Raw genomic sequence first — 56,728 nt, forward strand, 5'->3', positions numbered from 1 at the left:
AAAGCCCGGATTGACGGTCATGATCAGGATCAGGTCGAGCCGGTCGAGCACGTATTCGACAGCGCTTTCGGGTGTCGCCGGGTTGAGCGACACGCCGGCCTTCTTGCCGAGGTTCTTGATGGTCTGCAGCGAGCGGTCGAGATGCGGGCCGGCCTCTGCATGCACGGTCAGGCCGTCGCAGCCGGCCTCGGCGAAGGCGGCCAGATAGGGATCGGCCGGCGCGATCATCAGATGGCAATCGAAGAAGGCCTTGGTACGGTTGCGGATCGCCTTCACCACCGGCGGGCCGAAGGTGATGTTGGGGACGAAATGGCCGTCCATGACGTCGAGATGGATCCAGTCGGCGCCGGCCGCCGCGACGGCTTCGACCTCGTCGCCGAGCTTCGAGAAATCCGACGCCAGCACCGATGGCGCGATCAGGGTTTTCTTGGCCATGTCCGCTTCCCGTTCTTCAAGTCCGCTCCGCCCTAGCGCATCGGCTGCAAAATCGGAACCGATTTTCGGCAAGGACATGCCCGATTATGTGTTGGAGGGCAGCTAGCGCCAAAAGGACGCACGTCGCTGTAGACCAGGACGAGGTTTCGTGATCCCCGCAAAGGAGAGAGGCGGCACCGCCTCTCTCCTGGTTTGCAGCGGGATTCAGTTCACCTGAAGCCGTGACCTGGCCTGCCCCGGCAGAAACGACTGGCCTCTGCCTTGCTTCAACTTCTGCAGCCCAAACGTCTTCGAAGCCGGCCTGGGCACGCAATGTCCGCGCACCGTCATTTCGGTTGGCCGGCAGCCCGTGGTGATGATTGCGTCCCTCACGCACGCCTTGCCGACCAGATGGTAGCCGCGTTTGCAGTCGATGATGATGGAAGGCTTGCGCACGCATTCGCCATTGACGCGCTGTTCGTCACGCCGGCATTTCCCGGCGATCACGGCATTCTTCACGCATTTCAAGCCGACCTGATGATAGCCGGGCAGGCAGTGGATGCTGACGCCGATGCACCGACCGTCGACCAGCTTCTCGGTGCTCTTGCATGCGGCCACCAGCGGCCTGTCGACACATTTGCCGCGCAGCAGGCTTTGGCTGGGCAGGCATTTGCGGCCGGGATCGACGACGACCGGCGGCAGCCTGGGCTTGCCGAAGTCGGGGCGCGTGCTTGAGACCAGATCGTCGACCTTGGGCTCGACTGTGCGCTTTATGCAGGTGAAATCCTCCGCATCCATGTCGATGGTGGCGATGGATCCATTCGGTTTGATCTCCTGCAAGGTGCACTGGATCGAGCGGGTCCTGCTAATGCTGAGATCGTGCGCGGCACTGGCCTTGAACACACCGCCTTCGTTGAAGGCGACCGCGGTGCCGGTGAAGAAGGCGCCATTCGAGCAACCGATCCGATAGTGCAACGCGCCGGGAGCATCGCGGCTCGCTTCGAACGCGACCTGGCCTTTGCGCGGGCAAAGTTTCCTGGATCCGGCGCTGTCGGAAACGGTCACTTCGCCTTGCCAGTCGGCCTTTGCCGGCGGGTTGTCGGGATCGGCCTGAGGTCCATCGGTGAAGCCGCCGCCGCCCGCGCCAGTGCAATGGACGGTGATGTCCTTCCAGCCGTCGAAGGGCTCGAACGGGCCGTTGCCGACTATTTCGGTCTTGTACTGGAAGTACGCGGTCGCTCCGACATTCTCCCATTTCTCATAAGTGGCGAAATAGCCGTTCTTGCCCGCGTCGAAGGACGCCCAGACCTGCTTGAACTCCGATGTGATCGGCCCATTGTCCTTCTGTCGCCAGATGCGCATCGATACCGGCCCGGCCTTGTTGGCCTGCGCGCGGCTGGTCACCTTGAGCGCCGGGCACACTGTGCCGGGTGTCGAGCCGGGCTGGTTCGAGCGGTAGGTGGTCAGGAACAGCTTGACGTTCTTTGTCTCGAATTCGCCGAAGTCGACGGCGATGTCTTGAGCCGCCGGTTTGACGACGGGATCGCAGACGACCTGAACGTCGAACGAACCGTGTTCGGCATAATGCGATTCGTAGATCGGATAGGGCCAGTTGCCGCCCGTCACCTCGCTGGCAGCATTGTGCATGTCGAGCGCCTTGTCGGTCAGCGCCGAAAAGGTCGCGTGGAAAGTGTGCGTGAACGAATAGGACTTCGTCGGCCCATCGGGCTGGAGGTGCTGGTTGCACTTGGCGATAATCTGATCGCCATAGGGCACCGACGCGATGTCCGCATTCGAAGACAGCGCCATGATCGAGGGATCGAAGGAAAAGTTCTCCTGGTGATCATAGTCGCGGCTGACCGGCGATGCGCTCCAGATCGGCGGAAACGCCCCGCACTGGCTGGGGCCGCATACGCCGAGCGATACACCGACCTGCTGCACGTAGCCTGGCCAGCGTGTGTCGATCTTCATGTGGCCCCAGAACTGGATCGTGCCGCTTTTCAGCCTGTCCCATTTCTGTTTGTCGCTCGAAACGACATGAAGCGTGGTGTTAACGCTCTGCGTGTCGAACGACATCGACTTGATGTTGGCCTGTGTGGCGAAAGCGGAGGTGCTGACTAGTCCGGCTGCGAACAGGGCAACCGTCGCAACCGTATTGCGAAAGGCATAGCTGACTGAAGACATCTCTCTCTCCTGATGTGTTCCTTCAGCGATTGGTCGCCGCTCGCGGCATCAAGGTTCACGCGGGCGATCCCGCCAACGAAAAACCCCGCCGGATTGCTCCGGCGGGGTTCTGGTTTTCCTATCGCTAGATCACGGCTTGGAGTTCTGGATGTTCGCACCCGCCGGATCCTGCTGCACCTGCGGCGTACGTCTCGGCACCAGCTGCTGCAGGATGTTCGGATTGAGCAGCAGGTTCGGGTTGACCTCCACGCCCGGCTTGCGGAGCGGGACGCAGTTTGGATATTTTCCGGTCGTCCCGGTCGGGCAGCGCCGCAGGATGATGATCGGCTGGCACTGGCCGTTGATCAGCTGCGAACCCGGCGCGCATTCCTGCCGGACTCTGCGGCAGGCGCCGTCACGGACCTCGGTGCCACGCGGGCAGACGCACTCGCCACGCTTGTTGTGGACCTGGCCGCGAATGGTGCACTGCTCCAGTTCGGGCTTCTTTTGCCGGCAGGCGCCGTCGCGGATCTCCGTACCCCTCGGGCAGACACAATTGCCGTTGGCGTCGTGGATCTGGCCGCGGATCGTGCACTGCTCGGGCTGTGGCCGGATCGGCCGGCAGGCGCCGTTGCGCAGCTCTGTCCCCTTCGGGCAGACGCAATCGCCATCGGCGTTGCGGACCTGGCCGGGGATGCGGCACTGCTCCGGTTTCGGCCGGATCGGCCTGCAGGCGCCATTGCGCACCTCGGTTCCCTTCGGGCAGACGCAATCGCCGTCCGCGTCGTGGACCTGGCCGCGAATGGTGCACTGCTCGGGCTTCTGCTTGTCCCGCACGCAGGCATTCGCGATCCTGTCGAGATGCGTGCCCTTGGGGCAGTAGCAGCTGTCGCCGTCCGCCGACGGCACCGAGCCGGGTATGGTGCAGCCTTGCGTGATCTTCACGCAGGCGCCGTTCTCGAGCTCGGTTCCACGCGGACAGACACAGCGCCCGTCCTCGGTGCGGATCTGGCCCTTGAGCAGCACGCAGGGCTTGGGCTTCGGCTCGACGATGACGCCGCCGCCCGTGCACTGGCCGTTGCGGTAGGTGGTGCCTTCGGGGCAGACGCAGCGGCCGGCATCGTTCATGACGAAACCTGCCGAGCACTGCTTCTTCACCTCGTTCCTGATGGTGAAGGGATGGCACGCATAGGCCCTGCCGCGATTGCCCTGGATGTTGGCCTGATCGCCGGAAAGCACGTCGCCGCCGCCCTGCACCCGCGTATCCGGGGACAGGACGCCAACGCAGTTCTGACCGTTGACCGTGCCCTGCAGATTGGCCAGGCGGCCGTCATCGGGGATGACCACGGTGACATTGTGCACGTGGCTTTCCCCGGCGCCGAGCGTCAGGTTGGCAATGCAGGACAAAGGCAGCGTCGTCGGTTCGGGCGAGCAGCCGAAGGGCGGCTCGATCGACGTGATCTCGACGCCTTCCAGCCTGCCCAGTCCTTCCACGCCGATCGCATCGCCGATCCGGACCGGACCGGAGAAGGCGCTCGGCCCATCGTTCGTGATGGTGATCTCGAACGAGCAGGGCTGGCCGGGCTGGCATTCGCTGTCGCCGGTCTTCTCGACGCGGATGGTCGGCGCTCCGCCGCCCTTGGCGCAAGCCTGGCCGATCGGATAGACGATGTCGTCTCCCGGCGCCGGCCCGTAGGAGCCGCGCGCGCAGTTCTCGAACTCGCCATTGGCCGAGACCGTCACGTCGAAGTGCCTGGAGGTTCCGGGCGTCATCACGGCGCCGGGAATCTGGCAAGACAGCGTGTTGGCCGGAACCGGTCCGCAGGCCCATTCCGCGCCGTCGGGAGTGACGGTCTGGATCTGGACCGGCGCGCCACCGGCCACCAGCGTGGCGGCATCGTTGACCCGCACCGGACCGGTGGGGGCCGCCGTGCCGGCATTGCTGACGGTGATGCGGCAGGAAACCACCGCGGCACCGGCCAGCGAGCCGTTGCACACCTTGGTGATGCGCAGACCGGGCTTGCCGCCATTCGGATGGCGGAAGCGTTCCTTGGCGCAGGCCTTGTTGTTGGTGAGGTCGACCTCACCGGGGATCGCCCTGACCTCGGCGCAGTTCTCGACGCTGTCAGACTGGTAGTTTGCCGGCATCACCGCCTTGACGACGATCGACGTCGAGGCGCCAGGCATCAGCACGATGCCGGGATTGTCGCAACGGAACTGGCCGGGGCCGTTCGGTCCACAGCTCCAGGGCGGTGACGGGCCGAAGGTCGAGGAGGCCGGCGCACCGCCGGGATAGCTGTCGATGACCGTCAGCGGTCCGTTATAGGGGACGCTGCCGTTGTTGATGAGGTCGATGACGAAGTAGCAGATGCCGTCAGCCGTGCAGACCGGGATGCGGGCACGCTTCTTCAGGATCAGGTCGACCTTCTTCTCGACCGGCGGCCGGCACTCGGGGTCGCGATCGCCACGCCGGCAGATCGGGATCGAGGCGCAGCCGCGATCGTTATGCTGGCTGCCGAACAGCGGCTTGCCGCTGGCCTGGTAGTCGTAGATGGCGCAGTTGCGCAGCACGCGTCCCTGCCAGCCCGGCGCCGGCTTGAAGCCGAGCTTGAGGTCGACAAAGGCGCCCGGGTTGAGCGTGGTCACCGGATGGGTGCAGGTCATCGGCGTGACGCCGGGCACGCAGACCCAGGGCGGGTTCGGGCCGGAATCCAGCACCGAGCCGGCCGGCAACGTCACCTCGTCGAGCACGATCTTGCCGTGATAGGGGGCGCCGCCGACATTGCTGACCCTGATGGTGAAGTCGCAGCCGCCGGCCATCGTGCAACGCGTGACATCGGCGCGCTTCTCGACCTTGAGGTCCGGCTCCTTGTCGGGCGGGCATCTGAGATCGCGCGGGATGACGATGTCGATGGTCTGCGTGCAGCACAGGCCCCAGCCCTCCTCCGGACCGGCATAGGTCTCGATGCCGGTGACAATAAGGTGGATGACATCACCAGGCGATGCGCCGACGATCTTCCAGTTGAGCACGCCGCCGCCCGCCGGCACCAGCTGCGTGTCGGGGATAATGGTGATGCCGGGCGTGGTCGTCGAGACCTGCACCCACTTGCCGCCCATCTCCGGGCCGACAGGCATGTGGTAGATGAAGGCGCCGCCGCCGGGCACGCAATCGACCGTGCCGCGCTCCACCTTGAAGCATTCCTTGCCGGGAGGTGGTGGTGGCGGATTACATTTGGTCAAGTCGATGCGGATCGAGGTCTTCTCGCCGGTGAGGAAATCGCCGTCATCCGGCTTGCCCGGATCCTGCGACGGGATGATGGTCCCCGGGCCGCCTCCCATCGACACCTTGATCGTGCCCTGGTTGTCGACCATGGCCGGCGCGGGGAACGCCGCGTGGTCGATCTTGGCCACGATCTGGAAGGTGATGGCGCGTTCGTTCGCGGCGCCCATGCCGTCGAGATCGCTGGCGGAAATCCGGAAATCGGAAACCATCGCGGTGTCGTTCGGGTCCGCCGAGGTGCTGATCGATGCACCGGGCAGAGCGCCTCCACCGGCATCGGTGCCGTCGCCGGACACATGCACGCTGACGATCTGCAGGCCATGCGGAAGCTGGTCCTTGAAGTCGAGCCTGGCGTTCTTCAGCGCATTGGCAAGCACGGGATTGGCAAAGGCTTGCGCATTGCCGCGCAGGCCGAACGTCAAGGTGTAGAAGACGTAGTCGCAGCTTCTCTGGCCGCCCTTCTTGGTGAAGAACGGCACGATGCGCCCCGGCTCGGGATTGACGACACGGGGATTGTCGAGCTCAAGCCTGGGTTCCGGGCCTGCGGCCTCGACGATCTTGGCCGGGATGGGGTCCTCGGCGAAGGCCGGCAATGCCGGCAGCATGGCGACCGCGATACCGGCCGCCATCAGCCAGCGCGCGCCGCGCCTGGCATATGACAGGGGTTTCATGATCGTCTCCATGACGGTGGGTTTGCTGCTGGGAGCAAGCGGGGAAAGCGCGGAAATGGTCATCTTTCCCTCCCTCACGGTTCGCAGCTGACGGCTGGGGTTCTGAGCGGCAGGGTCATCTTGCAGCAAGGGTAGTAGCCGCCCTTGTCGCGGTCTGACTGCCTGTAGAAGCAGAGCCCGACATCGACCGTGTCGCCCGGATAATGGCCGGTGATGCCGATCGTGTATGGGGTGCCCGGCGCATGCGACATGGGTGAGGTCACCCCGACGCCTGGCGTCTTGGACAGAGCCTTGATCGAATCGCCGCCGAAGCCGGCATGGTCATGGAGATAGAGATCGGCCTCGAGGCCCGAGGGCGTGCAGAAGTACTGGACATCCTCGACATCGAGACAGGGAGGCAGATTGCCGGGCGGTGGAAAGTCCGGCGGATAGAATGGCGGCAGGTAACCGCCAGGAATTTCCTCATAGTAGCCGGCACGGCCCTCGCAGGGACGCCAGACCCTGACGTCGCCGACATGGCCTTCCACTTCCGGGTCCTCGAAATAGCTGTCGAAGTCGACGAACCAGGAGCCGAAGGGCGGCACGTTGGCCGGCTTGACCAGTGGGGTCGGCGTGAACTGGACGCCATGCACGGCAAAAGGCCCGCCAGCGGCGAGCTGCTCGGCAAGCGCCGGATTGTCACGCAACTTGTCGCCGGTGTTGACCAGCGTGTCGGTGCAGACACTGGTGTCGATATTGCCCTCGGCGTCATAGCCATATTGCAGGTCGACGCCGCCGGCCGACTGGCGGTTGCCTTGCGGGAAGCCAATCGCATATTCCTGCGGCACTTCCACCCAGACCGATTCCGTCGCCGGATCGTCGGGATTCTCGCGCCAGTAGCGGATGACCTCGCCCTTGCCGGAATCGGCGAAGCGGCTGTAATCGTAGCGGTTTTCCACCGGGCCGCGCTGGGCCAGATACATGAAGCCCTTGTTGTCGAAAGCGATGCCGGTGACGGCGTAGTCCTTGTCGGCCTTGACAGTCAGCTCCCAGCGCGGATCGCCGGCGAAGCGGCCGTCGCGGGCAATGCCCACCGACCAGACCTCCGCCTTTTCGCCGACCGTATAGTAGACCCGGCCGCCGTGATAGGCGACCGCCCAGACACGGCGCTCGTCCTGGGTGTAGCCCCATGTGTCGGGGTCTTCGCTGTCGAAGGCGGCGCCCTGGATGTCCATGACAGCGCCGTCGTCGGCGACCGGGTCGAGCCCGTGCGCCGGGCGTCCGGCGACGCCATGGTCGAACGTGTCGATCAGCATGCCGTTGGCGTCGATGCGATGGATCAGGCCAGTGTCGAGATCGGAGGCGAAGAACTGGCGATGGATGGGGTCGAAGGAAAGGTTGCCGATGCCGGGCCCGCTGTTGGTGTCGATATCGGCGAATTTCGAAACGGCGCCGGTAATGCCGTCGATCTTCCAGATCGTGCCCGGCCCGCCGCCATTCTCGGTGCCGAACTGGCCTTCCATGAAGGCAGCACCGGCAGCGCCGCGGCGCTCTCGCTCGGGCCGTCCGTCACTGTCGGCGTCGGGCGTGACGATCTCGATGCCGTGCAGCGAGGTCGCGGCGGCATAGAGGTTCGGGATGCCCGACGGCACGCCATCACGCACGCCGTCGTCATAGGTAAGGCCGAAGACCTCGCCGATCTGGCCGGCCGTCACTTCGAAGGGCGGCGGCGTGTGGACGAGCTGGCCCGAGGCCGGGCCGCCGAGATGCGAGACGTCGAAGACGCGCAAGGAGGCGCGGCTGGTGTCGATGAAGGTTTCGTCGACCGGATCGACGCCGGGCGGAAGGCCCCCCTCTTCGGACTCGGAAGAGTCGAAATTGGGGATGACGGTGCCGGGGAAGCCGGTCACCGCCATCGAGCCAGGATAGATGATTTGGGTTTCCTGTGCGCCGGCGGGGCTGCCGAGCCACAGGCCGGCGCTGAGCGCAACAGCAAGAAATCCGCTGGTTGCCTTTGCCGCGCGGCGCAAACGGCCGGCACGAGCGTGCGCAAGAGCGCTTTGGTCGCAGGACATAGAACTCCCCCCGAAGTCTATGGAAGAACCATCCGGCATTGCCGCGCGAATCAGGGCAAGGCTCGGCGTTCCGGCACGTTCTTCCCTGATCGAATTGTCTGCTTTCCTCATGCTCACGATACGCCGGCTCTTACCCAGGGTCAACGGAATCAGCGGAAAGCCCAGCGCATCGACCCTGTCCCGAAGACGGTGGTCGCGCCGAGCTTCTGTTGTTCCCGGAGACCGTGGAGCCTCTGGGTTTCTGGTCATTGGATTTTCCTTTCCCGGGCCGCACCATGCGGCGCCTGAGCGTCAGTCGTGGGCTGACGCGGAAAGGTTCATGCCGCCGCCGATGGAATCCTGCGGCCGGCTTTCCGGCACGGCGGCCTTCTGTTAGCGTTGGTGCGGATAAGGGTTGGATAGTCAGGGAGGGGGCATGACAGGCAAGCGCCTCATACTGCTGCTGGCGTCGCTCGTCCTTTCGTCGCCGGCATTGCCGTCGGCGGCCAAGACCCTGGTCTACTGCACCGAGGCCAGTCCCGACACATTCGATCCGGCACTTGCCTCCGGCACCCGCGATGCGTCGGCGACCGCGCTCTACAACCGCATTGTCGAGTTCGAACCCGGCACGACCAAAGTGCGTCCCGGCCTCGCCGAAAAATGGGAGGTCTCCGACGACGGGCTGATCTACACATTCCATCTGCGGCGCGGCGTGCGATTCCACAGCATCGAAGGCTTCACCCCGACGCGCGACTTCAATGCCGACGACGTGCTTTTCACTTTCGAGCGCCAGGGCAGCGCCGGGAACCCTTTCCACAACTATGCCGGCCGCCAGTACATCTATTTCGACGGCATCGGCATGCCGGACCTCGTCGTCGGCTGGCGCAAGCTCGACGACTACACCGTCGTCATGACGCTGAAGGCGCCGCACTCGCCGATGCTGGCCGATCTGGCGCTGGATTTCGCGTCGGTCGTCTCGAAGGAATATGCCGACAGGCTGCTGGCGGAGAAGCGTCCGCTGGACCTGGCGACAAGGCCGGTCGGAACGGGTCCGTTCCAGCTTGTCGACTATCAGCAGGATGCGGTCATCCGCTATAAGGCCAATCCGGACTACTGGCGCGGCCGGGCGAAGATCGACGATCTGGTCTTCGCCATCACCACCGATGCCAGCATCCGCATGGCAAAGCTGCGCGCCGGCGAGTGCGATGTCATGCCGTATCCCAATCCGGCCGACCTCGAGGCGATCAAGGCCGCGCCCGGCATCAGGCTGATGCAGCAGGAGGGCCTCAACACCGGCTATCTCGCCTTCAATACCTTGCAGAAGCCGTTCGACGATCCGCGCGTCAGGAAGGCGATCGACATGGCCATCGACAAGAAGGCGATCGTCGATGTCGTCTTCCGCGGCACCGGCGAACTGGCTCGCAATCCGCTGCCGCCGACCTCATGGGCCTATGACAAGGCCGCTCCCGACGATAGCTACGATCCCGATGGCGCCAGGCGCGAGCTCGCCGCCGCCGGCGTCCATGATCTGCGCATGAAAGTCTGGGCGATGCCTGTGCAGCGGCCCTACAACCCCAACGCCCGGCTGATGGCCGAGATGATCCAGTCGGATCTCGCCAAGATCGGCGTCGGTGTCGATATCGTCACCTATGAATGGGCCGAGTATCTTGCCCGCTCGAAGGCGCGCGACCGCGACGGCGCCATGCTGTTCGGCTTCACCGGCGACAATGGCGATCCGGACAATTTCCTGTCAGTGCCGCTCGGCTGCGCCGGCGTCGGCACCACCAACCGCGCCAACTGGTGTTTTGCCGCTTTCGACGCGCTGCTCAAGCAGGCGGCGGCCATCGGCGATCCCGCCGCCCGTGCGAAGCTCTATGTCGAGGCGCAGCGACTGTTCCGGGAACAGACGCCATGGGTGGTCATCGCGCATTCGGTGGTGTCGATCCCGATGCGCGAACGGGTTCGAGGCTACGTCATGGATCCTTTCGACCACCATGACTTCTCCGGCGTCGACATCCAGGACTGACCGCCCGGTGGCGGCCGCGGACCTCGACGTCTATGTGGAGAGCCTCGGCAATTTCGGCTCGTCGCGGGAATACTCGATCCAGTCGCTGCTGCCTCATGTGGAAGAGGCCGGGCTGAAGGTGCGCGTGCTCGATCGCCCGGCGGGCGGCAGCCGTGCGCCGGCCGCCCTGCTGCATGTCGACCTGACGGAAGTGCCGCAAGAATATTCCCAGATCGGCAATCTCTACCATCGCACCATCAACGGCCGCGCCCTCTCCATCCACCGGCACCTCTATTCGACGCTCAGGCTGAACTACGGCGACAGCCACCCGGGCCCGGTCGTCGTCAAGACGGTGCTCAACAGCCGGGGCCGGCCCGAGCTGCGCTGGCGGCAATACCGCAATGGCTGGACGCGGGCAGCGCATGCGTTGCGCAAGATCGCGACGCCGGACTACAAGGAGCGCCTGTGCCCGCGCTACCGCGTCTACGGCACGATCGCCGAGGTTCCGGCGGAGGTCTGGCGCGACGAGAGGCTGATGGTGGAGAAATTCGCTTTCGACAGCCTCGACCTGCCGATCGTGAAACATCGCTACATGTTCCTGCTCGGCGCCGAACTCAACATGCGGCAGGTCTACGAAGACGTGCTGTGCGCGGGCGCCAAGATTGTCAGCAACGAAGTGGGGGGCGCGGTTCCCGACGAGGTCAGGGCGGTGCGGGAGAAGCTCCACCTCGATTACGGCGCGATCGACTATTTCATCGTCGACGGCAAGGGCATCGTTGTCGATGCCAACAAGACGGTCGGTTCCAATCCGAGCTGGCTGAAGCGCAATTTGTTCCGGCGGGAATTCGACCGCCGCATGGCCGAGGCGCTGATCGGCTTCATCCGCGGCTGAGCGCAAGACGCCGGCTCACCAGATCCAGTCGCCCTTGCCGAGCGCCGTTGCGGCCTCGACGATGCGGGTGAAGCTGGCGCGCGCCCGGCCGACCGTGTGCCGGGCCCTCAGGTAGCCATGCACAAGTCCCGGTTCCTCGAACCAGTACGCATGTCCGCCGGCCGCGACGACGCGGTCGCGATAGGCCTCGCCGTCGGAGGACAGCGGGTCGCATTCGGCGGTGATCAGCACGGTCGGCGGCAGGTAGGCGAAGTCGGCATCGGCGAGCGGCGCCAGCGTGATGTCGCCGGTGCGGTCCTCGCCACCGGTGCGGATGTGCTTGTAGAATTCGAGGTCGCGCACGGTCAGCATCGGTGCTTCGGCATGCGTCACATAGGAGCCACGAGACCGGTCGCCGCCGAGGCCGGGATAGATCAGCAGCTGGCCGACCGGTTTTTTGGCATGGCCGCGCGTCGCATGGCTGACGGCGGCGCAAAGATTGCCGCCGGCGCTGTCGCCGCAAAGCAGGACGGGGCGGTCGTAAGCAGCGGCGGCCCATTCGAAGGCTGCCATGACATCGTCGAAGGCGGCCGGGTGCAGGTGCTCCGGCGCCAGCCGGTAGTCGACGGAAACCACCTCGAAGCCGGTGCGGGCGCAGAGTTCGGCGCAGACATCGTCATGGCTGTCCAGCCCGCCGAGGATGAAGCCGCCGCCATGGACGTAGAGCATCATCGCCGCCGTCTGCGGTTTGGCGTTGCGATAGAGGCGGATCGGGATGTCTTGCGCAGGCGCCGGGATGGCTGTGGTCTCGACCGTCACGCCTTGCGGATAGCCGGCAAAGAATTCCCGGCACATGCGGTCATAGATCGCGCGCTGCTCTGCGATCGTGTAGTCGATCGTATCCGGCGGATAGTAGGAATTGGTCTTCTCGATGAAGGCCCAGGTCTCGGCATCGATGAGGGTTTTGTAGTTGGTCATGCAGGATGACCAACTTTCGGTGATGGCGCCCAAGGTCCCCTCTCTGTCCTGCCGGACATCTCCCCCGCAAGGGGGGAGATCAGATGTCGCGAAGGCTTTCGCCAATCTTCTACGCTGGAAGAAAAGCGTAGAGGCTGAAGCTGCCGATCTCCCCCCTTGAGGGGGAGATGCCCGGCAGGGCAGAGGGGGGTGCCTCGCACGATCATCTCCGCAGAGTCACTTCCCCTTCCACACCGGGTCGCGCTTCTCGGCGAAGGCCCGGAACCCTTCCATATTGTCTTCCGACCCATAGAGGATATCGACGGTCGGCAGCTGGCGGCGTGTCACCTTGTTCATTGCGTCCTGGAAGGTGAGCGCCTCGGCCACGCGCGCGGTCTCCTTGATCGCGGCGAAGACCAGCGGCGGGCCGCTGGCCAGCATCCGCGCGATCTCCCAGACGCGGTCCTCGAGCTTGTCCTTGGGCAGCACCTCGTTGACCAGGCCCCAGCGATGCGCTTCCGCGACATCCATCCAGCGGCCGGTGAGCAAAAGGTCCATCGCGACATGGTAGGGAATGCGTTTCGGCAGCTTGATCGTCGCAGCGTCGGCCAGCGTGCCGGCGCGGATCTCGGGCAGGGCGAAGGAGGAATGGTCCGAGGCGTAGATCAGGTCGCAGGACAGCGCCAGTTCGAAGCCGCCGCCGACCGCCATGCCGTTAACGCAGGCGATGACCGGCTTGTTGAGGTCGCGCAATTCCTGCAGCCCGGCGAAGCCGCCGACGCCATAATCGCCGTCGACCGCGTCGCCGCCGGCCGCCGCCTTGAGGTCCCAGCCGGCGCAGAAGAACTTGTCGCCGGCGGTCCTGACGATGGCGACGCGCAATTCGGGATCGTCGCGGAACGCCCTGAACGTCTCGCCCATCAGCCGCGACGTCTTCAGGTCGATGGCGTTGGCCTTCGGCCGGTCAAGCGTGACCTCGAGGATGGCGCCCTCGCGGCGGGTCGAAATGACGTCAGACATTCTTCTTTTCTCCAAGCACCAGCAGCGCGTCGGCGATCCAGGCGCCCTTGCCTTCGGCGCAGACGATCAGCGGATTGATGTCGAGCTCCTCGATCTCGCCGGCATTCTGCTGCACAAAGCCGGCGATGCCGGCGATGGCATCGATGGCAGCCTGAACATCGGCCTTGGGCCGGCCGCGATAGCCTTCGAGCAGCGGATAGAGCTTCAGTCCGCGCAGGGCCGCTTCGATGTCGTCGCGGGTCGCCGGCAGCATCAAAGTGAGGCTGTCGCGCAGGAGCTCGACCAGCACGCCGCCGGTGCCCAGCGTCATCACCGCGCCGAACATCGGGTCGCGGGTGAAGCCGACGATCAGCTCGGCGACGCCGTCGCGCACCATGCGCTCGGCATAGAGGCCGGTGCCGAGCGGCAGGAGGTCATGGGCGGCATTGCTGACGGATTCGGCATCCTTGAGGTTCAGGATCACCGCGCCGACTTCCGACTTGTGGGTGACGCCCAGCGCCTTCAGCGCCACCGGGAAGCCGAGCGCCATGGACGAAATCACCGCCTCGACCGCATTGGCGGCGCGCTCGCCCTTCGGCACCGGCAGGCCGGCCTTGATCAGCCGCGCCTTGGCCTCGGCCTCGTCGGGCGTGACATGGCCGCCGCTGGCGACGCCGGAAGCAGACGTGTCGACCGGCTGCGCCTCGGGCTCGCGCCAGGCCCAGCCGATGAAGGCGGCGGCTTGCGCGGCATCCATGGCTTCCGAGATGCCGAACAGCGGCACCATGCCGCGCGCCATCAGCCCGGCGGTGTATTCCTCCGGCAGGTTCTCCGGCAGCGAGGAGACGATCGCGCCCTGCGCGCTGTTGGTCTTCAGCGCCGCCTCGAAGGCGCGGAGCGTCGTCCACCAGTCGGTGTCCGAACAGCGGTCGGGACGGGGGAAGTCGAGCACCAGCATGTTGAGGTCGAAGCCGCCCGACACCATGGCGGTGAAGGTCGCCGTCATCGCCGGCTCGTTGTTCCAGATGAAGGTGTGGTAGTCGAGCGGATTGGCGACCGCGACCAGCGGCCCGAGCGTCGATTTGACATGGGCGCGGTGCTTGTCGGTGAGTGCAGGGAAATGCACCCAGCGCCCTTCGGCGCTGTCGGCCATCACCGAGGCCTCGCCGCCCGAGCAGCTCATCGAAGACAGCTTGTAGCCGGGCAGTGGCCCGGTGATGTGCAGGAGCTTCAGCGCCTCGATGAAGGCCGGAATGGAATCGACGCGGGCGATGCCGAGCCGCTTCAGGAACGCGCCCGAGGCGGCATCCGAGCCGGCGAGCGAGGCGGTGTGCGACACCGTCGCCTGCCGCGCCTGTTCCGAGCGGCCGACCTTCATGGCGATGATCGGCTTCTTCAGCTCGCGGGCCCTGGCCGCCAGCCGCTCGAAGCCGGCTACTGCGTCAAAAGCCTCGATGTGCAGGCCGAGCGATGTGACGCGCTCATCCTCGATCAGGCCGAGCGCCATTTCCGAGAGGCCGGTCTGCGCCTGATTGCCGGCGGTCATCAGGAACGCGATCGGCAGGCCGCGCTTCTGCATCGTCATGTTGATGGCGATGTTGGACGACTGGGTGATGATGGCGACGCCCTTGCCGCCGTCGGGCAGCCGGATGCCGCCATGCTGGTCGGGCCACAGAAGCGCGCCATCGGCATAGTTGATGAGGCCATAGCAGTTCGGACCGATGATCGGCATCTGGCCGGCGGCTGCGACGAGCTCGGCCTGCAGCCGTTCGCCGTCCTCGTCATAGGCCTCGGTCTCGAGGAAGCCGGCGGCGAAGCAGACGGCGCCGCCGGCGCCGCGCTCGGCCAGTTCCCTGATCACCTCGATGGTGAGATGGCGGTTGACGCCGACAAAGGCGGCGTCCGGCGCGCCGGGCAGGTCGGCGACGGAGCGGTAGGCCTTGCGCCCGGCGACCTCGTCCTTTGTCGGATGCACCGGCCAGATTTCGCCGGCAAAGCCCATCTTGATCGATTGCGCGACGACGGCGGCGGCCTGCGCGCCGCCGAACACGGCTATGGACTTCGGGCGCAGGAGACGTTCGAGTTTATGCATGGTCATCTTTTCGTTTGAGCATGATCTTCCCCCAAACCGGACCCCGGTTTGGGGCACATCATGCCCTAAGCCCCGAACGGACGCAGCAGCGCCCGCGAAATGATATGTCGCTGAATCTCCGAAGTGCCTTCCCAGATGCGCTCGACGCGGGCGTCGCGCCAGATGCGCTCCAGCGGCAGGTCGTCCATCAGCCCCATGCCGCCATGGATCTGGATCGCCTCGTCGGCGACGAAGGCCAGCATCTCCGTAGCCTTCAGCTTGGCCATGGCCATGTCCTGGTCGGTGACGGTGCCCTGATCGTACTTCCAGCCGGCTTCGAACACCATCAGGTCGGCGGCTTTCAATTCGGTCGCCATGTCGGCGAGCTTGAACGACACGCCCTGGAATTTGCCGATCTGCTGGCCGAACTGCTGGCGCTGCGCTGCATATTCGATGGCATGGCCGAGCGCGCGCTCGGCGCGGCCGAGGCAAGTGGCGCCGACCTGCAGGCGGGTGGCGCCCAGCCAGGAATTGGCGACCTCGAAACCCTTGTGGACCTCGCCAAGGACCTGGCTCGCCGGCAGCCGGCAATCGTCGAATTCGAGAATGGCGTTGGTGTAGCCACGATGCGAGACGTTGCGATAGCCGTCGCGCACCGTAAAACCCTTGGTGCCCTTGTCGACGAAGAAGGCGGTGATCTTCTTGCGTTTGCCGCGCGGCGAATCTTCTTCGCCGGAAGCCATGAAACAAATCGCAAAGTCGGCGATGTCGGCATGGCTGATGAAATGCTTGGTGCCGTTCAACACCCAGTCGTCGCCGTCCTGGACGGCGGTGGCCTTCATGCCGCGCAGGTCGGAGCCGGCGCCGGGCTCGGTCATTGCGAGGCAGTCCCATTTCTCGCCGCGGATGCAGGGGAAGAGGTATTTCTCGCGCTGCTCCGGCGTGCCGGCGAGCAGGATGTTGGACGGGCGCGCGACGCAGGTCCAGTGCAGCGCGTAGTTGGCGCGGCCGAGTTCCTTCTCGTAGAGCAGCCAGCTCACCGTATCGAGGCCCGCGCCGCCGACATCGGCCGGCATGTTGGCGGCGTAGAGGCCGGCTTCGATCGCCTTGGCCTTGATCTCGTCGACAAGCTCGCGGCGCAGCACGCCAGTGCGCTCCACCTCGCTCTCATGCGGGTAAAGCTCGTTCTCGACGAAGGCGCGCGTCGTCTCGACGATCAGTTTTTGTTCCTCGGAAAGACCGAAATCCATCGCCTCAGCCCTTCTTCTTGCTCTTCTTCGACTTTCCGGCCTTTGCCGGCTTCACGGCCTTCTTCACCGGCTTGGCAGCCTTGGCCTTCTCGGCCGCCTTGGAGACCGGCTTCTTCGCCGCCAGCTTGGCGAGCTGCCTGGTATAGTCCTTGTGCAGCGCGCCGGCGCCCCAGCCCTTGCCCTTGTTCTGCTTCGACAGCGCTTCCATGATGGCGACCAGATTGTCGTCGCGGATCTTTTCCAGCTCGCGGATCGACAGGCCGTGCGCCTGCTCGTCCGACTGGGTGGCGATGAGGTCGACCAACTCGTCGTTGAACTCCGGCACGTCCATCAGCTTGGTCCACGGCCATTTCAGGCAAGGGCCGAACTGAGCCATGAAGTGGCGCATGCCGGCCTCGCCGCCAGCGACGCGGTAGACCTGGAACATGCCCATCTGCGCCCAGCGCAAGCCGAAGGAATAGCGCATGATGTCGTCGAGCTCCTCGACGGTGCAGATGCCGTCCTTGACCAGCCACAGCGCCTCGCGCCAGGCGGCTTCGAGCAGGCGGTCGCCGACGAAGGCCTCGATCTCCTTGCGCACCACCACCGGTTTCATGCCGATCGAGGCATAGAGTTCCTTGGCAACCTCGATCGCCTCCGGGAAAGTCTGCTCGCCGCCGACGATCTCGACCAGCGGCAGGAGATAGACCGGGTTGAACGGATGGCCGACGACCAGCCGCTCCGGGTGCTTCTTCATCGCCACCTGCATGTCGGTCGGTTTGATGCCGGAGGTCGACGAGCCGACGATGGCATTGGCCGGCGCATGGGCGTCGATCTCGGCCAGCACCCTGTGCTTGAGGTCGAGCCGCTCCGGCACGCTTTCCTGGATGAAATCGGCGTCGGCGACCGCCTCGGCGATGGTCTTGGCGAAGGTCAGCCTGCCTTCCTTGGGCAGGCCGCCGGGCAGCATCTGCTTATAGGCGCGGCGGGCGCCCTTCATCACCTCGCCCACTTTGCGCGAAGCTTCGGGATCCGGATCGAAGATCGACACATCGATGCCATTGAGCAGAAGCCGCGCCACCCAGCCGGCGCCGATGACGCCGCCGCCGATGGCGGCTGCCTTGTTGATGATGCTCATGCGGAAGCTCCGGTTCTGGTCTTGGCTGTTTCGGGATCGGTAAGCGGCACACGCTCGCCGGCGCGGATCACGGCCGGGTCGTAAGCCTTGCGGGCGAAGACCTCGAGCACGAAGGGCCGGAAGAATTCGATCGGCAACGTGTCGTAATCGGGGTCGAAGCTCGACTGGTCCCAGCGCTCGCAGAACCGGTCGCAGTCGTCGAAATAGGGATGGCCGGCGAAGCGGTCACGGGCGTGGCGGTTGCCGCCGAGATGATGCGCGTAATAGAGGCGCTGGAAATCGCCGTGCTTCTCCACCACCCAGGTGCACTGTTCGCGCACGAAGGGCTTCAGGACCGCGGCCGCATATTCGTCGTGATTGTAGGGCGCGTAGATATCGCCGATGTCGTGCAGCAGCGCGCAGGCGATCCAGTCAGTGTCGGCGCCGTCGCGCCAGGCCCGCGTCGCCGCCTGCAGCGAATGGCCGAGCCGGGTGATCTTGTAGCCGGAGAGGCCCTCGTCGAGCTGCACCAGCGCGGTAAGCAGCCGCTCGCCGGTTTTCGCAGCGTAGTCGACCTCATGGGCGGTCAGGAATTCGTAGTCTTCCCTGTCGCCATCCTTCATTGCGGTGAATTTGACGGTAGCCATTTCCGACTCCCCAAATCAAGCGGCTATCGGCGCCCGCTTGGTGAGGTTGAGCTTCTTGCGCACTTCCTCCGGCCCGAGGATCCTGGCGCCGAGATTGGTGACGATGCTCGCAGCACGCTCGACGAGCTGCGCATTGGTCGCCAGCACGCCCTTGTCCAGCCAGAGATTGTCCTCAAGGCCGACGCGGACATTGCCGCCGGCCAGCACCGCGGCGGCGGCATAGGCCATCTGGTTGCGGCCGATCGAGAAGGCCGACCAGTTCCAGGTCGACGGCACGTTGTTGACCATGGCCATGAAGGTGTTGAGGTCGTCGGGCGCGCCCCACGGCACGCCCATGCAGAGCTGCACCAGCGCGTCCGGCTTCAGCACCTGCTCCTCGACCAGCTGCTTGGCGAACCACAGATGGCCGGTGTCGAAGGCTTCGATCTCGGGCTTGACGCCGAGCGCCGTCATCATGCCGCCCATGGCGCGGAGCATGCCGGGGGTGTTGGTCATGACATAGTCTGCCTCGGCGAAGTTCATCGTGCCGCAGTCCAGCGTGCAGATCTCCGGCAGGCACTGGCGCACATGCTCCATGCGGTTGGTGGCGCCGCCCATGTCGGTGCCCTTCTCGTTGAGCGGCAGCGGCGCCTCCGGCGAGCCGAACACCATGTCGCCGCCCATGCCGGCGGTGAGGTTGAGCACCACGTCGACATTGGCCTCGCGGATGCGCTCGGTCACCTCGCGGTAGAGATGGATGTCGCGCCTGGGCTTGCCGGTCTCGGGATCGCGGACATGGCAGTGGACGATCGCCGCACCCGCCTTGGCGGCGTCGATCGCCGAATCGGCGATCTGCTTGGGCGAGCGCGGCACATGCGGGCTGCGGTCCTGCGAGCCGCCGGACCCGGTCACGGCACAGGTAATGAAGACCTCACGGTTCATTGCGAGCGGCATTGGACTTCCTCCCAATCAAGACAGACCCAACAATGACCGACTTGCCGGAAACTGTTTTGCGCTTTACGAAGCTGACATGACTAAAAGCGAAAAGCCGACCATCTTTCGCGCCGAGCACGAAACGCTCAAGGTGACGTTCCTGGTGTTCTCCGGTTCGTCGATCATGTGCGTGGCCTCGGCCGTGGACCCGCTGCGCGCCGCCAACCGCATCTCGGGCGAGACGCTGTTCGACTTCAAGCTGGTCTCGCTGACGGGTGAGGCGCCGGTCACGACATGTGGCCTGCCGGTGGCGGTCAGCGGCCGCTTCGATGCCGCCGAGCCGACCGATGTGTTGGTCGTCGTCGCCGGCTTCGGCACGCAGAATTATGCCACGGCGGCGCTGCTTGCGGGGTTGCGGAGGGCAGCACGTGCGGCCCGCGCCTGCGGCGGCGTCGAGGCCGGCACCTGGCTGGTGGCGCGGGCCGGCCTGCTCGAAGGGCGAAGCGCCACCACGCATTGGGAAGACATGGAGGATTTTTCCGCCGCCTTCCCGGGCGTCGACGTGCGTCCGGACCGGTATGTCATCGACGGGCCTGTCTTCACCTCCGGCGGCGCCTCGCCGACCTTCGATCTGATGCTGCATCTCGTGCGGACCAGGCTCGGCATGGCCGTGGCGCTCGATGTGGCGAGCGTGTTCATCTACGATCAGGCGCGCGCCGCGACCGATGCGCAGCCTCTGGTCTCGCTCGGAAGGCTCGACGGCTACGACCCAAGGCTGGCGCAGGCGATCCGGCTGATGGAATCGCATGTCGACCAGCCGCTGACCATCGACGCCGTGGCCAAGCGCGCCGGAGTGACAGCGCGGACGCTGGAAAGCATCTTCCGCAAGTCGATCGGCGAGACGCCCGGCGCCTATTATCTGCGGCTGCGCCTCAGCGCCGCCCGGCGCCTGGTGGTCGACACGCGGATCGCCATGGCCGACATTGCCGGGCGCACGGGATTCTCCTCCGCTGCGGCATTTTCCAGGGCATTTTCGAGGGCTTTCGGCGAAGCGCCGGTGAGGCTCCGCCGGGGATAGACTACGCGGCGGTCTGCCGGGTGCTGGCGCTGTCGATCTCGGAGCGCATCTGTCTTGCAATATGGGTCTCGAAGCGGCTGGCGACCGCGCGATCCCATTCGGTCGCGCCGCGCGAACCGGCCTTGCCGTGCGGCAACGCCATCAGCCGGTCGATGATCGAGCCGGCCTCGCCAGATGAGAGCAGGGCGTCGATTTCGCGTTCGTGCTGCATATCGTTTCGCCTCCTTCTTCCTGATTCCCGCCACGAGCCGACACTATACGAAATTCGTGACGGCTGTTTGAAGGCAAGAGAGAGGCGATTGAGGGGCGGCGCGGGGCAAAACCTTGTCGTCGGTTTCTGCCCCGCGCAAAGCCGTTTTATCTTAGCAATTGCTTGAGTTAGAGCAATTCCAGGTTTTCCGTCCTGAATGCGCCAGAACAAATAGATAGGGCCGGCGCCCGCCCTCACACATAGCGGTTGACGATGTTCTCCAGCAGTTCCTGGCGGCCGGAGCGCGGCTGCGGCTCGATCTTCTTCTTGACCACGCGCTCGGCGATCTCTTCCAGCGTGCGCTTGCCCGACAGCATCGCCTTGCCCTCGGCCGTGCTCCAGCCGGCATAGCGCTCGGCCAGCGGGCCCGACAGCGCCTTGTCCTCGATCATTTTCGCCGCCGCCTTGAGGCCGCGCGCGCAGGCATCCATGCCGCCGATATGGCCGATCAGCAGGTCCTGCGGGTCGAGCGACTGGCGCCGCAGCTTGGCGTCGAAATTGGTGCCGCCGGTCTTGAAGCCGCCGCCCTGCAGGACCTGGTAGTAGGCGAGCGCCATTTCCGGCACATTGTTGGGGAACTGGTCGGTATCCCAGCCCGATTGGTAGTCGTTGCGGTTCATGTCGATCGAGCCGAAGACGCCGAGGGCATTGGCGAGCGCCAATTCATGCTCGAAGGAATGGCCGGCGAGGATGGCGTGGCCCTGCTCGATGTTGAGCTTCACTTCCTTCTCCAGCCCAAAGCGCTTGAGGAAGCCGTAGACGGTGGCGACATCGTAATCGTACTGGTGCTTCGTCGGCTCCTGGGGCTTCGGCTCGATCAGGATGGTGCCCTTGAACCCGATCTTGTGCTTGTAGTCGACGACCAGGCTGAGGAAGCGCCCGGCCTGCTCCTGCTCGCGGCCAAGGTCGGTGTTGAGCAGCGTCTCGTAGCCTTCGCGGCCGCCCCACAGCACGTAGTTCTCGCCCTTCAGGCGCTTGGTGACGTCGATGCAGCTCTTCACCGTCGCCGCCGCATAGGCGAAGACATCCGGATCGGGATTGGTGGCCGCGCCCGACATGAAGCGGCGGTGCGAGAACAGGTTCGCCGTGCCCCACAGCAGCTTGACGCCGGTCTTCTTCATCTTGGCCGCAAAATAGTCGGCGATCTCGTCGAGGCGCGCGGCGCTCTCGGAAAAGTCCTTGCCCTCGGGCCGGACGTCGGCGTCGTGGAAGCAGAAATAGGGCGCGCCGAGCAGTGAGAACATCTCGAAGGCGACGTCGGCCTTGAGCTTCGCCAGCTCCATCGTGTCGATGCCGCCGGGCTTGGCGAACCAGGGACGATCGAAGGTCTGGCCGCCGAACGGGTCACCGCCGGGCCAGGCGAAGGAATGCCAGTAGGCGACGGCAAAGCGCAGATGGTCTTCCAGCCGCTTGCCGGCGACCACCTCGTCCGGATTGTAGAACCGGTAGGCGAGCGGATTGGTCGAATCCGGCCCCTCATATTTGATCGTCTGGATGTCGCCGAAAAATCCGCTGGCCATGATTTTTTCCTCTCGCAGGTTTCTGTCCGCCATTACCTCAGGCGTAATTGGTTTCATGTTGGCGCTGGCCGAAAAGGGTCATGTCGAAACGAGCCAACGAAGGATGAAGACCATGACCGACCTCAACACGATCGCCCGGAACTACATCACCGCCTGGAACGAGAGCGATGCGGGCCGCCGCAAGGCCCTGCTCGAAGCGGCCTTCACCAGCGACGTCAGCTACCGCGATCCGATCATGCAGGGCGACGGCCACGCAGGCATCGCGGCGCTGATCGACGGCGTGCAGCAGCGCTTCGCCGGGTTCCGCTTCTCGCTGAAGGGCCAGCCCGACGGATTTGCCGATCAGATCCGCTTCTCGTGGAATCTCGGTCCTGAAGGCACGGAGCCCGTCATCGAAGGCACCGACATCGGCGTCATCGAGAACGGCCGCCTGAAGAGCGTCACCGGCTTCCTCGACAAGGTGCCGGCGCAGTGAGACTAGTCGGGTAGGAGACGCGCGAGCCCCCCCTCTCTGCCCTGCCGGGCATCTCCCCCTCAAGGGGGAAGATTGATCGTCACGCGGACCTCCGCCAACCGCCAACGCCGAAAGAAAGGTGCCAACGTCGAAGCTGCTGATCTCCCCCCTTGAGGGGGAGATGCCCGGCAGGGCAGAGAGGGGGGCCTCGCGCATACTCACGCGGTTGCCGCCCTGATCGCCGGATAAAGCGCCCTGTAGCGCTGGTAGGCGTCGGTAAAGGCTCCGCCAAGCCCGGCGTCCGGATCGATCGTGGCGTCGGTCGCCGGCGCGGTGCACACCGCAAGCGGATCGGCGCCGGTCGCGGCGACCAGGCCGAGCCGGGCGGCGCCGAAGGCGGCGCCGAAATCGCCGTCGGCCGGGATGTCGACCGGCACCTGCAACGCCGTGGCGATCGCCTTCAGCCAGTAGCGCGAACGCGAACCGCCGCCGATCGCGGTCACCCGCGTCAGTGTCGTGCCGGCCGTTTTCAACGCTTCGAGACTGTCGCGGAAAGCAAAGGCGACGCCTTCCAGAACGGCCTGCGTCAGCACGGCGCGGTCGGATTCGTGTGCCAGGCCGGTGAACGATCCGCGAATGGCGGAATCATTGTGCGGCGTGCGCTCGCCCGAGAGATAGGGCAGGAAGGAAACGCCGGTCGGCGCCTTGAGCGTATCGCCGAGCTCGGCGGTCAATTCGCCGGCGCTTTTGCCGGTGATCTCCGACAGCCAGTTGAGCGAATCGGTGGCCGACAGGATAACGCCCATCTGGTGCCAGGTGTCGGGCAGCGCATGGCAGAAGGTGTGCACCGCGCTTGCCGGATTGGGCAGGTAGGCGGCGTTGGCGGCGAACAGCACGCCAGAGGTGCCGAGCGACACAAAGGCGTGGCCGGCGCCGACCGTGCCCATGCCGCAGGCCGAGGCCGCATTGTCGCCGGCGCCGCCGGCGATCGGAATGCCGGCTGCAACGCCCCATTTGGCGGCAAGCTCGGCGCGCAAGGCGCCGGCCTTCGCCGTGCCCTCGACCAGCGACGGCATGTGCTTCTCGTCGAGTGAGGTGGCTGCCAGCAGACCAGCGGACCAGCGCCGCCTGCCGACGTCGAGCCAGGAGGTGCCGGCGGAGTCGGACATTTCCGAAATGTGCTCGCCCGTCAGCCAGAGCCGCAGGAAATCCTTGGGCAGCAGCACTTTCGCCACGTTGGCGAAGATCCTGGGCTCGTTGTTATTCACCCAGGCAAGCTTCGGCGCGGTGAAGCCCGGAAAGACGATGTTGCCGGTGAGCTTGCGGAAGCGCGGATCGGCGTCGAGCGCGGCGGCCTCGACATGGCTGCGCGTGTCGTTCCAAAGGATGCAGGGGCGCAGCACCTTGTCGCCGGCATCGAGCAGAGTGGCGCCATGCATCTGGCCGGACAGGCCGATGCCCTTGACCGCCGCGAGTTCCTTCGGATGCGCGGCCTTGAGCTCGGCAATCGCTGTTTCGCAGGCCGCGATCCAGTGCGCGGGATCCTGCTCGGACCATCCGGGATGCGGCCGCGAGACATCGAGCGAGCCGTGGCCGGAGCCGATGACGGTCTGCCCGGCATCGATCAAAAGCGCCTTGACGCCCGACGTGCCCAGATCGAGGCCGAGATACATGATGTCCTCCCAATGCCATTAATTTTTTCGGATCTCGAAAAAATCTGGCTTGGCCAGTTCTTATGCCAAGATCCGCTTCGGGTCAATTCTCGGACAAATCGGCGGCGCGGCGCGAAAACAGCGCCGACAGCGGACTGTCCGGCCGCGCAAAGGCGCGTTCGCCCGTCAGCGCCCGCGCCAGCGGTCCATCGCCGGCGCGCAGGGCGGCCTCGATCAGCGTCAGGTCGATGACGTCGCGTTGCGCATGGCTGCCGCCGAAGCGGTTCGCGATCGACCGTATGGGGCGGATCAGGCGCGCCGCCTCGGTGTAGTTTGCTTCGCCGAACGCCTTGATCGCCAGCGTCAGCGGATGGCCGACATCGCGGGTGAAAGCCGCATTGTCGTCGTTGCCGCGCATCGCCTCGCGCTGCGCGTCGAGCAGGCCCTCCGCCCGCGCCTCCTGGCCGGCGCCGACGAAGGCCATCATCGCGTGGGCGTCGTTGAAGGCATAGTTGCCGCCGCCGGCCTTGTGCCAGTTGTCGGCCAGAGCCGTCCAGCGCCCGCCGACATCGACGCCGCCGAGACGCAGCCGCCACAGGATTGCCGAGGCATCGACCATGTTGAGCGCCATCGTCGAGGCCTCGCCATAGATCGGGCCGTCATAGAGCGCCAGCACCTCATCGACCTCGCCGAGGTCGTAGTGGAACAGCGACAGGTGCCACCAATTGTGCACCTTGAGGAAGCTTTCCCTTGTCCAGGCGTCAGGATTGGCGCGCATCCAGGCGATGCCGTCCTTTTGCCGGCTCTGCATCTCCATGACATGGGCGACGGCGTGCTGCGCCCAGCCGTCGCGCGGCTCGATCTCGACAGCCGTGCGGCCAAGCCGTTCGGCGCGCGCATAGTCGCCCATCTCCTCCAGCCCGAAGGCCTGCATGCCGAGGACCGCATGATAGCCGGGCATGTCGCTGCGCCAGGCCGTCAGGGCGCGGCCGATGCGGTCGCGCAGCATGCGGGCGTTGCCGGTGAAGAAATCGATCTGATGCCCGGTCAGCAGCGCCACGAGATCGAGCGGATGGTCGATGGCGACATCCTCGAGGATGCGGGAGGCCTCGTGCCAGCGCCCCCAGGCGAGATGGCCGAGGGCCGCGACATGCGCCTGCTCGCGCGCCGTGGCGGCGAGCGGCAAGGCCGCCTCGTGGCATTCCCTGGCCACGAGCGTCGCCTCGCGCTCGGTGGCAAGGGCGAAGAGGTAGCCCTTGAACACATGCGCCATGACGAAGCCGGGATCCTCGGCGATTGCGCGATCGGCGGAGCCGACCGGATCGCCGATGAAGCACTGAAGCTCACGCACAGCCCGACCATAGGCCGTCAATCCGGCTTCCGTCGCGCCGGACAAGGTCAGCCCGAAAGCGTCCCTGACTGCCATGGCTAGCCCTCCATCAGATGCCGGAACTGGCCTATCCTAGGCCAATAGGGGCTGGCACGCCAAGCTCAGGTCGCGCATGTCGACGAGGCCAAGGCGGGCGAATTTCGCCCGCTTCAATTGCCCGAGCGCATCGCCATGGTGGCAATGCCGGCGCCGACCAGGAGCGTGCCGCCGGTGCGGTTGAAGATGCGAATCGCTTTCGGGTTGCGCACGACGTTGCGCGCCCGCGCCGCGATCAGCGCATAGCCGAAGGCATTGGCGAAGGCGAGCGCCAGGAAGGTCGTCTCGAAGATCAGCATCTGCGGCCAGAAGTCGGCATGCCGGTCGAGGAACTGCGGCAGGAAGGCGACGAAGAAGGTGATGCTCTTCGGGTTGAGCGCGGTGACCAGCCAGGCATGCGCCATCATCTTGGCGGCGGACACCGCGTCGGTGCGCGGCTCGGCTTTCAGCGCCCCGCCGGCGCGGAACAATTTGACGCCGAGATAGATCAGATAGCAGGCGCCGATCACCTTCAGCCCAGTGAACACGGTGGCGGACGCCGCCAGCAGCGCGCCGATGCCCAGCATCGACAGCGTCATGGCGGTGAAGTCGCCGAGCGCGACCCCGACCGCCATCGGCAGCGCGGTGCGCCAGCCCTGGCCGAGAGCATAGGAGACGACCAGAAGGATCGTCGGACCCGGGATGACGAGAAGGATGGTGGAGGCGGCGGCGAAGGCGGCCCAGTTCTCGAAGGACATTTCCTCACTCCTTGAGCACAACGAAAAGGATAAATCCTCGGGTCGGCCGGAATGTAAAGAGGCATCTTCGAAATGTTTGGGCGGCTGGTTCAGCCCTGCCGGCGCGGCGACAGCCCTTAGGACCAAAGTCGGGCCCTTCACGCTTTTTCAACCATGATTGATGAAAATACCTGTTATCCCGGCCGGACCGTGCTTCCCGCCGACAGCGTAGGGTCTGGTGCATGCGCGAGTTGCCGCAAAATCTGACGCCGCCGAACGGCGACGCAATCGAAACCGAAATTCAGCTTTCCCGCCGCGCCATGCTTTCCGGCGCCGGCGCCATGGCACTCATCGGCATGGCCGGCTGCAGCACCCAGACGCTCGAACTGCCGCAATTGCAGCTCGACGACATCACCACCGGCTCGGTGCGGCCCATCCGCCCCGCCATCAGCGTCGACAAGAACATCACCGGTCCCGACGTCATGTACGCGTCGCTGAGCGATGGCGGCTTCGAGGTGCCGGCGGTGCCCTATCTGAAGGTCAAGCCGGAGTTCCGCCGCCAGATCGTCGTCGACAAGACCGGCGAGGCACCCGGCACCATCGTCGTCCACCTGCACGAGCGCATGCTCTACCTCGTGCAGCCCGGCGGCGAAGCCATCCGCTACGGCGTCGGCATCGGCAAGGACGGCTTCCGCTGGTCGGGCCGCGCCAACATCCAGTACGGCAAGGAATGGCCGGTCTGGACGCCGCCGCCGGAGATGATCCAGCGCAAGCCGGAACTGGTGAAATGGCAGGGCGGCCAGCCCGGCGGCCTCACCAACCCGCTAGGGGCGCGAGCGCTCTACATCTTCCAGAACGGCAAGGACACCGGCTACCGCATCCACGGCTCGCCGGAATGGTGGAGCATCGGCCAGGCGATGTCGTCGGGCTGCGTGCGCCTGATCAACCAGGACATCATCGATCTCTACAGCCGCGTGTCGAAGAAGAACCCGGTGGTCGTGGTCTGATCCCCGGCCGCTGCCGGCGGCCGTTTTGGCGACTTGTCCCAGTGCGGTCTTTTCTCCCGTTGCGTCATCCCGCAAGACAGGCGAAGCTCAAAATCATCGCCCGGGAGAGAAGCAAGCATGGCCGGAACTTTCGTCATCGCGCAGGGCGGCGGCCCGACCGCCGTCATCAACCAGACGGTCGTCGGCGCCGCGCTGGAGATCCGCAAGCGCCATCCCGGGGCCAGGGTGCTGGGCTCGATCCACGGCGTGCGCGGCATCCGCGACGGCAACTATGCCGACCTCTCCGCCATCCCGGAAGAGCAGCTCAGGCTGATCGCGGCAACGCCGAGTGCTGCGCTCGGCTCGACCCGCGACAAGCCCGACGCCGCCTATTGCGAGGTGATCCTCAACGGGCTGAAGAAGATCGGCGCCGACGCCTTCATCTATATCGGCGGCAACGACACGTCGGGCACGCAGCAGATCCTGACCGACGCCGCCGGCGGCTCGATCGCCTTCGTGCACGCGCCGAAGACCATCGACAACGACCTCGAGGAGAACGACCACACGCCGGGCTTCATCTCGGCGGCCGAGTTCGTCGCCGGCGCCTTCCTCTCGGTCGATCTCGACTTCCGCGCTTTGCCCGGCATCTATGTCGGCATCGTCATGGGCCGGCATGCCGGCTTCCTGACCGCGGCCGCCGCCGCCTGGCAGCTCGATCCCGACAGCGGCCCGCATCTGGTCTACGTGCCGGAGCGCGCCTTCTCGGCGAAGCGTTTCATCGACGACGTGCGGGCCACGCTCGACCGCCACAAGCGCTGCATCGTTGCCGTATCCGAAGGCGTCAGCACCGCCGACGGCAAGGCGCTGGTCGAGAGCCTGGTGCCGCCAGAGAAGCTCGAACGCGACCAGCACGGCAACGTCAAGCTGTCGGGCAGCGACCTGACGGCCGCGTTGGAGCGCGCGCTGGCCGAAGGCCTGCCGGGCAAGCGGGCGCGGGTTGACGCGCTGGGCTACATGCCGCGCGGCTACATCGGCGCCATCAATGCCGTCGACGCCAAAGAGGCCTTCGACGCCGGCGCCTTCGCCGTCGAGGTCGCCGGGCAGGGCGGCGGCTCGGTGGCGCTGCAGTATGACGGTTCCAAAACCGTGCTGAAGAAGGTGCCGCTGAAGAATGTCGCAGGCAAGACGCGCCACATGCCCGACGATTTCATGCAGCCCGACGCCAACAAGCTCTCGGATGCCGGCATGGCCTACCTCAAGCGGCTGGTGCCGGAGAAATACAAGGTCGGGAAGCCCTTCGTCTGATGGGCGACCTGGTGGTCGGCGACTGGTTCGGCAAGGCCATCGTCGACGCCAGGACAACGATGCTGACCGAGCCGTTCGTGCATGATTTCGTGCGCGCCAACATCTGGCATCTCAAGGGCCGCGATGCCGACCTTCTGGTCGACACCGGCATGGGCATCCAGACGCTGGCGCCCGAGATCGACACGCCAGCCGGCAAGCCGCTGATCGTCGTCGCCACGCATATCCATCTCGACCATGTCGGTTCGCTGCATGAGTTCCCGCTGCGGGCCGGGCCGAAGATGAGCGCGGCGCAGTTCGAGAGCATGGATGAGGCCGTCACCTATGCCTACATGTTCCACAATCTCGACGGCGCCGTTTCCAAATTGCCGGCGCCCGACTGGAAGGCGGCCGATTATCGGATTCCACCGGCGCCGCTGACGCGCGCGCTCGACGAGGACGACATCGTCGATCTCGGCGACCGGCAGTTCCGCGTCCTGCATCTGCCGGGACATTCGCCCGATTCGATCGCGCTGTTCGACGAGGCCGACGGGTTGTTGTTTGTCGGCGATGCCATCTATGACGGCATGCTGATCGACGATTTGCCGGATTCCGATCGCGCCGCCTATTGCCGCACCATGCGGCGCCTGCTCGACCTGCCGATCCGCATCGGCCATGGCGGTCATGGACCGAGCTTCGACGGCGCGCGGATGCGCGAGATCGCCTCGGCGTATCTGCGCCGCAGAGGCGCTGCGTGAGGTCTCCCTGATATTAAATCTTCGTAAGGTCGCGCCAAAACCCTAATTCGGGCCGATCCACGCCCTAGATGCAGGCAGTCGATCCGGCCGGCTGCCATGCATGGCGAGACACGCAGTCCCGGTCGCCGACACGCCGACGGGCGCCTCGCTCGAGCCGCTCGCGGCGAGGCATCAACTCTCGCCCGGACAGAAACGACCATGTCACCCCAGAGCATAATTCGTAGACATCGCGTCGCGGCCCTGCTGGGCGCTGCGCTGATCATCTCCCCCTTCGTCGTGTCCTTCGCCCAAAGCGCGAGCGGCATCGGCGCGAGCAACACCGTCGCCACGACCCAGACCCCGGTTTCCGGAATCACGGCGCCCAACGGCTCGTTCGCGCCGATCGTGGCCGCCGACAAGCCGGCGGTGGTAACCGTCACCACCGTCATGAAAGCGCAGCCGGAGACGATGAGCGAGGACCAGCCCTTCGACGGCGGCTCGCCCTTCGACGACTATTTCCGCCAGTTCTTCGGCGACCAGGGCGTGCCGATGCCCAAGACGCCGCCGCAGCAGTCACAGCGCGCCGAGGCGCTGGGGTCGGGCTTCATCATCGGCGCCGACGGCACCATCGTCACCAACAACCATGTCATCGACGGCGCCACGTCGATCAAGGTGATACTGGATGACGGCACCGAGCTTCCCGCCAAGCTGGTCGGCCGCGACGCCAAGAACGACCTCGCCGTGCTCAAGGTCAAGGCCGCCAAGCCGCTGCCGACGGTCAAATGGGGCGATTCCGACAAGCTCATGCCGGGTGACCAGATCCTCGCCTTCGGCAACCCGTTCGGCATCGGCACCACGGTCACCGCCGGCATCGTCTCGGCGCGCGGCCGCGACCTCAACAGCAGTCCGTTCGACGATTTCATCCAGATCGACGCGCCGATCAACCACGGCAATTCCGGCGGCCCGCTGGTCGATGTCGGCGGCAATGTCGTCGGCATCAACACCGCCATCTTTTCGCCCAATGGCGGCAGCGTCGGCGTCGGCTTCGCCATTCCGTCCGACCAGGCGCAGAAGGTGGTCGCCAAGCTGATGAAGGGCGGCGACATCGAGTACGGCTATCTCGGCGTGCAGATCCAGCCGGTGACGCAGGACGTGGCGAGCGCCATGGGCCTCGACCATCCGGGCGGCGCGCTCGTCGCCGCGGTCACCGAAGGGTCGCCCGCGGCCAAGGCCGGCATTGCGACCGGCGACGTCATCACCGGCTTTGCCGGCGAGGCGATAAAGGATCCGAAGGACCTGTCGCGTGCCGTCGCCGACGTCTCGCCCGGCGCCAAGGAAACGCTCGATGTCTGGCGCAACGGCAAGACCGTGCAGATTTCCGCCGATGTCGGCCGCAATGCGGAAGACACCAAGACCGCAGCCAATGGCGAGGGCGGCAAGCCGTCGGCCGGCGAAGGCCTGCGCGTGCCGTCTCTCGGCCTTGGCCTCACCGATATCACGCCCGATGTCCGCGAGGAGTTGAACCTGGCCGACAATCAGCGCGGCGCTTTGGTCGAGCGCGTCAATCCGGACAAGGCGGCTTCGGCCGCCGGCCTCGAGCCGGGCGATGTCATCGTCGCCGTCGACCGGACGCCGGTGAAGAGCGCCAGGCAGGCGAACCAGGCGATCGCCGAGGCAGGCAAGTCCGGCCGCAAGTCGGTGCTGCTGCTCGTCGACCGCGGCGACGCGCAGATCTTCGTCGCCGTGCCCTTCGCCGCCGGCTGAGCCCTGGCGCCGGCGACAGGCCAGCCACAAGGCCTGCCGCCGGCATTTTTCTGTTGCCCGCCGCGACATCTTCGAGAACATTGCGCTGGGCCGGCAGGCGGCCGACGCAAAGGGATGTGCTGATGGTCACCCGTGGTTTCGGTTCCGGACGGCGTCCCCCCACGGACCATGACGCGCGCATCCCGCCGGGCCAGTATCTCGAGCAGGGCTTCCCGGTGCTGTCGGCCGGGCCGACGCCGCGTGTGCGCACCGAGGACTGGTCGTTCACCCTCAAGCACGGCCCTCGCCCGATCAAGAAATGGAAGTGGACCGAGTTCAACGCGCTGCCGCTGACCAGGATGACGCGCGACATCCATTGCGTGACCGCCTGGACCAAGTTCGACACCGCCTGGCAAGGCGTGCTGGTCGACGACATCCTCGCCGATGCCGGCATCGCGCCGCCGACCGCCTACACGCTGGCGCTATCGTTCGACGGCTACACCACCAATGTGCCGGCCAAGGATCTCCTCGACGGCAAGGCGATGGTGGCGCTGCTCTACGAGGGCAAGCCGATCACGCCGGACCATGGCGGACCGGCCCGGCTTCTCGTGCCGCATCTCTATTTCTGGAAGTCGGCGAAATGGCTGAACGGACTGCAGTTCACCGAGCGCGACGAGCCAGGCTTCTGGGAATTGCGCGGCTACCATATCTATGGCGACCCGTGGCGCGAGCAGCGCTATTCGGGCGATCCATGAGCCAGGCATCGGCCGCGCAATCGCCCTGGCAGACGGCGAGGATCGTGCGCATCGAGAAACGCACGCCGCGTGTCACGAGCTTCTTCTTCAAGCTGTCGCGGCCTTTCGTCCACAAGGCCGGACAGCATGTCGACGTCAGGCTGACGGCGCCGGACGGCTATCAGGCGCGCCGCTCCTACTCCATCGCCTCGGCGCCGGAGAGCGGCGGGGCGATCGAGCTGGCGATCGAGAGGCTCGAGGATGGCGAGGTGTCGCCCTTCTTCCACGAGGTGGCGGCGGTGGGCGACGAGATCGAATTGCGCGGGCCGCTCGGCGGCCATTTCATCTGGTCGGCCAGCGATGGCGGGCCGATCCTTTTGGTCGGCGGCGGCTCCGGCGTGGTGCCGCTGATGGCGATGGTGCGCCACCGCGCCCTGCAGAAATCGGCCGCGCCGGCGGCGCTCGTGTTTTCGGCGCGGGTCTGGGACGAGGTGATCTTCCGCGACGAGCTGATCCGCCTCGACGACCGGCGCGACGGTTTCGACCTTGTGCTGACGCTGACGCGCGAGCCGGCCCAGCGGCCGTCGGACTATTCCCGGCGCGTCGACGCAGCGATGATGGTGCAGGCCATGGAGCGGTTGCCCAAGGCGCCGACGCTCGCCTTCGTGTGCGGTTCGAATGCCTTCGTCTCGGCCGCCGCCCAGGCGCTGATCGATGCCGACATGCCGGCCGACCTCATCCGCACCGAGCGCTACGGGGTGTGAGAGCCCGGTGCCTCAGTCGGCGGGGGAGAATTTTGCCGAAATGAGCTGGAACGGCAGCGCGCCATAGGTGGCGACGGCCTGCTCGTTGTCCCAGACGCGGAACTGTCGCGACGGTCGCGCCTCGAGGACCAGACACTGCCCCGTCTGGTCGAGCTTCACCTTGCCGCGAAAGCGCAAGGTCCGTTCGCCACCGGCGCGGCTGATCGCCATCGAGCGCAACCGCGCGACATGACGGTCGGCCGAATTGATCTCCATTTCGATACGCCGCCGCACCGGCGGCACGGCAATCCGCACGACGACGTCCAGCATCATTTCCCGCGCGGCGCCCGGCGGACCGGCTATGCCCTGCGAAAGCACGAAGGGAGCGGCCTGGGCGGTTTTTCCTGCTGCCGCGGCTTTGCCGCGCCAGACGACGTCGGGCTCGGCCTGCCGCAATCTTCCCTTCTTGCGCTGCAGCCGAAGCTGCTTGGCAAATCCGCGCGACAGCCAGGTCAGCCCGCCGAAGTCGGTGCGCGGCTTGGCCTGCAGGACGGACGACCAGCGCGACATACCGCGGCGGTCGGCCATCTCCATCACCCGTGCCAGCACTTCGTCCGGCACCGCAATGCCGATCTCCAGCGCGAGATAGGACAGCGCCACCGCGGCGGCGACCGCCAGGCCGCGCCTGGCGGCAATGTCGAGGAACACGTCCCAGTCGACGTCGGCGCCTTCGATGGCCACCGCGCAGTCGACCAGCCAGTCGCTGTGGGTGTGGGCGTCGAGGCCGCCATGCGCGATGGCGAGCGCAATGCGGTCGGCGGGCGACGGCACCAGCGCGGCGACGCCGCTGAACTCGGCCGGGACCGCCCGCCGCCAGATCGCGAGGTCGTCCTCGGCGCTCTGCTGCGAGCCGTCATAGGCGAGCTGGTGCAGGTCGATGTCGCCGTAATTGCCCTTGTAGAAATTCATCGAGCGCAGCGATGCAAGCCTGGTCCTGAGATATTGCGGGCTGACGCCAGTGGCGATCTGCCAGTCGCGGCCACGCAACGCGTCGAAGGCAATTTCCATGTCTTGCGGACGCACCAGTATGTCGATGTCGTGCGCGACGCGGCCGCGCTGCGCCGAGACGTTGACGGCAATGCGGCTGGCGCCCTTGATCAGCATGACGGCGCAACCGGCATCGGCCATCGCCTTTAGCACCGGCTCGGCCTCGCGCATCGCCATGCGCGACTTGGTCCACAGCATCTTCTGCAGGCCGACGAGCCGCGGATAGGCGGCGTGGCCGGCGAGCTTGCGGCCGAACCGGTCGGAGATCGCCGCGAGCAGCCGATGCTCCCTGAACGAGACATGGTCGATGTCGTTGTCGTCAAGCCAGCCTGCCGCGCGATCGCGGGCGGCATTCTCGTCGTGAAGCAGAGCCGCCTTGAGCAGCTGGTCGAGCCCGCCTGTGGGCCAGGACCAGCCATAGTCGGGAAAGCGGCGGCCGATAGCGCGGATCCTGGCCATCAGCCGGAGCCCTGCCTGTTTTGCGCCCGGCGCAGCATCGCCGCTCGCACCACCTCCAGATAGCCGCGATCGCGCGCGGCATCGCGCCCATAGGACAGGCTGCCCGGCCTGATACGCCTGAGCGCCAGCACCTCATCCAGCATGTCGAGGGCGAAGCCCGCTTCGCGCACCCGGGCGATCCAGTCGATCATCTCGCCGCGGCCGCCCGGCGGGTCGACGATCGGCCCGACGGCCTCAGTGACCTCGCGGCGGATCACCATCGTCGTGCGCGACCAGCCAGGCGTCGCGGGCGGGTCGGGCAGATCGGGCTGGTCATGACGGAAATTGCGCTGATGGGTGAAGACGCCCGCAGTTTGCGGAGACCGTTCGAGATAGGCGAGCTGCGCCTCGATCTTGGTCGGCAGCCACAGATCGTCGGCGTCGAGCGTGGCGACAAACGGCGTCGACAGCGCCGCGATGCCTCGGGTGGTTGCGCTGCCTGGCCCGGCATTGTCCTGCCGCAACAGCTTGACCGGAAGATCGGCGCCGACGATCGCGGAAGCGAGGTCATCGGTCGACCCGTCGTCGACGATCACGACCAGTTCCGCCCGAACGGTCTGCGCCGCCACCGATTGCAGCGTCTCGGCTATTGTGGTGCTGGCATTGAAGGCCGGAATGACGACGCCATATCCGCTCATCACATGAACCGCCAGTCGGTCAGCTTGTCGAGTTCGAAGATGCCCTCGATCGGCCGCAGAGACGGGTTGGCCCTGCGCCGCTTCATCGATTTGTATATGGCGCGCAGGAACTCGCGCGACTGGACATCTTCCTGCTTGGTCATGTTGCCGGGATGCCGGCGGTAATAGAGCGCCACCGTTTCCGGGAGCACATAACGGGGGCCGATCTCGAAGCCGCGAAGCAGATAGTCCGTGTCTTCCGCCTGGGCGAACTCCTCGTCGAACCAGCCAATGCGCTCGACCAGGCGGCGCGAGAAGATCGCCGAGGACAGGTGGATGCCGCGGACGGTGATGCGGTAGCTGTCCGCGGCCGGCTCCAACCGCTCGTCATCGATGTTGTCGACCAGCATCATTCTCGAATAGCTGAGCTCAAGGCCGGGATCTTTCCGGAACAGCTCGACATCGGCCTCGAAACGCCCGGCCGGCGAGATGTCGTCGGAATCGAGGAAAGAAACCAGCTCGGTGTCCGGCTTGAGCAGCCTGAGCCCGGTGTTGCGGGCCCGGGTCACGCCCGCGTTCTGTTGCTGGAACAGGCGGATGCAGGGGCTCTCGCCAATCATCGAGCGCACGGCGTCGGCTGAACCGTCGGTCGAGCCGTCGTCGATGACGATGATGTCGAGATCGGCGGCGTCGCATTGCCTGAGCAGCGAACGCAATGCCGGGACGACATAGCGCTCGCGGTTGTAGACCGGCATGATCACGCTCAGTTTCACGAAGCGCCCCGCGCGAGGAAATCCGCAATGGTGCCGGCGATCTCGCCGGGATCCGTGCCCAGGGACAGACGGTAGCACGGCAGCAGTCGGGTAAGATCGCTGAAGAAGCGAAAGCCGCTTTCCCGCTCGCCCGGCATCTGCGCGATCCCCGACGGCGCCAGCGCAATCATGGCGTCCCTGCGCGACATCGGCATGATCGAGCTTGTCCCACCAGCGCCGATATGTGGCACCATCAGCGCAACGATGTCCAGCGTGCCGGGGATCGGCCTGGAGGCGATATCCCCTATGTGGAAAACATGCTTGCCTTGCCAGTTGAGCGGCCTGTCGCTGCCCAGTCGGTCTTTCAGTCCGAGCCGGGCAAATCCCTTCGGGTCCTGCTTGAGCACCGAAAATAGCGGCCGGGCGATCACGCTGCTCGAAAGATCGACCAGCACATAGTCGTCGCCGACACTGTCGAGCCCGTTGAGCAGCCCGGCTACGACCGTGCCTGATTTTCCGGCGCCGCCGGCGCCGGCGAGCAGCACGCCGCTGCCGTCGGCACCGAGCGTGCCGGCATGGGCGAGCCGCATGCCGCGCGCGCCGTATTCCCAGTGCAGGAAGGCGCGCAGCGGCGAACCCGTTTCCCACGGCGGAAAGGCATCCGCCGCCCGCATCAACTGCACGCCGACGCGCCGCTGCGGATCGTAGACCTGCCAGAAATCGAGATCGTGAAAGTAGTGGCCGCGCAAACCGGCGCCGGCGAGACGCTGCGCGAAACCGTGTTCGGTGAAATGCGCGTCCCCCCATCGTGCCGGCTCGGGCATGCCGCCAATGCCGGGATGGCCTACGAAAATGCGGCAAGCGGGCAATCCCGGCTGATCGTCCCCGGCCTCGACAAAGGCATGGCCAAGCGCGTCGGCCAGCGCGCCGGGCTCGAGATGCACGGTCAGTTCAAGGGCGGGCAGGCGGACTGTCCGCGTGACCGGAAAGAGCGCCGCGTCTTCGGCGGCCGCGATGAGATAGCGGGCGTAGTCCGGCAATGTCTCAAGGGTCACACGCGGCATGGTCTATCCCGGCTCGGCCGACGTGCTGCCGATCTCTCAGGATGCCTGCTTGACTGCCGGCCAGCCGAGAGGCTCCTCGACCTCGTGGATCGGGTCGACGATGATCAGGTCGGCGAGATCGTCATGGACGCTCACATTGAGCGGCTCGTTTGCCACCGCAAGTTCGGCAGCCAGTTCGTCCGGCAGCGGCTGCGCCGTGCCATCGGAAGGCACCAGCAGTCCGAGCTCGACCAATTGCGCAATGAAGGCGTCAAGCCCGGTCGCGCCGGTCGCCGCTGCGCCGGCTATCGATCCGGCCAGCGCCTGCGCACCGACGCCCGAAGACAGCGCCTGCCAGACCCGGCTGCCCGAATCGGAGAACCCGAAATACTTCCCGCTCGCCAGATCAAGCACGACAGCTTCGCCGTCGAAGGATTCGAAAACGATATCCTTGCTCGCGACTGCGTAGACATTGGCTTGCGGCATTGTCCCTGCCCCACTTCATGGCTCGCGCAAGCAACCGCCTTTGCGGCGGCCGCTCTCCCCGAGGAAGGCCTGTAAACACTCGGTTCTGGCTTGGCAAGACGACGGACACGGCAGGCCGCTTGCCATTCTTGGGGTCTACGCGGCGGAATCAGGCCTCGATTTCCAGCCGCGTCAGCGGCCTCGAGCAGCAGGCAAGGATGAAGCCGTCGTCGATCTCGTGATCGAGAATGCCGCCATTGTGGCTCATCGCGACCTCGCCAGAGACCTTCCTGACCTTGCAGGTGCCGCAGAGGCCGAACTCGCAGGCGGCCGGGATCCTGACGCCCGAGGCGCGCGCCGTCTGCAGCACGGTCTGTCCGGCAAGGCATTCGGCGTCGACGTCGGAAAGCGAGAAGCGCACCGGCGTCGCGGCCTCGACGGGGGTCTCGACGCCGCCGTCGCCCGGCAGCGCGAACGGCGCCGGCACTTCCTCCACCGTCGGCGCGGCAAAGCTTTCCTGGTGATACCTGGCCATGTCGAAGCCCGCCGCCTCCAACATCTGCCGCACCGCGCGCATGAACGGGTCGGGGCCGCAGCAGAATATCTCGCGCTCGCGGAAGTCGGGAGCGAGCAGCGGCAGGCGAATGGCGTCGATGCGGCCCATATGACCGAACCAGCCCTCGCGGCTGGAGCGTTCCTCGATCATGAAGCCGAGCGACAGGCCGGGCATGCGGCTGCCCAGCAATTCAAGCTCCTTGCGAAAAATGATCTCTTCCGCCCTGCGTGCGCAGTTGACGAAGCCGACATCGGTCCAGGGCGCGCAGTCGTTCAGCCAGCGCAGCATCGACATCATCGGTGTTACGCCGGAGCCGGCCGAGATGAACAGGTACTTGGCCGCCGGATGGCTGTGCAGCGAGAAATCGCCGGCCGGGCCATAGGCCTTCACATGGGCGCCGGGCTTGAGATTGTCGAACATCCAGCGCGTGCCGATGCTGCCGGCCTGCGCCTTCACCGTCACCGCGATCGAGAACGGCCGCGAGGGCGATGAGGACAGCGTGTAGGTGCGCATCAGCGGTCCGTCGGCGACCGGCAGTTCCAGCGTCACGAACTGGCCGGGCTTGTAGCGGAACCAGGTCTGGTTGTCGGAGCGGAAGGTGAAGGTCTTGACGTCCGGCGCCTCGTCGCTGACGCCGATCACCTCCAGCACCTGCAGCCGGTCGTTCCAGGGCGCCATCTCGTCGAGATGGCGATAGAGGGCGAGATCCGTCATCGCGTTCATCCCTTCACCTCAAGCAACGCTGCGCAGCGCCGGCCGGCCGCCTTCGGCAAGGCGCGGGCCCATGAAGGAGGCGTACCATTCGACGAACTGGATGACGCCGCCCTCATGCTGCTCCGAATAGGGGCCGGGCTCATAGGCCGGCGAGAGGATGCCGAAAGCATTTTCCTCGACGATGCGGCGATCCTGGTCGTTGGTCTCGGTCCAGACATGGGTGAGTTCGGCAAGATCGTAATCGACGCCTTCCACCGCATCCTTGTGGACCAGCCATTTCGTCGTCACCGCGGTTTCGGTGGCGCTGATCGGCAGCACCCGGAAGGTGACGGCATGGTCGATCAGGATATGGTTCCAGGTGGTCGGATAGTGATAGTGCATCAACGTGCCGATGCGGTCCGCCGAGACGCTCGTGGAAAGGTTCTTCCTCACCGCGCGCTTGCCGCTCATCGTGTAGCTGACGGCGTCGCGCAAGAGCGGCGCGCGGGTGGCGCGATACTGTCCCGCCGGGTCGATGCGGAACTTGCTCGGCAGGCCCGCCGCCTCGCATTTCGCCCAATGCGCCTGCATCTCGGGATCGCTTTCGGCACCATGCACGCCGGTCACCGTCGGCGCCTCGGGGAAGGTCTTGCAGAGTTCGGGATGGTTGCCGGCGCAATGGTAGCACTCGCGGTTGTTTTCCCAGACCAGCTTCCAGTTGCCCTTCTCGACGATGGTCGATTCGAAAGCGACCTTCGCTTCGCTCAACCGATGCGGCAGGAGATAGGGTTCGATCATGGCGCGCATTAGCGCGAAATCGGCGGGCTCCTTCGCCAGGCAGATGAAGATGTAGCCGCCGACGCTTTCGCAAGCGACCGGCTTCAGGCCGAACTGGCTCTTGTCGAAACCATCCGCCATCTGGCGGGCGAACAGCAGCCTGCCGTCGAGCTCGTAGGTCCATTGATGATAGGGGCAGACGAGCTTCGCCGCGGTGCCCTTCTCGGCGTTGCAGACGCGGCTGCCGCGATGGCGGCAGGAATTATGGAAGGCATTGACCCTGCCTTGCTGGTCGCGAACCAGGACTACCGGATAGTCGCCGACCTGCGCGGTGATGTAGCAGCCCGGCTTCGGCAATTCGCAATCGTGGCCGATGAACAGCCAGTCGCGGTACCAGATCAGCTCCATGTCGAGCTTGAAATAGTCCGGGTCGGTATAGAAAGGCTGTTCAAGCGAAAAGCCCGGCCTGCGGCCGTGCAGCAGCCTCAGCATGTCGTTGCGCGCATCCATGTCCTGTCCTCGCGTTTGTCGCACCGCTTCAAGGACTGAACTGGTGGTGATTGAGAAGAACGACCGCCGCCGGCATGGCCGGGCACGCACCATTCGCCTCTTGACCGCCCACCGCGATCAGTCGAGTTCAAGTATCCCTGGCTGGTTTCCGGGCTCTGGAGTGCCCTGGCGGGCGGTCGCGGCACCTTCCCAGGCCGATGGCCCAGTGGTCTCCCGTCGCGACTTTGAACTCCACCACCGTTGCGGGGGCAGCGCCGGGTTCTGACCGGCTTCCCAATTCTCCGTCCCGTCGTCACGGAGCGGCACCTGAGATGGTCTGATCTTAATCACGACAGCCGCCGCGCCATCGGCATGAAAACGACATCGCATCCATGCGGCGCGACACGACCCATGAAGCTGATATTGGCCCTGCAAGGCGACCGATGTCACACGCTGCCGCATGCGAATCGAGGCGGAGAAAACCGTGTTCGAATCGGCCCTGGGCGGCTCTGAATTGGTTAACAGTATAGAAAAGTGACTATTAGGAGATTCTAAAATCGAACCGAACGGTTCGTTTCTGTTGACAATGCGTGCAGGACGGTGTGAACGCAGATCTTCGGAATCGTCACTTGGCTCGATGGACGATTTGATCAACCAATTGATATTGCTTCGCATTTCGTCACGTGTAGATGGCCTTGGTACAATTTCAAGGTGCAGATTCATAGGCCAGACGGAAAAACTTCGTGATTGGAAAGCGGCCGATAGCTCTCCCACATCGGGGCTGTCCGAACGACGCGATTTCCTCCCAAGACACGCCGCTAGACGGACGGAAAAAATATACTGGAGTACCAAAAATGAAAAAGATTGCTCTTACTGCCGCCGCCCTTCTGGCCATTTCCGGCAGCGCCTTTGCTGGTGGCAGCGACAATTACGGTTCGAACGGTGCCAATCAGCCCGCCGCTGCCGTCGACAGCTCGTACACGGCTTCGATCGAGAAGTCGGAACCCGCCGCTCAGACACCGGCACAGGGCTCGGACCGCAACCTGTTCGGCAACAACTAACACACGATCCCTGACCCGCGGTGGGCAAGAGCCTGCCGCTCGGGATCGTCAGAAATTCAGGAGCACTAAAATGAAGAAGATCATCCTTGCCACAGCGGCCCTTCTGGCCATCTCGGGCGGCGCTTTCGCATCCGGCAGCGACAATTACGGTTCCAACGGTGCCAATCAGCCCGCTGCTGCCGTCGACAGCTCGTACACGGCATCGATCAAGAAGTCGGAACCGGCCGCCGAGCAGCCCGCCAACCAGGGCAGCGACCGTAACCTCTTCGGCAACAACTAAACCGACCGGACCGCGATCCCGGACCTCCGGTTCGGGTCGCGGCCAAACGGAAGCCGGACGCGGCGGCTGGCCCGCCGCTCCTACGCAAATCCAGGAGTACCCAAAATGAAGAAGATTGCTCTTACTGCCGCCGCACTTTTGATCGCCGCCGGCAGCGCCTATGCCCGCAACGACAATGTTGGTGGGACCGACATCAACAATCAGCGGCCGGCCGCCAACGTCGACACCACGCAGACGTCGTCGACGCGCGACACCAGCTCGCCGGTCTACAAGCTGCTGAACTCGTCGGGCGATGTCGAGAAGTCCGCGCCTCAGGGTAGCGACCGCAACCTGTTCGGGCGCTAACAGCCGTCCATCCCGGATCGGGATGGACCGGGCTGAAATAGCAAGAGCGGCGGGCACAGCCCGCCGCTCCTTTTTTGTCTCACGTGAAGGTCAGGCCGCCTTGGCTTCCGCCATATGAAGCGTGAAGGAGTGGCCGTCAGCGTCGAAGATGTGCAGGTCGCCGGGATCGGCGTTGAGCCGCAGCACAGCGCCGCGCTTGACCTCGACATTGCCCGGCAGTTTCGTCACCAGCGGCAGGTCGGCGCGGCCGATGTCGACATAGACGAGCTGGACCTCGCCGAGCTGCTCGACATAGTCCACCGTTCCCTCAAACAGATACTCGGTGCCGGTAGCGATCGCCAGGTCTTCCGGCCGCACGCCGAAACTCACCGCCGCACCATTCGCCGAGGCGGGTGTGGCGATCGGCACCGTCGCCTTGCGGCCGCCGACATGGCTGATGACGGTCGGGTCGCCGGCCTTTTCGATCTTCGCCGGCAGGATGTTCATGGCCGGTGAGCCGATGAACTGGGCAACGAACAGATTACCGGGCCGCTTGTAGAGCTCCATCGGCGTGCCGACCTGCTCGATGCGGCCTTCCTTCAGCACCACGATGCGATCGGCCAGCGTCATCGCCTCGACCTGGTCGTGGGTGACGTAGATCATCGTCGTGTTCGGCATCGATTCCTTCAGCTTGGCGATCTCGATACGGGTGGCGACGCGAAGTGCGGCGTCGAGGTTGGACAGCGGCTCGTCGAACAGGAATACCTTCGGGTTGCGCACGATGGCGCGGCCGATGGCGACGCGCTGGCGCTGGCCGCCCGACATCGCCTTGGGCAGCCGGTCGAGATATTTGGTCAGTTGCAGGATCTCGGCCGCCTGCCGCACCCGCTTGTCGATCTCGGCCTTGCTTTCCTTGCCGATCTTCATCGAGAAGGCCATGTTGTCGTAGACGGTCATGTGCGGATAGAGCGCGTAGGACTGGAACACCATGGCGATGCCGCGCTTCGACGGCGGCACGTCGTTCACGACGTCGCCGGCGATCTTGAGTTCGCCCGAGGTGATCTCCTCGAGCCCGGCGATGGACCTCAGCAAGGTCGACTTGCCGCAGCCGGACGGGCCGACGAAAACGATGAACTCGCCCGACTTAATGTCGAGGTCGATGCCGTGCAGGATGTTGAGATTGCCGTACGACTTCTTGACTTGCCTCAGCGTGACATCGGCCATGATTGTCCTCCCAGTGACGTCCGTTTCAAAAACTCAGTCGATGCGCCCGAACCAGGCGCCGTAGCCGCCAAGGCGGATGGAGCCGGCGCCAGCTTGGCCCGAAAAGCCGTGCCCGGGCAAGGGCTGCAGCGAGCCGCCGCCGAGATCGACCTCGGCCGGCTTGCTGCCCAGGTTGAAGACGCAGACGACACGCTCATTGCCCTCGCGGCGGGTGAAGGCGACGGTGTCGCCCGCGCTTTCGATGAAGTCGATGTCGCCCTTGGCCAGCGCCGGATGCTGGCGGCGGAAGGCGAGGAAGCGCCGGTAGTGCTCGAGCAGCGAGCTTGCATCGCCCTGTTGCACGTTCACCGCCTGCGAAAGATGCTTGCCGGGCACCGGCAGCCACGGCTTGGCCGCCGAGAAGCCGCCATTCTTGGCGGCGGCATCCCACACCATCGGCGTACGGCAGCCGTCGCGGCCCTTGAATTCGGGCCAGAAACGGATGCCGTAGGGGTCCTGCAGGTCCTCGAAGCTGAGATCCGCCTCGCCGAGGCCGAGCTCCTCGCCCTGATAGAGGCAGACCGAGCCGCGCAGCGACATCAGCAGCGCCGAGATCACCTTGAGATAGGCGGTCGGATCGGCCTCGCTGGCGGCCCAGCGCGAGGCCGGCCGCATCACGTCGTGATTGGAGAAGGCCCAGCACGACCAGCCGTCGCTGGCGACCTTGCCGAAGGCTTCCAGCACCGTGCGCACCTTGGCGGCGCTGATCTTTTCGGGCGCCAGGAAGTCGAAGGAATAGCACATGTGGACGCGCTTGCCGCCGGCGGTGTAGGCGGCCACCACTTCCAGGCCGCGCTGCGAATCGCCGACTTCGCCGACCGCTGCCTGCGCCGGATATTCGTCGAGCAGGGCGCGGAAGCGTTCGAGGAAGCCGAGGTTCTCCGGCCGGCTCTTGTCGTAGATATGGTCCTGGTAGTTGTAGGGGTTGACGGCCGGTGCCGTCTGGTCGTTGCGCTCCTCGGGCGGCAGCGGCGGATTGTTCTCCAGCCCCTGGCTGTGGAAATAGAAATTGATCGTGTCGAGGCGGAAGCCGTCGACACCGCGCTCCAGCCAGAAACGGGTCACGTCGAGCAGCGCGTCCTGGACCTCCGCGTTGTGGAAGTTGAGGTCGGGCTGCTCGGCGAGGAAATTGTGCAGGTAGTATTGCTGGCGCCTGGTGTCCCATTGCCAGGCCGAGCCGCCGAAGATCGACAGCCAGTTGTTGGGAGGCGTGCCGTCCGGCCGGGCGTCGGCCCACACATACCAGTCGGCCTTCGGATTGCTGCGACTCGAACGGCTTTCCTTGAACCAGGGATGGATGTCGGCGGTATGCGACAGCACCTCGTCGATCATCACCTTGAGGCCAAGCCGATGCGCTTCCGCCACCAGCGCATCGAAATCGGCGAGCGTGCCGAACATCGGGTCGACGTCGCAATAGTCCGATACGTCGTAGCCGAAGTCCTTCATCGGCGACTTGAAGAAGGGCGAGATCCAGATGGCGTCGACGCCGAGCGAGGCGATGTAGGGCAGCCTGCGGACAATGCCCTTGAGGTCGCCTATGCCGTCATCGTTGGAGTCCTGATAGGAGCGCGGATAGATCTGGTAGATCACCGCGCCCCGCCACCAGTCGCGATCGACGGCGGGGTCGGGCCTCGACGTCGCCTTCAAAGCCGATTGCATTATCTCAACCTCCTTTCACCGAGCCGGCAAGCAGCCCGCGTACGAAATAACGCTGCAGCGAGAAGAACACGATCAGCGGCACGATGATGGTCACGAACGCCGATGTCGTGAGGATCTCCCAGTCGCCGCCGCGTGAGCCGAGCAGCGCGTTCAGCTTGGCGGTCAGCACGATCTGGTCGGCCTCTGTACCGAGGAAAACCATCGCCACCAAGAGATCGTTCCATACCCAAAGAAATTGGAAGATGGCGAAGGAGGCAAGCACCGGGAAGGACAGCGGCAGCACGATCTTGACGAAGATCTCGAAATCGCTGGCGCCGTCGATGCGCGCCGATTCCATGATCTCTCGCGGCAGCCCGGCAATGTAGCTCCTCAGCAGATAGATGGCGAAGGGCAGACCGAAGCCGGTATGCGCAAGCCAGATACCGAGATAGGTCTTCGACGGCACGCCGAAGAACGAACCGACGCCGTTGTAGAGCTTGAGCAAGGGGATCAGCGACATCTGCAGCGGCACGACGAGCAGGCCGATGATCACCGCGATCAGCAGGGCCCGGCCGGGAAAGCGCATCCAGGCCAGCGCGTAGGCGGCAAAGGCGGCGATCAGGATCGGGATCACGGTCGCCGGGATGGTGACGGTCAGCGAGTTCATGAAGGAGCGGCCGATGCCCTCCGAAAACAGCACCGTCTTGTAGTTGTCGGTGGTGAATTTCGGCGGCGCCGACGAGGCAAAGTAGACGCGCTGGCCGCGGTCGCCCTCGAAGGCCTTGGGCGAGGCAAGCACGAAGCTGCCGTCGGCATTGACCTGCAGGGTCACGCCGTCGCCGAGATCGGCGGTCGAGCCGGCCGGGTATTGCGTGGGCGCCGCCGACTTGACGCCGAAGGCGCTGATATCGCGCTTGGCGCCGTCGCCGAAGATGTTGCCCGCGATGACGAACTTGCCATCCTTCTCGACCTGCGCCGAGGCGGCGGGCAGCCGGCCGGCTCCGGTCTGGCTGGAGCTGGCGAACGAGTTCCACCAGCCGGAGGCGATGATCTGGTCCTTGTCGCGCAGCGAGGAGACCAGGATGCCGAGCGTCGGCACGGTCCAGATGGCGACGAAGATCAGCACCGCGATGTGGACGCCGAAACGGCTGGCGAAGGACTTTCCGGTCGAGGCGGCCATTTCAGTGTCCTCCCGTCTCTTTGTTGGCCTGGCGGATGTTCCAGACCATGATCGGAATGACGGCAATCATGATGATGATGGCGATCGTTGCGCCGCGGCCGAAATCGCCGCCGCCGCGGAACATCCAGTCGAACATCAGATTGGCCAGCACCTGGCTGTTCCACTGGCCGTTGGTCATGGTCAGCACGATGTCGAAGACCTTCAGCACCAGGATGGTGATGGTGGTCCAGACCACGGCGATGGTGCCCCAGATCTGTGGCACCATGATCTTCCAGAAGATCTGGAACGGGTTGGCGCCGTCGATCACCGCGGCCTCGATCGTCTCCTCGGGAATGCCGCGCAGCGCCGACGACAGGATCACCATGGCAAAGCCGGTCTGGATCCAGATCAGGATGACCATCAGGAAGAAATTGTTCCAGAACGGCAGCGATATCCAGACCTGCGGCTGGCCGCCGAAATACTGGATGATGGCGTTGAGCAGGCCGATCTGGACCTGGCCCTCGCCGCGATATTCGTAGATGAATTTCCAGATCACGCTGGCGCCGACAAAGGAAATCGCCAGCGGCAGGAAGATCAGGCTCTTGGCGATGGTGCCCCACCAGATCTTGTCGGTGAGCACGGCGATGATCAGGCCAAGGAACGTGCAGGCCGCCGGCACCACCGCCAGCCAGACGATGTTGTTGAGGATCGAGTTGCGGAACTCGCGGTCGCCGAACGCCCATTCGTAGTTGGCGAAGCCGACGAAGCTCGCGCCGCCGCGGTCGAGGAAGGATAGCCTCAGCGTCTCGACCACCGGATAGATCAGATAGATGGTGAGGATGATCATGGCCGGCCCAACGAACAGCCAGGGACGGATCAGCCCCTGCCGGCGCAGATTGTCGACGGCGGCTGAGCCGCTGACGCCGCGCGAGGGGAAGATGGTGTCGAGCGCCTTGTTGGCACCCCAGAAATAGGCGACGCAACCGCCGACGCCGACGATGATGACGAATATGGCCGAGAAAATCTGAGCCGCCATGGGTCCCTCTCCCCTGCGCAGGATCGGCCAGGCCTGAAACGACCCTGGCGATCAGTTCGTGCGCTGTTCTCGTTGTTGGAGCGCGAACGGGACATGAAAGCGGACTGTCCGCTTCCGCCGGCCGCGCCGCATGCCGGAATGTCTACGCTTTCACGACTGGGCTTTAACGACTGGAACCTGGTCCATCCCGGCCCTACCGGGATGAGATGCTGTGATGGGCCAGCTGGATCCGGGCGCGAAAGGCCCGGATCCGCTTGGGAGGAGGAAGCAAGAGCTTCCGGCCGCGGGAACGATCGGCTACTTGATCGCGTCCCAGCTCTTCTGGATGTCGGTGGCGACATCCTGGGCGGACTTGCCGCCGACGAGGTCGATCATGCCGGTCCAGAAGGAGCCGGCGCCGATCTTGCCCGGCATCAGGTCGGAACCGTCGAAGCGGAAGGTCGAGGCGTTGGCTAGGATCTCGCCCTGCTTCTTCAGCGCGTCGCTGGCATAGGCGTCCTTGTTGACCGCCTTGAATGGCGTCACGAAACCGCCCTGGGCCATCCAGATCTCATGCGCCAGCGGCATCTTCAGGAATTCGATGAAGGCGCGGGCCGCCTTCGAATCCTTGGTGATCATGGCCAGCGTGCCGGCGCCGAGCACCGGGGTGCCAAGGTCGGGCTTCGAGGCATAGGGCGGGAAGTAGAAGAAGTCGGCATCCTGGCCGAGCTTCGTGCCCTCCGGGAAGAAGGTCGGGATGAACGAGGCCTGATGGTGCAGGTAGCACTTCGGCGGCACTGCGAAGAGGCCCTTCGGGCTGTCGCGGAAGTCGGTCGCGGCAACCGCCTTGGCGCCGCCGTCGACCATCTTGTCGTCGGTCGCGATCTTGCCGAAGATGTCGATGGCGTTGACCACGGCCGGATCGTTGAACGGGATCTCGTTCTTCACCCACTTGTCGTAGACATCGGGGGTCTGCGTGCGCAGCATGATGTCCTCGACCCAGTCGGTCGCCGGCCAGCCGGTGGCGCCGCCGGAGCCGAGACCGATGCACCACGGCTTGCCGCCGTCGGCGATGATCTTCTTTTCGAGCTCGGCCAATTCTTCCTGCGTCTTCGGGACCTTGTAGCCGGCTTCCTCGAAATTATCCGGCGAGTACCAGACCAGCGACTTCACGTCAGCCTTGTAGGGAAAGGCGAAGAAGCCCGGCTTGCCGTCCTTGTCCTTGAAGGTGCCAAGGTCGACCCAGGACTGGCCGGCGCCGTAATTGTCCTTGACCCATTTGGCGGTGTCGTCGCCAAGCGGCGTCAAAAGGCCCTTGGAAGCCAGGTCCTGAATCAGGCCCGGCTGCGGCAGCACGGCGATGTTGGGCGGGCTGCCGGCCTGGGTGTCGATGACGATCTGCTGTTCGTAATTCTCCGACGAGGAGTACTTGATCTCGACGCCGGTCGCTTCCTGGAAGTATTCGAGAACGGTGCGCACAAGGCCTTCGTCCTCGCCGCGCCATGGCCCGAAGATGGTCAGCGTCTCGCCCTTGAGGTCGACCTTCTTGAGATCCTCGTAGTTCTGCCAGTTGAAGCGCGGGTCCTCGCCCGGCTTGAACTTCAGTTCGGCTTGCGCCGGCAGGCTCAAGGCGAGCGTAGCGAACGCGGCGCCCAGCAGAAGCATCTTCTTCATCGGTATTCCTCCCAGTGGTCACAAACAATCGGACGGAACCTCCATTCCGTCCGCCGACGCCGCAGGACTGTGACTCAGTCAGAAAGGAACCGCAACCTTTCGAAGAGTCTTCCAAAGCGCTTTGGTCGTTTCGATCTCGCCATTGAATCAATCGGAAGTCAAGAGGGGCAGAAGGCTAATCGATTTAATTTCTGCAAATAGGTGCGTAGAAAGTGCGCTGCAGCACGTTTTTTTGGCGCTGCAGCAGCAAATTTTGCTTCAAACCCATCTGAACGATGCTTATGGTCGGCGCGTTCGACGTCACCAGCGTTGGTTGTCGTTTTGACTCAAATTAAAAGCGCTTTGAGGCTTGGAGGCCTCCGGTGAACCTTAAACAGCTCGCTCACATGCTGGCGCTTTCGCAGACCACGGTGAGCCGGGCGCTGAACGGCTACCCCGAGGTCAACGAGGAAACGCGGCGGCGGGTGATGGACGCGGCCAAGCGCCATGGCTACCGCCCCAACCCGAGCGCGCGCCGGCTGGCGACCGGCAAGACCGGGATGATCGGCTATGTCCTGCCGACCGGCGCCGCCGTCGACATCGATCCGCACTTCGTCGAGTTCCTGTCCGGCCTCGGCGACTATGCCCGCTCGCACGAGCTCGACCTGGTGCTGTCGCCGGCGGACGCCGACGACCAGGAGACAACCTACCGGCGCATCGTCGCCAACCGGCAGGTCGACGCGGTCTACATCTCCTCGCCGCGGCCGGCCGACCGGCGGGTGGCGCTGCTCAACACGCTCGGCATTCCCTTCATCGTTCATGGCCGCAGCGAGGGCTTCGACTTCGACTATGCCTTCCTCGACATCGACAACGAGGGCGCCTTCCACGAGGCGGCGCGGCTGCTGATCCAGCTCGGCCACAGGCGGCTTGCGCTGATCAACGGCGACGACCGCGAGACTTTCGCCATCCATCGCGAGCGCGGCATGCGCCGCGCACTCGCCACGACTGGCCTCGTGCTTGGCGAGCGCCATATCTGTTCGCTCACCATGACCGAGGAGAACGGCTACCGCGCCGCCAGGCGCCTGCTCGAGCAGAGCGAGCCGCCGACGGCGATCGCCTGCTCCAGCCTGATCATGTCGCTCGGCGTGGTGCGCGCGGTGCGCGACCTTGGCCTCTCCATTCCCGGCGACCTCTCCTTGATCGCGCATGACGACGTCTTTCCCTGGCTGAAGCCGGAGAATTTCCCGGTGCCGCTGTCGACGACGCGCTCGTCGATCCGCCTCGCAGGCGCCCGCGTCGCCGAGCGTCTCGCGGCGCGCATATCGGGACTGGAAGAGGGCGCCCGCGGCGAGGTCTGGCCGGTGGATCTGGTGGTGCGGGGGTCTGTGGCCGGGGCGCCTACGTAGGATCAAACTCAAACCATGCGGATCAGCCTTCGGGTTCGCGTGACAAGAACCTGTTCAGCCGCCCCAGCACCAGATCTGGCGCTTCGAGCTGAGGAAGATGGCCGACGCCGGGCAGTGTTTCGAACGATGCCTGCTGGATGAGTGCGTGAAGCGCTTTGCCTCGCTCCAGCGGTATCCATGGGTCGTCCTCGCCCCAGATGATCTCTACCGGACAGCGTATATCTTTGAACATCGGCTCGACCTCGGCGGTGTATCTTTCATCGGCTTGCGCGAATTGCCGATAGAAGCTCACCCTTCCCTCCTCGGACAGCCACGGCTCCACAAGCTTGTCGAAATCTCCAGGATCGATCTCATTGACGATCGCTCCCTTGACGTAAGCCGCCACGACGGCTTCATGGATGTGCGCCGGCAAGCCCAGGAAGGCATCCACGTGACGGCCGACATGGTCGAAGAACTCCGATCCCCAGGGGCGCATGGCGACGACATTCATCAAAACGTAGCGGTCGAAATCACAGCCGTGCAGCAGATGCGCCCGCAACGTCGTCGCGCCTCCCATGTCGTGGGCAACAACCATGGGCCGCTGGAGGCGCCAATGGGCAAGCATCTCTGCAAAGACCTTGCCTTGCACATCGAGCGAGGTGCGCTGGTCCGCGGCTTTGTCGGATCGCCCGTATCCGGGCATGTCGTACCAATGGACATGGTATCGCCGCGCCAGGGCCGGAATGATCCGGTGCCATGAGAACGAGGACCACGGCCAGCCATGGGCAAGCACGAGCGATGGCCCGTTGCCAGCCCGACCCGCCGCCACCGCGCCCGCAGACGTTTGCGCGGTTTCATCCAGTTTCCACGACATCGAGATTCTCCAAGCACTCCGGACACCGCGGCGAGGTCTGGCCGGTGGATCTGGTGGTGCGGGGTTCTGTGGCCGGGGCGCCGGGGTAGAAGGCCCAGAGCAATAGAGTTGAACCTACCGCGGACGGCCGCAACTAGTCGTCCGATCGCCGTTGCGCCAACTTAATCTGATAGACGCTTCTCGGATGCCTCCTCCGTCGCCATATGTTGAGAGTATAAATTAGAGTAATGTATCCAACTACTGCGATGAGGGTCCATGAAATACCAAGTGCGTCGGTCGAAATAATAATAGCTATAGATGCGACTCCGAACACGATGTAATATAAAACCGATGACCAGAAGTATATCTCCATTTGAGAGCTTCTCATTTATCGAACCTTCAGGAATTTCGATTCACATTCGCATACTGGCGATGGACTATTCCTTCGCCGTCTCGGCCGCCTTGGTATCCAGCAGCCCATAGCCGAAATCATTGTCTCGCCCTTTCGGGCCGAGATCCTTGGCGGTGGCGGCGAGCGCCTTCTCGATGTCGTCGGCCGAGCGGTCCGGCGCGGCGTGGATCAAATTGGCGATGGCGCCGCTGACGATCGCGGCGGCGAAGGAGGTGCCGGTCACCACGTCCGAGCCGGCGCCGCTCGGCGCCACCACCTCGACGCCGGGAGCGGAGATGAAGACATAGGCGCCGCGATTGGCCTGCGGCATCAGCCCGTCCTTGGCGTCGGTGGCGGTCACCGCGATGACGCCGTCGAAGGCGGCCGGGTAGCCATAGGGAGCCTTCGGGCCGTTGTTGCCGGCGGCGGCGACCAGGACGATGCCCAGCGCGCGGGCATTGCGGCAGGCAATGCCAAGCAGGTCGTTCTTCGGGCCGACGAAGCTCATATTGATGATGCGCACATCCTGCTCTGCCGCCCAGTCGAGCGCCGACAGGATGACGTCCATGGTCGACTTGCCGCCCTCGAAGGCGCGGGCATGGTAGATCTTCGCGCCAGGCGCCATGCCCTTGAGCGCGCCGACGCCGGCGATCAGGCCATCGATCGAGGTGCCGTGGTCGCGCTTTTCGACCGCCACGGCGGGCATGGCGTCGAACTGGTCGGCGATGACGCCCGACAGCGCCGGGTTGGTGTCGTCGATGCCGGTGTCGATGACGGCGACGCGGACATTCTCGCCGCTCGCCTGGTCAGCATCGAGCGCGATGCGGTCGAAGGCATAGTTGACGATGCCGGCCGCCTGCTGCAGCGAATAGACATGGTTGGGCTCGCGGCGCCTGGTGCGGCCGTCGGCGGCCAGTTGCGCCAGCACGACGCCGACCGGGCGGCCGTCGGGAATGCCGAAGCGCGCCAGCGTGGTGCCGAGCAGGCGCGACTGCCGCTCGGAGCGCACTTCGAGCCCGAAGGAAGCGGCGATCTGCTGCACGGTGGCGGCATCGCCGTCGACCGTCACCAGCACCTCGTCCGGCACGAAATCGCCGACGATGGCGCGCTGCGGGTCGGTGGCGATGAGGTCGGTCGGCGAAATGATCGGACCGCCAAGCGCCGGCGCTTGCACGGGCGGCGCGGGCTGGGCCGGCGGCGGCAGCGAGCTGGCCGGATCGCGACGCGGATCGGGCGTCGGCACCGGCGTCGCGCCGCCGGGAGGATTGGGGAACAGGTCGACGATCAGGGCAGGCAGAAAGACGGCGCCTGCAGGGCCGGCACCAGGCGTACCGCCGCCATCATCCTTGGCGCAGTCGGCGCCGGCGGCGTTTGTCCCGTCGGGACACCCGGTCTTGGCCGGCGGCTGGTCCTCGCTCTGGGCAAAAACGGGCGTGGCGGCGATTGTCATCGCCGCCAGCAGGAACCCAAACGCGATGACCGGTTTAGCCGCCACTGGCCGGTTTCCTTCCCTCGATCACAGCATCGGCGAAAGGCTGGGCGGCAATAAGGCCGAGCAGCTTCTTGTAGTCGTCTCCGGTCTCGGCCGGGATGGCGATGCGGAAGACGCCGTCGGCGGTCGGCCCGCCGGCGATTTTCAGCCTGTTCCGATCGAGGAAGGCGGCGATATCAGCCATCTTCGCCTCCGGCTTGAACTTGACCAGCGCGAACGGCAGCTTCGCCAGCTCGTCCTCGGCGCCGGCGATCTCGAAATCGTTGCCCTTGCCGCCGGGCTCAACGAAGGATTGCACCACCACCAGCGCCAGCAGGGCCGCCGCAGCCGCCCAGGCGACGGTGGCGGGCACCGCCATGAAGCGATTGAGGGCCTGCGTGAGCCATGACGGGCTGGCCGGCGCACGCGCCGGACCGGCCTCGGCTTCGAGGGCGCGGGCGAAGCGGCTCAGCGCATCGGCCGGCGGGCGGATCGCCTCGTTGGCGGCGGCGGTGCCGGAGAATTCGGCCTCGGCCTCGCCGAGCGCGGCAAGTGCGGCCGGATCGTTCGCCAGCCATTCCTCGACGGCTTCCAGCTCGGCGCCTTCCAGCGAGCCGTTCAGGTAGAACGGCAGCAGCGTTTCCATCTCGTCGCGGCGCGACATCTTTTCAGCGGCGCTCATGGCCACCCCCTGTCGTAACCGGCAGCCTTGAGGGCCTCGCCGAGTTTCTTGCGGGCGTAGAACATCCTGGTCTTGACGGTGGCGACGGGAATGCCGAGCACCTCGCCGATCTCGGTCACCGACTGTCCGTGGTAATAGGCGAGGTCGATCACCGTGCGATGCTCCTCCGGCAGGGCGTCGACGAAGCGCCGCAGGGCGGCGCCCTTGTCTTCCTTCATGGTGACGACTTCCGGCGTGTCGGCGCTGTCGGGGACCTGGGCCGCGTCATCGTCGTCGATCCAGTCCTCCTTCTTCTTGCGCAGCGAGGACAGCGCCTTGAAGCGGGCGATGCCGAGCAGCCATGTCGAGACTTCCGAGCGCCCTTCGAAGCTGGGCGCCTGGCGCCACAGTTCGAGGAACACCTCGTTCGCGATATCGTCGGCCATCATTTCCGATCCCGTCTGGCGCACCACGAAACGGTAGACCCGCGCATGGTGACGCATGAACAGGAGCCGCACGGCAGCCCGGTCGCCCTTCGCGACCCGGTCGACAAGCGCGCGATCGGTCTCCATCGCCGCCGTCATGGCCGGTCGAGCCGCCTGGCTCCTCGTAGCTCTGTCGCCGATCGGTCCAAAAAGGTTCATCCTTCCGCCAAGGAATTTTCGGGAGGCTAACCGAAGAGCGGGGACGTTGCCAGAGTATCTGCCTTCTCCCCGTCACTATACGGGGAGAAGCTGCCGGCAGGCGGATGAGGGGCGGCGCCGGCGTCGGCAATTGTCGATGTTGGCGCTGCCCCTCACCCTTACCCTCTCCCCGTATAGTGACGGGGAGAGGGGGCGCCAACGCCGCGTTTCACCCCAAAAACGGCTTCGCCTTCATCGTCTCTGGCACGGGCACGCCGAGGCCCTTCAGCACCGTCGGCGCCAGCTGCAACTGGTCGAGCAGCGTGTCTGGCTCGGGACCTTTGCCCGGGCCGAAATAGTATAGGGCGAAATCCTGCATCTCGTCGTCATGGCCGCCGTGGTGGCCGCGGTCGGTCTGGCCATGGTCGGCGGTGACGATCACCTCGTAGCCGGCTTGCCGCCAGAGCGGCAGGAAGCCGGCGAGCATGGCATCCATCGCATAGACGGCATGGTCCATCTCATGGCAGTCATGGCCGAAGCGATGCCCCATCGAATCCAGCGTGCAGGTGTGGAGGATGCCGTAGTCGATGCCGTGGCGCCTGGCCAGCATGGTCAGCGTGGCGAACAGGTCGGCATCGCTGGGCGTCATCTGGTTCCTGGCATTGTAGCCGGTCATGGTGTGGAAGCGGCCATGGGTGATCGGCCCGCCCGGCTCGTCGAACTCCATGTCCTCGACGAGGTCGAACGGATAGGAGCGGAAGAATTCCGACCAGTAGGAATGGGTGACCGCGCCCGTCCTGCCGCCGGCCTTGCTGACCTCGGAGAAGATGTCCGGCTGCTCGACCCTGAACCGGTTCTCATTGGACAGGATGCCATGCACCTGCGGCGCAACGCCGGTGTGGATCGAGGCATAGCAGCAGGCCGAGGTCGACGGGAGCACCGAGCGCATCTTCCAGACCCGCGCCTCGCCCGACTGGACCCAGCCTTCGAGATTACCCATGAGCCGGCGCCAGTTCCGGTAGGGCACGCCGTCGAGGATGATAAGCAGAAGCTTTGTCGCGAGCGCCACCGGCGGCTCCATTCCAATGTCCTTTGAAATCGGAACGCCGCGGGTCTCTCGGACACGCGGCGCCCACACCCGTGAAACGGGCAGGCCGATGCTTCCTGGGCCCTAGTTGCCCGCGCTCGCCATGCGACGACCCGCGATCGCCTTCTCCAGCCAGCCGATCTCCATTTCGGGAACCGAGGACAGCAAGAGATCGGTGTAGGCATCGAAGGGCGGTGCCAGCACCTTGCTCTTGGCGCCGTAGCGCACCACCTCGCCGCGATACATCACCGCGATCGAATCGGCGATCGACTTCACCGTGGCGAGATCGTGGGTGATGAACAGATAGGCGACGCCTTCCTCCTTCTGCAGGCCGAGCAGCAGTTCGAGGATGCCATGCGCGACCAGCGGGTCGAGCGCCGACGTCACCTCGTCGCAGATGATCAGCTTCGGCTTGGCGGCGAGCGAGCGGGCGATGCAGACGCGCTGCTTCTGGCCGCCGGAGAGCTCGGCCGGGTAGCGGTCGACGAAACCCTTGCCCATCTCGATCTTGTCGAGCAGCTCGGCGACGCGCCGGTCGCGCTCGCTGCCGCGTATGCCGAAATAGAATTCGAGCGGCCGACCGATGATGGTGCCGACCGTCTGGCGCGGATTCATCGCCACGTCGGCCATCTGGTAGATCATCTGCAGCTGGCGCAGATCCTCCTTCGGCCGGTCGACGAGCTTGTTGCCGAGCGTGCGGCCATCGAAGACGACGCTGCCCTGCTCGGGCGGCAGCAAGCCGGTGATGGCGCGCGCCAGCGTCGACTTGCCCGAACCGGACTCGCCGACGACGGCCAGCGTCTGGCCCGGAAAGATGTCGACCGAAACGTTTTTCAGCACCTTGATGTGGCTGCGGCCATAGGCGGCGGTCACGTTCTTCACCGACAGCACCGGCGTCGTGCCGGGCGTTTGCTCCTGGTGCGCGATCTCGTGCACCGAGACCAGCGCGTTGGTGTATTCCTGGCGCGGTTCCTTGATGATCTGGCGGGTGCCGCCCCATTCGACCAGCCGGCCGTGGCGCAGCACCATGATCTCGTCCGACACCTGGGCGACGACGGCAAGGTCATGGGTGATGTAGAGCGCCGCGACATGCGTGTCGCGGATGGCGTCCTTGATCGCCGCCAGCACGTCGATCTGCGTCGTCACGTCGAGCGCGGTGGTCGGCTCGTCGAAGACGATCAGGTCGGGTTCGGAGCACAGCGCCATCGCCGTCATGACGCGCTGCAGCTGACCACCGGAGACCTGGTGCGGGAAGCGTTCGCCAATGGTTTCCGGGTTGGGGAGGCTGAGTTTCTTGAACAGCGCGACGGCACGTTTCTCGGCCTCGGCCCGGGTCGCCGTGCCGTGCAGAAGGGCAGCTTCGACCACCTGGTCCATCAGCCGGTGGGCGGGATTGAAGGCTGCGGCCGCAGACTGCGCGACATAGCAGACCTCGCGGCCGCGCAACCTGCGGAAGCCTTCCTTGCCGCCCTTCAGGATGTCGCGTCCGTTGAGGATGACCTCGCCACCGGTGATGCGCACGCCGCCGCGGCCATAGCCCATCGACGACAGACCGATGGTCGACTTGCCGGCGCCGGACTCGCCTATCAGGCCGAGCACCTTGCCCTTTTCCAGCGTCAGCGAGACGTCGTGCACCAAGGTGATGGTCTTCGGCTGCTCGCCGGGCGGATAGACGGTCGCTTCGATGCGCAGGTTGCGGATGTCGAGCAGCATGCCGGGCTTCGCTTTGGTGTCGGCCATCACCCGCGCCCTCCCTTCAGGCTTGCCGTCCGGTTGAGCACCCAGTCGGCGACGAGATTGACGGAGATGGCAAGCGCCGCGATGGCCGCGGCCGGGATCAGCGCCGCCGCGATGCCGAAGACGATACCGTCCTTGTTTTCCTTGACCATGCCGCCCCAGTCGGCATCCGGCGGCTGCACGCCGAGGCCGAGGAAGGAGAGCGTCGACAAGAACAGCACCGCATAGATGAAACGCAGGCCAAGCTCCGAGACCAGCGGCGACAGCGCATTGGGCAGGATCTCGCGGAAGATGATCCAGGCGCTGCCTTCGCCGCGCAATTTGGCGGCTTCGACATAATCCATGACGTTGATGTCGACGGCGACCGCGCGCGACAGCCGGTAGACGCGGGTGGAGTCGAGAACCCCCATCACCAGGATCAGCGTCACCACGTTAGAGGGGAGCACCGAAAGCACGACGAGGGCCATGATCAGCGTCGGGATCGACATCAGCAGGTCGATG

Annotated in this window: 49 protein-coding genes and 1 riboswitch (2 of these 50 cut by a window edge); of the genes, 14 read left to right on the forward strand and 35 right to left on the reverse strand. The window is 65.3% G+C overall.

Translation table 11 applies throughout. The annotated features are described in order from the left end of the window. The 4 genes from rpe to PU724_RS10185 all read right to left on the reverse strand — a co-directional run. Positions 1-435: the 5' portion of a ribulose-phosphate 3-epimerase gene (rpe, locus tag PU724_RS10170; protein WP_354420357.1), read on the reverse strand. 243 nt of this gene lie to the left of the window's left edge; 435 of the gene's 678 nt are visible here — the first part of the coding sequence; it begins with the start codon at positions 433-435; the stop codon falls past the left edge of the window. A gap of 204 nt (positions 436-639) precedes the next feature. Beyond that, positions 640-2,598, reverse strand: a complete 1,959-nt coding sequence (locus PU724_RS10175; RefSeq protein WP_354420358.1) for an EB domain-containing protein — start codon at positions 2,596-2,598, stop codon at positions 640-642. 129 nt (positions 2,599-2,727) lie between these two features. Then, positions 2,728-6,591, reverse strand: coding sequence for a DUF7929 domain-containing protein (locus PU724_RS10180; RefSeq protein WP_354420359.1), 3,864 nt, complete (start codon positions 6,589-6,591; stop codon positions 2,728-2,730). 11 nt (positions 6,592-6,602) lie between these two features. Beyond that, positions 6,603-8,831: a hypothetical protein gene (locus PU724_RS10185; protein WP_354420360.1), complete on the reverse strand. Its 2,229-nt coding sequence runs from the start codon at positions 8,829-8,831 to the stop codon at positions 6,603-6,605. A 166-nt stretch (positions 8,832-8,997) separates the two neighbouring features. On the opposite strand from PU724_RS10185, the gene PU724_RS10190 reads away from it, so the two are divergent. Both PU724_RS10190 and PU724_RS10195 read left to right on the forward strand, forming a co-directional pair. Next, positions 8,998-10,587, forward strand: a complete 1,590-nt coding sequence (locus PU724_RS10190) for an ABC transporter substrate-binding protein (protein WP_354420361.1) — start codon at positions 8,998-9,000, stop codon at positions 10,585-10,587. A 7-nt stretch (positions 10,588-10,594) separates the two neighbouring features. Further along, positions 10,595-11,458 carry a hypothetical protein gene (locus PU724_RS10195; protein WP_354420362.1) on the forward strand — a complete coding sequence of 288 codons (864 nt, stop codon included), beginning with the start codon at positions 10,595-10,597 and terminating at the stop codon, positions 11,456-11,458. A gap of 15 nt (positions 11,459-11,473) precedes the next feature. Here PU724_RS10195 and PU724_RS10200 read toward each other — a convergent pair whose 3' ends face one another. From PU724_RS10200 to bcoG, 7 genes are all read right to left on the reverse strand, one after another. Beyond that, complete coding sequence (locus PU724_RS10200) at positions 11,474-12,415, reverse strand: alpha/beta hydrolase (protein ID WP_354420363.1); 942 nt, start codon at positions 12,413-12,415, stop codon at positions 11,474-11,476. A 216-nt stretch (positions 12,416-12,631) separates the two neighbouring features. Continuing rightward, complete coding sequence (locus PU724_RS10205) at positions 12,632-13,414, reverse strand: carnitinyl-CoA dehydratase (RefSeq protein WP_354420364.1); 783 nt, start codon at positions 13,412-13,414, stop codon at positions 12,632-12,634. Further along, positions 13,407-15,485 carry an acetate--CoA ligase family protein gene (locus PU724_RS10210; protein WP_354420365.1) on the reverse strand — a complete coding sequence of 693 codons (2,079 nt, stop codon included), beginning with the start codon at positions 15,483-15,485 and terminating at the stop codon, positions 13,407-13,409. Before PU724_RS10210 ends, PU724_RS10205 begins: the two co-directional genes overlap by 8 nt. Positions 15,486-15,550: 65 nt before the next feature. After that, positions 15,551-16,714, reverse strand: a complete 1,164-nt coding sequence (locus PU724_RS10215; protein ID WP_127392484.1) for an acyl-CoA dehydrogenase family protein — start codon at positions 16,712-16,714, stop codon at positions 15,551-15,553. Between the two features lie 4 nt (positions 16,715-16,718). Beyond that, a complete protein-coding gene (locus PU724_RS10220; RefSeq protein ID WP_354420366.1) occupies positions 16,719-17,831 on the reverse strand; it encodes a carnitine 3-dehydrogenase in 1,113 nt (370 codons plus the stop codon). Next, positions 17,828-18,457: an HD domain-containing protein gene (locus PU724_RS10225; protein ID WP_354420367.1), complete on the reverse strand. Its 630-nt coding sequence runs from the start codon at positions 18,455-18,457 to the stop codon at positions 17,828-17,830. Before PU724_RS10225 ends, PU724_RS10220 begins: the two co-directional genes overlap by 4 nt. Before the next feature lie 15 nt (positions 18,458-18,472). Beyond that, on the reverse strand, positions 18,473-19,390 hold the full coding sequence (bcoG, locus tag PU724_RS10230) for a 3-dehydrocarnitine:acetyl-CoA trimethylamine transferase BcoG (RefSeq protein WP_292168954.1): 918 nt from the start codon (positions 19,388-19,390) through the stop codon (positions 18,473-18,475). Between the two features lie 76 nt (positions 19,391-19,466). Here bcoG and PU724_RS10235 point away from each other — a divergent pair, with 76 nt between their 5' ends. Beyond that, positions 19,467-20,447, forward strand: a complete 981-nt coding sequence (locus PU724_RS10235; RefSeq protein ID WP_354420368.1) for a GlxA family transcriptional regulator — start codon at positions 19,467-19,469, stop codon at positions 20,445-20,447. A 1-nt stretch (position 20,448) separates the two neighbouring features. Here the strand turns inward: PU724_RS10235 and PU724_RS10240 are convergent, their stop codons facing one another. Further along, positions 20,449-20,658 (reverse strand): hypothetical protein, encoded by a 210-nt coding sequence (locus PU724_RS10240; RefSeq protein WP_126056931.1) that lies wholly within the window; start codon positions 20,656-20,658, stop codon positions 20,449-20,451. Positions 20,659-20,891: 233 nt separating this feature from the next. Beyond that, a complete protein-coding gene (xylA, locus tag PU724_RS10245; protein ID WP_354420369.1) occupies positions 20,892-22,217 on the reverse strand; it encodes a xylose isomerase in 1,326 nt (441 codons plus the stop codon). A gap of 112 nt (positions 22,218-22,329) precedes the next feature. Between xylA and PU724_RS10250 the strand changes: the two genes are divergently transcribed. Further along, entirely contained in the window at positions 22,330-22,692 is a 363-nt protein-coding gene (locus PU724_RS10250; protein WP_127283457.1) for a nuclear transport factor 2 family protein, read from the forward strand. A gap of 197 nt (positions 22,693-22,889) precedes the next feature. Here the strand turns inward: PU724_RS10250 and xylB are convergent, their stop codons facing one another. From xylB to PU724_RS10265, 3 genes are all read right to left on the reverse strand, one after another. After that, a complete protein-coding gene (xylB, locus tag PU724_RS10255) occupies positions 22,890-24,344 on the reverse strand; it encodes a xylulokinase (protein WP_354420370.1) in 1,455 nt (484 codons plus the stop codon). Positions 24,345-24,426: 82 nt separating this feature from the next. Then, entirely contained in the window at positions 24,427-25,749 is a 1,323-nt protein-coding gene (locus PU724_RS10260) for a tetratricopeptide repeat protein (protein ID WP_354420371.1), read from the reverse strand. A 113-nt stretch (positions 25,750-25,862) separates the two neighbouring features. After that, positions 25,863-26,486, reverse strand: coding sequence for a LysE family translocator (locus PU724_RS10265; protein ID WP_354420372.1), 624 nt, complete (start codon positions 26,484-26,486; stop codon positions 25,863-25,865). Between the two features lie 299 nt (positions 26,487-26,785). Here PU724_RS10265 and PU724_RS10270 point away from each other — a divergent pair, with 299 nt between their 5' ends. The 6 genes from PU724_RS10270 (at position 26,786) to PU724_RS10295 (ending at position 32,710) form a co-directional block, all read left to right on the forward strand. After that, positions 26,786-27,472, forward strand: coding sequence for a L,D-transpeptidase (locus PU724_RS10270; RefSeq protein WP_354420526.1), 687 nt, complete (start codon positions 26,786-26,788; stop codon positions 27,470-27,472). Between the two features lie 117 nt (positions 27,473-27,589). Continuing rightward, entirely contained in the window at positions 27,590-28,756 is a 1,167-nt protein-coding gene (locus PU724_RS10275; protein WP_127311847.1) for a diphosphate--fructose-6-phosphate 1-phosphotransferase, read from the forward strand. Beyond that, positions 28,756-29,490, forward strand: coding sequence for an MBL fold metallo-hydrolase (locus tag PU724_RS10280; protein ID WP_354420373.1), 735 nt, complete (start codon positions 28,756-28,758; stop codon positions 29,488-29,490). Before PU724_RS10275 ends, PU724_RS10280 begins: the two co-directional genes overlap by 1 nt. Before the next feature lie 198 nt (positions 29,491-29,688). Beyond that, a complete protein-coding gene (locus tag PU724_RS10285; protein WP_354420374.1) occupies positions 29,689-31,233 on the forward strand; it encodes a DegQ family serine endoprotease in 1,545 nt (514 codons plus the stop codon). A 122-nt stretch (positions 31,234-31,355) separates the two neighbouring features. After that, entirely contained in the window at positions 31,356-31,967 is a 612-nt protein-coding gene (locus PU724_RS10290; RefSeq protein WP_127392628.1) for a molybdopterin-dependent oxidoreductase, read from the forward strand. Beyond that, entirely contained in the window at positions 31,964-32,710 is a 747-nt protein-coding gene (locus tag PU724_RS10295; protein ID WP_354420375.1) for a ferredoxin reductase, read from the forward strand. Before PU724_RS10290 ends, PU724_RS10295 begins: the two co-directional genes overlap by 4 nt. A 12-nt stretch (positions 32,711-32,722) precedes the next feature. Here PU724_RS10295 and PU724_RS10300 read toward each other — a convergent pair whose 3' ends face one another. The 7 genes from PU724_RS10300 to PU724_RS10330 all read right to left on the reverse strand — a co-directional run bounded on the left by PU724_RS10300 (position 32,723) and on the right by PU724_RS10330 (position 39,647). Then, on the reverse strand, positions 32,723-34,195 hold the full coding sequence (locus PU724_RS10300) for a nucleotidyltransferase family protein (RefSeq protein ID WP_354420376.1): 1,473 nt from the start codon (positions 34,193-34,195) through the stop codon (positions 32,723-32,725). Beyond that, positions 34,195-34,872 carry a glycosyltransferase family 2 protein gene (locus PU724_RS10305; protein ID WP_127392631.1) on the reverse strand — a complete coding sequence of 226 codons (678 nt, stop codon included), beginning with the start codon at positions 34,870-34,872 and terminating at the stop codon, positions 34,195-34,197. Before PU724_RS10305 ends, PU724_RS10300 begins: the two co-directional genes overlap by 1 nt. Beyond that, on the reverse strand, positions 34,872-35,624 hold the full coding sequence (locus PU724_RS10310; RefSeq protein ID WP_354420377.1) for a glycosyltransferase family 2 protein: 753 nt from the start codon (positions 35,622-35,624) through the stop codon (positions 34,872-34,874). Before PU724_RS10310 ends, PU724_RS10305 begins: the two co-directional genes overlap by 1 nt. After that, positions 35,621-36,667, reverse strand: a complete 1,047-nt coding sequence (locus PU724_RS10315; RefSeq protein ID WP_292350610.1) for a serine kinase — start codon at positions 36,665-36,667, stop codon at positions 35,621-35,623. The genes PU724_RS10310 and PU724_RS10315 overlap by 4 nt, the downstream gene beginning before the upstream one ends. A 36-nt stretch (positions 36,668-36,703) precedes the next feature. Beyond that, entirely contained in the window at positions 36,704-37,132 is a 429-nt protein-coding gene (locus tag PU724_RS10320) for a PqqD family peptide modification chaperone (protein WP_292350612.1), read from the reverse strand. A gap of 148 nt (positions 37,133-37,280) precedes the next feature. Further along, complete coding sequence (locus PU724_RS10325; protein ID WP_354420378.1) at positions 37,281-38,381, reverse strand: FAD-binding oxidoreductase; 1,101 nt, start codon at positions 38,379-38,381, stop codon at positions 37,281-37,283. Between the two features lie 18 nt (positions 38,382-38,399). Continuing rightward, the gene (locus PU724_RS10330) at positions 38,400-39,647 is read right to left on the reverse strand and encodes an aromatic ring-hydroxylating oxygenase subunit alpha (protein ID WP_354420379.1); all 1,248 of its coding nucleotides are present in this window, start codon (positions 39,645-39,647) and stop codon (positions 38,400-38,402) included. A 122-nt stretch (positions 39,648-39,769) separates the two neighbouring features. Further along, a riboswitch (cobalamin riboswitch) is annotated at positions 39,770-39,972 on the reverse strand. A 508-nt stretch (positions 39,973-40,480) separates the two neighbouring features. On the opposite strand from PU724_RS10330, the gene PU724_RS10335 reads away from it, so the two are divergent. The 3 genes from PU724_RS10335 (at position 40,481) to PU724_RS10345 (ending at position 41,312) form a co-directional block, all read left to right on the forward strand. Continuing rightward, positions 40,481-40,687 carry a DUF680 domain-containing protein gene (locus PU724_RS10335; RefSeq protein WP_354420380.1) on the forward strand — a complete coding sequence of 69 codons (207 nt, stop codon included), beginning with the start codon at positions 40,481-40,483 and terminating at the stop codon, positions 40,685-40,687. 70 nt (positions 40,688-40,757) lie between these two features. Further along, positions 40,758-40,967: a DUF680 domain-containing protein gene (locus PU724_RS10340; protein WP_127310074.1), complete on the forward strand. Its 210-nt coding sequence runs from the start codon at positions 40,758-40,760 to the stop codon at positions 40,965-40,967. A gap of 105 nt (positions 40,968-41,072) precedes the next feature. Next, positions 41,073-41,312, forward strand: a complete 240-nt coding sequence (locus PU724_RS10345; protein WP_292170661.1) for a DUF680 domain-containing protein — start codon at positions 41,073-41,075, stop codon at positions 41,310-41,312. Positions 41,313-41,402: 90 nt separating this feature from the next. On the opposite strand, the gene PU724_RS10350 is transcribed toward PU724_RS10345, so the two are convergent. From PU724_RS10350 to PU724_RS10370, 5 genes are all read right to left on the reverse strand, one after another. Next, positions 41,403-42,515 carry an ABC transporter ATP-binding protein gene (locus PU724_RS10350; RefSeq protein ID WP_127392527.1) on the reverse strand — a complete coding sequence of 371 codons (1,113 nt, stop codon included), beginning with the start codon at positions 42,513-42,515 and terminating at the stop codon, positions 41,403-41,405. Between the two features lie 33 nt (positions 42,516-42,548). Continuing rightward, positions 42,549-44,213, reverse strand: a complete 1,665-nt coding sequence (gene bglA, locus PU724_RS10355) for a beta-galactosidase BglA (RefSeq protein WP_354420381.1) — start codon at positions 44,211-44,213, stop codon at positions 42,549-42,551. A 4-nt stretch (positions 44,214-44,217) separates the two neighbouring features. After that, a complete protein-coding gene (locus tag PU724_RS10360) occupies positions 44,218-45,372 on the reverse strand; it encodes a carbohydrate ABC transporter permease (RefSeq protein ID WP_127283624.1) in 1,155 nt (384 codons plus the stop codon). Between the two features lies 1 nt (position 45,373). Then, positions 45,374-46,387, reverse strand: coding sequence for a carbohydrate ABC transporter permease (locus PU724_RS10365; RefSeq protein ID WP_127283623.1), 1,014 nt, complete (start codon positions 46,385-46,387; stop codon positions 45,374-45,376). Positions 46,388-46,684: 297 nt separating this feature from the next. Beyond that, on the reverse strand, positions 46,685-48,040 hold the full coding sequence (locus PU724_RS10370) for an ABC transporter substrate-binding protein (protein ID WP_127283622.1): 1,356 nt from the start codon (positions 48,038-48,040) through the stop codon (positions 46,685-46,687). Positions 48,041-48,402: 362 nt separating this feature from the next. On the opposite strand from PU724_RS10370, the gene PU724_RS10375 reads away from it, so the two are divergent. After that, on the forward strand, positions 48,403-49,425 hold the full coding sequence (locus PU724_RS10375) for a substrate-binding domain-containing protein (protein ID WP_127392523.1): 1,023 nt from the start codon (positions 48,403-48,405) through the stop codon (positions 49,423-49,425). Between the two features lie 22 nt (positions 49,426-49,447). On the opposite strand, the gene PU724_RS10380 is transcribed toward PU724_RS10375, so the two are convergent. The 7 genes from PU724_RS10380 to PU724_RS10410 form a co-directional block, all read right to left on the reverse strand. Next, on the reverse strand, positions 49,448-50,278 hold the full coding sequence (locus PU724_RS10380; RefSeq protein WP_127310073.1) for an alpha/beta fold hydrolase: 831 nt from the start codon (positions 50,276-50,278) through the stop codon (positions 49,448-49,450). A gap of 416 nt (positions 50,279-50,694) precedes the next feature. Beyond that, the gene (locus PU724_RS10385) at positions 50,695-52,143 is read right to left on the reverse strand and encodes a S8 family serine peptidase (RefSeq protein WP_354420382.1); all 1,449 of its coding nucleotides are present in this window, start codon (positions 52,141-52,143) and stop codon (positions 50,695-50,697) included. Continuing rightward, positions 52,133-52,801 (reverse strand): anti-sigma factor, encoded by a 669-nt coding sequence (locus tag PU724_RS10390; protein ID WP_128346217.1) that lies wholly within the window; start codon positions 52,799-52,801, stop codon positions 52,133-52,135. Before PU724_RS10390 ends, PU724_RS10385 begins: the two co-directional genes overlap by 11 nt. Further along, positions 52,798-53,364, reverse strand: coding sequence for a sigma-70 family RNA polymerase sigma factor (locus PU724_RS10395; RefSeq protein ID WP_127310071.1), 567 nt, complete (start codon positions 53,362-53,364; stop codon positions 52,798-52,800). Before PU724_RS10395 ends, PU724_RS10390 begins: the two co-directional genes overlap by 4 nt. 268 nt (positions 53,365-53,632) lie before the next feature. Next, positions 53,633-54,472: an alkaline phosphatase family protein gene (locus PU724_RS10400; protein WP_354420383.1), complete on the reverse strand. Its 840-nt coding sequence runs from the start codon at positions 54,470-54,472 to the stop codon at positions 53,633-53,635. 102 nt (positions 54,473-54,574) lie between these two features. Then, positions 54,575-56,230: an ABC transporter ATP-binding protein gene (locus PU724_RS10405; RefSeq protein WP_127311196.1), complete on the reverse strand. Its 1,656-nt coding sequence runs from the start codon at positions 56,228-56,230 to the stop codon at positions 54,575-54,577. Further along, positions 56,230-56,728, reverse strand: the 3' portion of a protein-coding gene (locus PU724_RS10410) for an ABC transporter permease (RefSeq protein ID WP_127285658.1). The gene runs 329 nt beyond the window's last position; 499 of the gene's 828 nt are visible here — the last part of the coding sequence; its start codon lies beyond the right edge, outside the window; the stop codon is at positions 56,230-56,232. The genes PU724_RS10405 and PU724_RS10410 overlap by 1 nt, the downstream gene beginning before the upstream one ends.

It is taken from the genome of Mesorhizobium abyssinicae (assembly GCF_049887195.1).
Classification (GTDB): Bacteria; Pseudomonadota; Alphaproteobacteria; order Rhizobiales; family Rhizobiaceae; genus Mesorhizobium; species Mesorhizobium abyssinicae.

What these genes read in the sequence shown, in the direction of transcription:
- PU724_RS10300 (WP_354420376.1), bottom strand. Translation starts at nt 34,195, where the DNA reads ATGGCCAGGATCCGCGCTATCGGCCGCCGCTTTCCCGACTATGGCTGG.
- PU724_RS10210 (WP_354420365.1), bottom strand. Translation starts at nt 15,485, where the DNA reads ATGCATAAACTCGAACGTCTCCTGCGCCCGAAGTCCATAGCCGTGTTC.
- PU724_RS10250 (WP_127283457.1), top strand. Translation starts at nt 22,330, where the DNA reads ATGACCGACCTCAACACGATCGCCCGGAACTACATCACCGCCTGGAAC.
- PU724_RS10180 (WP_354420359.1), bottom strand. Translation starts at nt 6,591, where the DNA reads ATGACCATTTCCGCGCTTTCCCCGCTTGCTCCCAGCAGCAAACCCACC.
- PU724_RS10185 (WP_354420360.1), bottom strand. Translation starts at nt 8,831, where the DNA reads ATGACCAGAAACCCAGAGGCTCCACGGTCTCCGGGAACAACAGAAGCT.
- PU724_RS10265 (WP_354420372.1), bottom strand. Translation starts at nt 26,486, where the DNA reads ATGTCCTTCGAGAACTGGGCCGCCTTCGCCGCCGCCTCCACCATCCTT.
- bglA (WP_354420381.1), bottom strand. Translation starts at nt 44,213, where the DNA reads ATGCAATCGGCTTTGAAGGCGACGTCGAGGCCCGACCCCGCCGTCGAT.
- PU724_RS10325 (WP_354420378.1), bottom strand. Translation starts at nt 38,381, where the DNA reads ATGACGGATCTCGCCCTCTATCGCCATCTCGACGAGATGGCGCCCTGG.
- PU724_RS10345 (WP_292170661.1), top strand. Translation starts at nt 41,073, where the DNA reads ATGAAGAAGATTGCTCTTACTGCCGCCGCACTTTTGATCGCCGCCGGC.
- PU724_RS10280 (WP_354420373.1), top strand. Translation starts at nt 28,756, where the DNA reads ATGGGCGACCTGGTGGTCGGCGACTGGTTCGGCAAGGCCATCGTCGAC.
- PU724_RS10335 (WP_354420380.1), top strand. Translation starts at nt 40,481, where the DNA reads ATGAAAAAGATTGCTCTTACTGCCGCCGCCCTTCTGGCCATTTCCGGC.
- PU724_RS10330 (WP_354420379.1), bottom strand. Translation starts at nt 39,647, where the DNA reads ATGGATGCGCGCAACGACATGCTGAGGCTGCTGCACGGCCGCAGGCCG.
- PU724_RS10220 (WP_354420366.1), bottom strand. Translation starts at nt 17,831, where the DNA reads ATGAGCATCATCAACAAGGCAGCCGCCATCGGCGGCGGCGTCATCGGC.
- PU724_RS10320 (WP_292350612.1), bottom strand. Translation starts at nt 37,132, where the DNA reads ATGCCGCAAGCCAATGTCTACGCAGTCGCGAGCAAGGATATCGTTTTC.
- PU724_RS10290 (WP_127392628.1), top strand. Translation starts at nt 31,356, where the DNA reads ATGGTCACCCGTGGTTTCGGTTCCGGACGGCGTCCCCCCACGGACCAT.
- xylA (WP_354420369.1), bottom strand. Translation starts at nt 22,217, where the DNA reads ATGGCCAGCGGATTTTTCGGCGACATCCAGACGATCAAATATGAGGGG.
- PU724_RS10340 (WP_127310074.1), top strand. Translation starts at nt 40,758, where the DNA reads ATGAAGAAGATCATCCTTGCCACAGCGGCCCTTCTGGCCATCTCGGGC.
- PU724_RS10200 (WP_354420363.1), bottom strand. Translation starts at nt 12,415, where the DNA reads ATGACCAACTACAAAACCCTCATCGATGCCGAGACCTGGGCCTTCATC.
- PU724_RS10240 (WP_126056931.1), bottom strand. Translation starts at nt 20,658, where the DNA reads ATGCAGCACGAACGCGAAATCGACGCCCTGCTCTCATCTGGCGAGGCC.
- PU724_RS10305 (WP_127392631.1), bottom strand. Translation starts at nt 34,872, where the DNA reads ATGAGCGGATATGGCGTCGTCATTCCGGCCTTCAATGCCAGCACCACA.
- PU724_RS10295 (WP_354420375.1), top strand. Translation starts at nt 31,964, where the DNA reads ATGAGCCAGGCATCGGCCGCGCAATCGCCCTGGCAGACGGCGAGGATC.
- PU724_RS10370 (WP_127283622.1), bottom strand. Translation starts at nt 48,040, where the DNA reads ATGAAGAAGATGCTTCTGCTGGGCGCCGCGTTCGCTACGCTCGCCTTG.
- PU724_RS10215 (WP_127392484.1), bottom strand. Translation starts at nt 16,714, where the DNA reads ATGGATTTCGGTCTTTCCGAGGAACAAAAACTGATCGTCGAGACGACG.
- PU724_RS10315 (WP_292350610.1), bottom strand. Translation starts at nt 36,667, where the DNA reads ATGCCGCGTGTGACCCTTGAGACATTGCCGGACTACGCCCGCTATCTC.
- PU724_RS10260 (WP_354420371.1), bottom strand. Translation starts at nt 25,749, where the DNA reads ATGGCAGTCAGGGACGCTTTCGGGCTGACCTTGTCCGGCGCGACGGAA.
- PU724_RS10350 (WP_127392527.1), bottom strand. Translation starts at nt 42,515, where the DNA reads ATGGCCGATGTCACGCTGAGGCAAGTCAAGAAGTCGTACGGCAATCTC.
- PU724_RS10395 (WP_127310071.1), bottom strand. Translation starts at nt 53,364, where the DNA reads ATGACGGCGGCGATGGAGACCGATCGCGCGCTTGTCGACCGGGTCGCG.
- xylB (WP_354420370.1), bottom strand. Translation starts at nt 24,344, where the DNA reads ATGTATCTCGGCCTCGATCTGGGCACGTCGGGCGTCAAGGCGCTTTTG.
- PU724_RS10205 (WP_354420364.1), bottom strand. Translation starts at nt 13,414, where the DNA reads ATGTCTGACGTCATTTCGACCCGCCGCGAGGGCGCCATCCTCGAGGTC.
- PU724_RS10380 (WP_127310073.1), bottom strand. Translation starts at nt 50,278, where the DNA reads ATGTCGTGGAAACTGGATGAAACCGCGCAAACGTCTGCGGGCGCGGTG.
- PU724_RS10235 (WP_354420368.1), top strand. Translation starts at nt 19,467, where the DNA reads ATGACTAAAAGCGAAAAGCCGACCATCTTTCGCGCCGAGCACGAAACG.
- PU724_RS10270 (WP_354420526.1), top strand. Translation starts at nt 26,786, where the DNA reads ATGCTTTCCGGCGCCGGCGCCATGGCACTCATCGGCATGGCCGGCTGC.
- PU724_RS10285 (WP_354420374.1), top strand. Translation starts at nt 29,689, where the DNA reads ATGTCACCCCAGAGCATAATTCGTAGACATCGCGTCGCGGCCCTGCTG.
- PU724_RS10275 (WP_127311847.1), top strand. Translation starts at nt 27,590, where the DNA reads ATGGCCGGAACTTTCGTCATCGCGCAGGGCGGCGGCCCGACCGCCGTC.
- PU724_RS10390 (WP_128346217.1), bottom strand. Translation starts at nt 52,801, where the DNA reads ATGAGCGCCGCTGAAAAGATGTCGCGCCGCGACGAGATGGAAACGCTG.
- PU724_RS10225 (WP_354420367.1), bottom strand. Translation starts at nt 18,457, where the DNA reads ATGGCTACCGTCAAATTCACCGCAATGAAGGATGGCGACAGGGAAGAC.
- PU724_RS10365 (WP_127283623.1), bottom strand. Translation starts at nt 46,387, where the DNA reads ATGGCGGCTCAGATTTTCTCGGCCATATTCGTCATCATCGTCGGCGTC.
- bcoG (WP_292168954.1), bottom strand. Translation starts at nt 19,390, where the DNA reads ATGCCGCTCGCAATGAACCGTGAGGTCTTCATTACCTGTGCCGTGACC.
- PU724_RS10190 (WP_354420361.1), top strand. Translation starts at nt 8,998, where the DNA reads ATGACAGGCAAGCGCCTCATACTGCTGCTGGCGTCGCTCGTCCTTTCG.
- PU724_RS10175 (WP_354420358.1), bottom strand. Translation starts at nt 2,598, where the DNA reads ATGTCTTCAGTCAGCTATGCCTTTCGCAATACGGTTGCGACGGTTGCC.
- PU724_RS10360 (WP_127283624.1), bottom strand. Translation starts at nt 45,372, where the DNA reads ATGGCCGCCTCGACCGGAAAGTCCTTCGCCAGCCGTTTCGGCGTCCAC.
- PU724_RS10405 (WP_127311196.1), bottom strand. Translation starts at nt 56,230, where the DNA reads ATGGCCGACACCAAAGCGAAGCCCGGCATGCTGCTCGACATCCGCAAC.